Annotated in this window: 47 protein-coding genes (2 of these 47 cut by a window edge); 24 read left to right on the top strand and 23 right to left on the bottom strand. The window is 72.2% G+C overall.

Features of this window, described 5'->3' with window-relative positions; all coding sequences use genetic code 11:
- From purF to ABIA36_RS17595, 7 genes are all read left to right on the top strand, one after another.
- A protein-coding gene (gene purF, locus ABIA36_RS17625; RefSeq protein ID WP_369963872.1) for an amidophosphoribosyltransferase crosses the window boundary here: on the top strand, positions 1–1558 show its 3' portion. The gene continues 65 nt to the left of window position 1, outside the view; the window shows 1558 of its 1623 coding nt (coding positions 66–1623); its start codon lies beyond the left edge, outside the window; its stop codon occupies positions 1556–1558.
- Positions 1559–1618: 60 nt separating this feature from the next.
- Positions 1619–2740, top strand: coding sequence for a phosphoribosylformylglycinamidine cyclo-ligase (gene purM / locus ABIA36_RS17620; protein WP_369963871.1), 1122 nt, complete (start codon positions 1619–1621; stop codon positions 2738–2740).
- 175 nt (positions 2741–2915) lie between these two features.
- On the top strand, positions 2916–4196 hold the full coding sequence (locus tag ABIA36_RS17615; protein ID WP_369963870.1) for a Calx-beta domain-containing protein: 1281 nt from the start codon (positions 2916–2918) through the stop codon (positions 4194–4196).
- Positions 4197–4301: 105 nt separating this feature from the next.
- A complete protein-coding gene (locus tag ABIA36_RS17610) occupies positions 4302–5270 on the top strand; it encodes an ABC transporter ATP-binding protein (protein ID WP_369963869.1) in 969 nt (322 codons plus the stop codon).
- Positions 5267–6010, top strand: a complete 744-nt coding sequence (locus ABIA36_RS17605) for an ABC transporter permease (RefSeq protein ID WP_369963868.1) — start codon at positions 5267–5269, stop codon at positions 6008–6010. Before ABIA36_RS17610 ends, ABIA36_RS17605 begins: the two co-directional genes overlap by 4 nt.
- 54 nt (positions 6011–6064) lie before the next feature.
- Positions 6065–7210, top strand: coding sequence for a sensor histidine kinase (locus ABIA36_RS17600; RefSeq protein WP_369963867.1), 1146 nt, complete (start codon positions 6065–6067; stop codon positions 7208–7210).
- Positions 7207–7815: a response regulator gene (locus ABIA36_RS17595; RefSeq protein ID WP_369963866.1), complete on the top strand. Its 609-nt coding sequence runs from the start codon at positions 7207–7209 to the stop codon at positions 7813–7815. The genes ABIA36_RS17600 and ABIA36_RS17595 overlap by 4 nt, the downstream gene beginning before the upstream one ends.
- 91 nt (positions 7816–7906) lie before the next feature.
- Here the strand turns inward: ABIA36_RS17595 and ABIA36_RS17590 are convergent, their stop codons facing one another.
- On the bottom strand, positions 7907–8152 hold the full coding sequence (locus ABIA36_RS17590; protein WP_369963865.1) for a DUF3073 domain-containing protein: 246 nt from the start codon (positions 8150–8152) through the stop codon (positions 7907–7909).
- A gap of 150 nt (positions 8153–8302) precedes the next feature.
- Between ABIA36_RS17590 and ABIA36_RS17585 the strand changes: the two genes are divergently transcribed.
- Positions 8303–9364 (top strand): NAD(P)-binding domain-containing protein, encoded by a 1062-nt coding sequence (locus ABIA36_RS17585; RefSeq protein WP_369963864.1) that lies wholly within the window; start codon positions 8303–8305, stop codon positions 9362–9364.
- 199 nt (positions 9365–9563) lie between these two features.
- Here the strand turns inward: ABIA36_RS17585 and ABIA36_RS17580 are convergent, their stop codons facing one another.
- The 4 genes from ABIA36_RS17580 to ABIA36_RS17565 form a co-directional block, all read right to left on the bottom strand.
- Positions 9564–11573 carry a glycogen debranching N-terminal domain-containing protein gene (locus tag ABIA36_RS17580; protein ID WP_369963863.1) on the bottom strand — a complete coding sequence of 670 codons (2010 nt, stop codon included), beginning with the start codon at positions 11571–11573 and terminating at the stop codon, positions 9564–9566.
- Positions 11574–11656: 83 nt separating this feature from the next.
- Positions 11657–12577 (bottom strand): carbohydrate ABC transporter permease, encoded by a 921-nt coding sequence (locus ABIA36_RS17575; protein WP_369963862.1) that lies wholly within the window; start codon positions 12575–12577, stop codon positions 11657–11659.
- Entirely contained in the window at positions 12574–13707 is a 1134-nt protein-coding gene (locus tag ABIA36_RS17570; protein WP_369963861.1) for a carbohydrate ABC transporter permease, read from the bottom strand. Before ABIA36_RS17570 ends, ABIA36_RS17575 begins: the two co-directional genes overlap by 4 nt.
- A 14-nt stretch (positions 13708–13721) precedes the next feature.
- Positions 13722–14975, bottom strand: coding sequence for an extracellular solute-binding protein (locus tag ABIA36_RS17565; RefSeq protein ID WP_369963860.1), 1254 nt, complete (start codon positions 14973–14975; stop codon positions 13722–13724).
- A 471-nt stretch (positions 14976–15446) separates the two neighbouring features.
- Between ABIA36_RS17565 and ABIA36_RS17560 the strand changes: the two genes are divergently transcribed.
- The 6 genes from ABIA36_RS17560 to ABIA36_RS17535 all read left to right on the top strand — a co-directional run bounded on the left by ABIA36_RS17560 (position 15447) and on the right by ABIA36_RS17535 (position 22050).
- A complete protein-coding gene (locus tag ABIA36_RS17560) occupies positions 15447–16484 on the top strand; it encodes a LacI family DNA-binding transcriptional regulator (protein WP_369963859.1) in 1038 nt (345 codons plus the stop codon).
- Between the two features lie 50 nt (positions 16485–16534).
- Positions 16535–17137 carry an antibiotic biosynthesis monooxygenase gene (locus tag ABIA36_RS17555; RefSeq protein ID WP_369963858.1) on the top strand — a complete coding sequence of 201 codons (603 nt, stop codon included), beginning with the start codon at positions 16535–16537 and terminating at the stop codon, positions 17135–17137.
- Between the two features lie 213 nt (positions 17138–17350).
- On the top strand, positions 17351–18178 hold the full coding sequence (locus tag ABIA36_RS17550; protein WP_369963857.1) for a DUF4097 domain-containing protein: 828 nt from the start codon (positions 17351–17353) through the stop codon (positions 18176–18178).
- On the top strand, positions 18175–18804 hold the full coding sequence (locus ABIA36_RS17545) for a PadR family transcriptional regulator (protein WP_369963856.1): 630 nt from the start codon (positions 18175–18177) through the stop codon (positions 18802–18804). The genes ABIA36_RS17550 and ABIA36_RS17545 overlap by 4 nt, the downstream gene beginning before the upstream one ends.
- Positions 18805–18969: 165 nt before the next feature.
- Positions 18970–21213: an APC family permease gene (locus ABIA36_RS17540; RefSeq protein ID WP_369963939.1), complete on the top strand. Its 2244-nt coding sequence runs from the start codon at positions 18970–18972 to the stop codon at positions 21211–21213.
- A gap of 81 nt (positions 21214–21294) precedes the next feature.
- Entirely contained in the window at positions 21295–22050 is a 756-nt protein-coding gene (locus tag ABIA36_RS17535) for a MerR family transcriptional regulator (protein WP_369963938.1), read from the top strand.
- 91 nt (positions 22051–22141) lie between these two features.
- On the opposite strand, the gene ABIA36_RS17530 is transcribed toward ABIA36_RS17535, so the two are convergent.
- Positions 22142–23050: a YitT family protein gene (locus tag ABIA36_RS17530; protein WP_369963855.1), complete on the bottom strand. Its 909-nt coding sequence runs from the start codon at positions 23048–23050 to the stop codon at positions 22142–22144.
- 63 nt (positions 23051–23113) lie between these two features.
- Between ABIA36_RS17530 and ABIA36_RS17525 the strand changes: the two genes are divergently transcribed.
- The 3 genes from ABIA36_RS17525 to ABIA36_RS17515 all read left to right on the top strand — a co-directional run bounded on the left by ABIA36_RS17525 (position 23114) and on the right by ABIA36_RS17515 (position 29220).
- Positions 23114–24610 (top strand): PLP-dependent aminotransferase family protein, encoded by a 1497-nt coding sequence (locus ABIA36_RS17525; protein WP_369963854.1) that lies wholly within the window; start codon positions 23114–23116, stop codon positions 24608–24610.
- A 139-nt stretch (positions 24611–24749) separates the two neighbouring features.
- Positions 24750–28166: an efflux RND transporter permease subunit gene (locus ABIA36_RS17520; protein ID WP_369963853.1), complete on the top strand. Its 3417-nt coding sequence runs from the start codon at positions 24750–24752 to the stop codon at positions 28164–28166.
- Positions 28167–28320: 154 nt separating this feature from the next.
- Complete coding sequence (locus ABIA36_RS17515; protein ID WP_369963852.1) at positions 28321–29220, top strand: arginase family protein; 900 nt, start codon at positions 28321–28323, stop codon at positions 29218–29220.
- Between the two features lie 10 nt (positions 29221–29230).
- On the opposite strand, the gene ABIA36_RS17510 is transcribed toward ABIA36_RS17515, so the two are convergent.
- The 4 genes from ABIA36_RS17510 to hutH form a co-directional block, all read right to left on the bottom strand.
- A complete protein-coding gene (locus ABIA36_RS17510) occupies positions 29231–30118 on the bottom strand; it encodes a hypothetical protein (RefSeq protein ID WP_369963851.1) in 888 nt (295 codons plus the stop codon).
- Positions 30119–30167: 49 nt separating this feature from the next.
- Positions 30168–31328: an imidazolonepropionase gene (hutI, locus tag ABIA36_RS17505; protein WP_369963850.1), complete on the bottom strand. Its 1161-nt coding sequence runs from the start codon at positions 31326–31328 to the stop codon at positions 30168–30170.
- Positions 31328–33010, bottom strand: coding sequence for a urocanate hydratase (gene hutU, locus ABIA36_RS17500; RefSeq protein WP_369963849.1), 1683 nt, complete (start codon positions 33008–33010; stop codon positions 31328–31330). The genes hutI and hutU overlap by 1 nt, the downstream gene beginning before the upstream one ends.
- An 88-nt stretch (positions 33011–33098) precedes the next feature.
- Positions 33099–34688, bottom strand: coding sequence for a histidine ammonia-lyase (gene hutH / locus ABIA36_RS17495; RefSeq protein ID WP_369963848.1), 1590 nt, complete (start codon positions 34686–34688; stop codon positions 33099–33101).
- Positions 34689–34769: 81 nt separating this feature from the next.
- Between hutH and ABIA36_RS17490 the strand changes: the two genes are divergently transcribed.
- Complete coding sequence (locus ABIA36_RS17490; protein ID WP_369963847.1) at positions 34770–35528, top strand: IclR family transcriptional regulator; 759 nt, start codon at positions 34770–34772, stop codon at positions 35526–35528.
- A gap of 9 nt (positions 35529–35537) precedes the next feature.
- Here ABIA36_RS17490 and ABIA36_RS17485 read toward each other — a convergent pair whose 3' ends face one another.
- On the bottom strand, positions 35538–36647 hold the full coding sequence (locus tag ABIA36_RS17485) for a S1C family serine protease (RefSeq protein WP_369963846.1): 1110 nt from the start codon (positions 36645–36647) through the stop codon (positions 35538–35540).
- 96 nt (positions 36648–36743) lie between these two features.
- Between ABIA36_RS17485 and ABIA36_RS17480 the strand changes: the two genes are divergently transcribed.
- Entirely contained in the window at positions 36744–37127 is a 384-nt protein-coding gene (locus ABIA36_RS17480; protein ID WP_369963845.1) for a phage holin family protein, read from the top strand.
- A gap of 9 nt (positions 37128–37136) precedes the next feature.
- Here the strand turns inward: ABIA36_RS17480 and ABIA36_RS17475 are convergent, their stop codons facing one another.
- From ABIA36_RS17475 to ABIA36_RS17465, 3 genes are read right to left on the bottom strand one after another with little or no spacing between them, the layout of a single operon-like run.
- Entirely contained in the window at positions 37137–37598 is a 462-nt protein-coding gene (locus ABIA36_RS17475; protein WP_369963844.1) for a GNAT family N-acetyltransferase, read from the bottom strand.
- A gap of 43 nt (positions 37599–37641) precedes the next feature.
- Positions 37642–38094 carry an SRPBCC domain-containing protein gene (locus tag ABIA36_RS17470; RefSeq protein ID WP_369963843.1) on the bottom strand — a complete coding sequence of 151 codons (453 nt, stop codon included), beginning with the start codon at positions 38092–38094 and terminating at the stop codon, positions 37642–37644.
- Complete coding sequence (locus ABIA36_RS17465) at positions 38094–39620, bottom strand: phytoene desaturase family protein (RefSeq protein WP_369963842.1); 1527 nt, start codon at positions 39618–39620, stop codon at positions 38094–38096. Before ABIA36_RS17465 ends, ABIA36_RS17470 begins: the two co-directional genes overlap by 1 nt.
- Before the next feature lie 279 nt (positions 39621–39899).
- On the opposite strand from ABIA36_RS17465, the gene ABIA36_RS17460 reads away from it, so the two are divergent.
- Positions 39900–41993 carry a DEAD/DEAH box helicase gene (locus ABIA36_RS17460; protein WP_369963841.1) on the top strand — a complete coding sequence of 698 codons (2094 nt, stop codon included), beginning with the start codon at positions 39900–39902 and terminating at the stop codon, positions 41991–41993.
- Between the two features lie 75 nt (positions 41994–42068).
- Here the strand turns inward: ABIA36_RS17460 and ABIA36_RS17455 are convergent, their stop codons facing one another.
- Positions 42069–42953, bottom strand: a complete 885-nt coding sequence (locus ABIA36_RS17455; protein ID WP_369963840.1) for an aminoglycoside phosphotransferase family protein — start codon at positions 42951–42953, stop codon at positions 42069–42071.
- A 153-nt stretch (positions 42954–43106) separates the two neighbouring features.
- On the opposite strand from ABIA36_RS17455, the gene ABIA36_RS17450 reads away from it, so the two are divergent.
- Positions 43107–44477 carry an aspartate aminotransferase family protein gene (locus ABIA36_RS17450; RefSeq protein ID WP_369963839.1) on the top strand — a complete coding sequence of 457 codons (1371 nt, stop codon included), beginning with the start codon at positions 43107–43109 and terminating at the stop codon, positions 44475–44477.
- An 83-nt stretch (positions 44478–44560) separates the two neighbouring features.
- On the opposite strand, the gene ABIA36_RS17445 is transcribed toward ABIA36_RS17450, so the two are convergent.
- The 3 genes from ABIA36_RS17445 to ABIA36_RS17435 form a co-directional block, all read right to left on the bottom strand.
- The gene (locus tag ABIA36_RS17445; protein ID WP_345833647.1) at positions 44561–44812 is read right to left on the bottom strand and encodes a DUF6458 family protein; all 252 of its coding nucleotides are present in this window, start codon (positions 44810–44812) and stop codon (positions 44561–44563) included.
- Positions 44813–44822: 10 nt separating this feature from the next.
- Positions 44823–44987 carry a hypothetical protein gene (locus ABIA36_RS17440; RefSeq protein ID WP_369963838.1) on the bottom strand — a complete coding sequence of 55 codons (165 nt, stop codon included), beginning with the start codon at positions 44985–44987 and terminating at the stop codon, positions 44823–44825.
- Between the two features lie 71 nt (positions 44988–45058).
- Positions 45059–45550, bottom strand: coding sequence for a MarR family transcriptional regulator (locus tag ABIA36_RS17435; RefSeq protein WP_369963837.1), 492 nt, complete (start codon positions 45548–45550; stop codon positions 45059–45061).
- Positions 45551–45647: 97 nt separating this feature from the next.
- On the opposite strand from ABIA36_RS17435, the gene ABIA36_RS17430 reads away from it, so the two are divergent.
- Positions 45648–46982 (top strand): serine/threonine-protein kinase, encoded by a 1335-nt coding sequence (locus tag ABIA36_RS17430; RefSeq protein ID WP_369963836.1) that lies wholly within the window; start codon positions 45648–45650, stop codon positions 46980–46982.
- Between the two features lie 36 nt (positions 46983–47018).
- Here ABIA36_RS17430 and ABIA36_RS17425 read toward each other — a convergent pair whose 3' ends face one another.
- A complete protein-coding gene (locus ABIA36_RS17425) occupies positions 47019–48332 on the bottom strand; it encodes a UDP-glucose/GDP-mannose dehydrogenase family protein (protein WP_369963835.1) in 1314 nt (437 codons plus the stop codon).
- A gap of 594 nt (positions 48333–48926) precedes the next feature.
- Here ABIA36_RS17425 and ABIA36_RS17420 point away from each other — a divergent pair.
- A complete protein-coding gene (locus ABIA36_RS17420) occupies positions 48927–51557 on the top strand; it encodes a LuxR C-terminal-related transcriptional regulator (RefSeq protein WP_369963834.1) in 2631 nt (876 codons plus the stop codon).
- Between the two features lie 15 nt (positions 51558–51572).
- Here the strand turns inward: ABIA36_RS17420 and ABIA36_RS17415 are convergent, their stop codons facing one another.
- From ABIA36_RS17415 to ABIA36_RS17400, 4 genes are all read right to left on the bottom strand, one after another.
- Positions 51573–52028: a MarR family winged helix-turn-helix transcriptional regulator gene (locus ABIA36_RS17415; protein WP_369963833.1), complete on the bottom strand. Its 456-nt coding sequence runs from the start codon at positions 52026–52028 to the stop codon at positions 51573–51575.
- A gap of 7 nt (positions 52029–52035) precedes the next feature.
- Entirely contained in the window at positions 52036–53472 is a 1437-nt protein-coding gene (gene argG, locus ABIA36_RS17410; protein ID WP_369963832.1) for an argininosuccinate synthase, read from the bottom strand.
- Positions 53473–53501: 29 nt separating this feature from the next.
- Positions 53502–55205, bottom strand: a complete 1704-nt coding sequence (locus ABIA36_RS17405) for an amidase (RefSeq protein WP_369963831.1) — start codon at positions 55203–55205, stop codon at positions 53502–53504.
- 214 nt (positions 55206–55419) lie between these two features.
- Positions 55420–56454, bottom strand: a complete 1035-nt coding sequence (locus tag ABIA36_RS17400; protein WP_369963830.1) for an agmatine/peptidylarginine deiminase — start codon at positions 56452–56454, stop codon at positions 55420–55422.
- Between the two features lie 58 nt (positions 56455–56512).
- Here ABIA36_RS17400 and ABIA36_RS17395 point away from each other — a divergent pair, with 58 nt between their 5' ends.
- Positions 56513–57032, top strand: partial view of a TetR/AcrR family transcriptional regulator gene (locus ABIA36_RS17395; protein WP_369963829.1) — the 5' portion only. Its footprint extends 89 nt past the window's final position; only the first 520 of its 609 coding nucleotides appear in the window; the start codon lies at positions 56513–56515; its stop codon lies off the right edge, out of view.

Raw genomic sequence — 57032 nt, 5'->3', positions numbered from 1 at the left:
CTGCGGCGTCTTCGGAGTGTGGGCGCCCGGTGAGGAGGTCGCCAAGCTCAGCTACTTCGGCCTCTACGCCCTGCAGCACCGCGGGCAGGAGTCCGCTGGCATCGCGACCAGCGACGGCAGCAAGATCCTCATCTACAAGGACATGGGCCTGGTCTCCCAGGTCTTCAACGAGAACGCGCTGAACTCGCTGCCCGGCCACATCGCCGTCGGCCACACGCGCTATTCCACCACCGGCGCCTCGAGCTGGCAGAACGCGCAGCCGACGCTCGGCCGCACCTCCAGCGGCACGGTCGCCCTCGGCCACAACGGCAACCTGACCAACACCGCCGAGCTGATGCAGCTCGTGCACGAGCGCTACCCGCAGCTCGACGGCGAGCTGTCCCGCGGCAACACGACCGACACCGCCGTCGTCACGGCGCTGCTCACCGGCGACCTCGACCACACGCTGGAGGCCACCGCAGTGGAGGTCCTCCCCAAGCTGCGCGGCGCCTTCTGCCTGGTCTTCATGGACGAGCACACCCTGTACGCGGCGCGCGACCCGCAGGGCGTCCGCCCGCTGGTGCTCGGCCGCCTGGAGCGCGGCTGGGTCGTCGCCTCCGAGACCGCCGCCCTCGACATCGTGGGCGCCAGCTTCGTTCGCGAGGTGGAGCCCGGCGAGCTGATCGCGATCGACGAGAACGGCCTGCGCACCCAGCGGTTCGCGACCGAGAAGCGCGCCGGCTGCGTCTTCGAGTACGTCTACCTCGCCCGCCCCGACACCACCATCGCCGGTCGCGGCGTCTACGAGGCGCGCGTCGAGATGGGCCGTCAGCTCGCCCGCGAGCACGCGGTGGAGGCCGACCTGGTCATCCCGACGCCCGAGTCCGGCACCCCGGCGGCGATCGGCTACGCGCAGGCGTCCGGCATCCCGTTCGGCCAGGGCCTCGTCAAGAACTCCTACGTCGGCCGCACCTTCATCCAGCCGTCGCAGACTATCCGCCAGCGCGGCATCAAGCTCAAGCTGAACCCGCTCAAGGAGGTCATCAAGGGCAAGCGCCTCGTGGTGGTCGACGACTCGATCGTGCGCGGCAACACCCAGCGTGCGCTCGTCTCGATGCTGCGGGAGGCCGGCGCGGCCGAGGTGCACGTGCGCATCTCCAGCCCGCCGATCACCTGGCCCTGCTTCTACGGCATCGATTTCGCCTCCCGCGCGGAGCTGATCGCGACGGGCCTTGGTGTGGACGAGGTCCGCCAGTCGATCGGCGCCGACTCGCTGGGCTACCTCTCGGAGGACGGCATGATCGCTGCGACCGACCAGCCGCGCGAGCGCCTCTGCACCGCGTGCTTCACGGGCGTGTACCCGATCGAGCTGCCCGACGCCCACCACCTGGGCAAGAACCTCCTCGAGCGCCCGGGTGACAAGGCAGATGAACGCCCCGTGGACGACCCCGCAGCGCGCGCGGCCGAGGTGGCGCCGACCGACACCGGAGCCGACGCGACGAGCGATGGCTGCGAGCCGGGCCCGGACTCCGAGTACGAGCGGCTGCTCTCGTTCGGCGACCCGGGGCGGCAGGAGTAGCGGCTGCGGAGCCCGGGGCCGCGGTCGGCGACGGCTGAGGCGCCCGGATACCATGGAGCAGTGACCGAGCCCACCGCATCCTCGTCCTCCTCCTACGCCGCCGCCGGTGTCGACACCGCCGCCGGCGACCGCGCCGTCGAGCTGATGAAGGCCGCCGTCGCCCGCACGCAGGGCCCGCAGGTGCTGGGCGGGGTCGGCGGCTTCGCCGGCATGTTCGACGTGTCGGCGCTGAAGGTCTACCGCCGGCCGCTGCTGGCCACCTCCACCGACGGCGTCGGCACCAAGGTCGCGATCGCGCAGGCGCTCGACAAGCACGACACCATCGGCCAGGACCTGGTCGGGATGGTCGTGGACGACATCGTCGTGGTGGGCGCGCGTCCCCTGTTCATGACCGACTACATCGCGTGCGGCAAGGTCGTCCCCGAGCGCATCGCGGCGATCGTCGCCGGGATCGCCCGGGCCTGCGAGGCGACCGGCACGGCGCTGGTCGGCGGCGAGACCGCCGAGCACCCGGGCCTGCTCGGCCCCGACGACTACGACGTCGCCGGTGCGGCGGTCGGCGCGGTGGAGGCCGAGGAGCTGCTGGGCGCCGAGCGCGTCCGCGACGGCGACGTGGTGCTCGCGCTGGCGTCCTCCGGCATCCACTCCAACGGTTTCTCGCTCGTGCGGCACATCCTCGCGCAGCGCGGCATCGCCTTCACCGACCGCCTGGACGAGTTCGGCGGCGTCGTTGGTGAAGCGCTGCTGGAGCCGACCCGCCTCTACACGTCGCCGCTACTGCGGGTGATCGAGTCCCCGTCGTTCGCGGGCGCCATCCACTCGCTGAGCCACGTGACCGGCGGAGGCATCGCCGCGAACCTGGCACGCGTGCTCCCGGTGGGCTCGTGGGTGGAGGTCGACCGCTCGACCTGGTCGCCGAACCCGGTGTTCCGCGTGCTGAGCGACCTGGCCGGCAGCACCCTGGAGTCGTCGGAGGGCACCTGGAACCTCGGCATCGGGATGTTCGCCGTTGTCGCGCCGGAGGCCGCCGACGCGATCGCGGCAGCGATCACGGCGGACGGGATCCCGACGTGGCGGGCCGGTGTGGTGTCGACGGCGGCCCGCGAGCTGGGCGGGTTCGAGCAGGGCGCCAAGGGCGTCGACGGCGGCGCGGTGCGGCTCGTGGGAACGTACGCGGGCTGAGTCGCGCCCGCTGCGCGTCGCCAACGGAGGACTCACCTCCCGCCGGCGCCCCGATCCCCTCCGCTGACTGCGATCCGGCGCCTCCGGGCACCTGATCTCCTCCGCTCGCGACGCGCGTGACGTGACCCGTTCGTGGAGGCGCGGACGGGCACGGCGGCCCGCTAGGGTGACCAGTGTGACCCCCCGTGCCCGCCTCCGTTTGACGTGCGCGCTCGGGGCGGCGCTCGTCGCCGTGGCACTCGCGGGGGCGCCGGCGTTCGCGAGCACGCCGGCACCGTCACCGAGCCCCACGCCGACGCCGACCCCGACCGCCGCGCCCGACGTCCTCACTCCACTCGTCGACTGCGTGCAGGATGCCCCGCTCGGCGCCGTGACCTCCCGCACCGTCGTCCTCGGCTACCGCTCGTCGGCCACGTCTCCGGTCACCGTGACCCCCGGTTCCGGCGCGGACGACCTGTCGCCGGGCACCCCCGACCGCGGGCAGCCGTCGACCTTCCTTCCGGGCGAGCACCACGGCGTGTGGCTGCTGACGGTGGATGCCGCCGCAGAGCCGTCGTTGACCTGGACCCTCGGCGGTCGGTCGGCCACCATCGACGCCACGGCCCCCGCCTGCACCGACGCCACCGCGATCGTGCTCAGCACGCCGGCGACCGCGACCTCCAGCGGCACCGTCGCCGTGTCCGCGACCGTCACCCGGTTCCTCCTCGCGGCGCCCGACACCGGGACCGTTGCCTTCGCCGTCGACGGGGGCTCCTCCACGACGGTGCCCGTCGGCCCAGGCGGCATCGCACGCACCGACCTGCCCGCCCCGGCGGCCGGCGCTCACACGGTCACCGCGACCTTCGCCCCCGCCGCCGGCTCCACCCTCCGCCCGGCCACGACCGCCGCTCCGCTGACCGTCGCCGCCGCCTCGGGTGCGCTCGCCGTCGCGGCCGACAGTGTCGTCTCGGGCAGCACCTCCGTCACTGTGCACGTGACCCGCACGGGCGCTTCGGCGCCGGTCACCGTGGACTTTGCGACGGTCGACGGCACCGCTCACGCCGGAACCGACTACGTCGCCGCCTCCGGAGCCCTCGCGCTCGCCGCCGGCCAGGCGGCCGCGACAGCGACCGTGAGCCTCCCCGCCCGCGCCCCCGGTTCGCCGGCCTCCGTGTTCTTCGTGGTCCTGCAGCGTGCGACGGCCGACGTCAGCGGCGCCGTCGCGATGGTGTCGCTGCCGGCGGTCCCGGTCGCGGCCCCGGCGTCGGCCGCGGTGGGAGGCGCCGGAGGCGGAGGTGCGGCAGACGCGGCCTCCGCGCTCCCGCAGGGCGACCCCACCGCGCACACGCCGCTCGGCGCCGCACCGGTCGGCCAAGACCTCCTGCTCCTGCTCGGCGCAGCCCTGGTCGCGGTCGGAGGCGTCGCCGGCATCATCGGCCTCTTCCGCTCGGTGCGCCCGCGCGACGGGCTGCTCTGACGCACTGCTCTGGCGCACTGCTCTGGCGCACCCGTGACAAACGTCACCCCGAATCCCTGACGCTGCCCCTGCGCGCTCCGGCCGCCCGCCCGGCACGCTGAGACGGTGAACACCTCACCAGCCATCCGCCTCAGCGGCCTCCGCAAGACCTTCGGCTCGCTCACCGCCGTCGACGGCGTCGACCTCACCGTGCGGGCCGGGGAGGTCATCGCCCTCCTCGGCCCCAACGGCGCCGGCAAGTCCACCACTATCGACCTCGCACTCGGCCTGGCGCGCCCGACCTCCGGCACCGCCGAACTCTTCGGCGGCGACCCGCGGCACGCGATCCGGGAGGGGAGGGTCGGCGCGATGCTGCAGGGCGGCGCGCTGCTCCCCACCCTCACCGTCGCGGAGTCCGTGGCGCTCGTCGCGTCGGCGCACAAGCATCCGCTCAGCGTCGCCGAAGCCCTGGAGCGCGCCCGCTGCACCGAGATCGCCAAGCAGCGCGTCGCCAAGCTGTCCGGCGGTCAGATGCAGCGCGCGCGGTTCGCCGTCGCCGTCGTGTCCAACCCCGACCTGCTGTTCCTCGACGAGCCGACCGCCGCGATGGACGTGGAGGCCCGGCGTACCTTCTGGCTCTCGATGCGGGAGTTCACCGACCAGGGCCGCACCGTCGTCTTCGCCACGCACTACCTGGACGAGTCCGACGCCTACGCCGACCGGATCGTCATGCTCGCCCGCGGCCGCGTGGTCGCGGACGGCACTCCCGCCGAGGTGAAGGCCGTGGTGTCCGGACGCCGGATCGCCGCCACCGCCGGCTTCGCCTGGACCCCCGAGGTGGCCGCCGAGCTCGGCACCCTGCCCGGCGTCCGCACGGTCGAGCAGCGCAACGGCCGCCTCACGATCGTCAGCGACGACTCCGACGCCACCCTCCGCGCCCTCCTCGCCGCGCACGACGACCTCCACGACATCGAGGTCACCGCGCACACGATGGACGACGCGTTCCTCGCCCTGACCGAGTCGCGGGACGAGGAGCCGCGCGACGCCGCACCGTCCCAGCCCACGCAGTCCCACACCGAAGGAGCCCTCCGATGAGCATCGCCTACCTGGGCCGGGAGTCCCTCCGCCAGCTCAAGAACATGCGCGCCATGATCTTCACGCTCGCCGTCCCGCTCGTCATGCTGCTGGCCTTCGGCGGCACGTTCGGCGGCCGTGGTCAGGTCGACGTCGTGACCCACCTGCCCTGGATCGTGGTCACGACCATCCAGGTCTCCGCGTACGGCGGCATGATGGCCGCCCTGTCGCAGGCGTTCAACATCGTCACCGAGCGCTCGCTGGGCTGGAACCGCCAGCTCCGCATCACGCCGCTCACCGGCACCGGCTACCTGGTCTCCAAGCTCGTCGCGGCCCTGGCGCTCGCACTGCTCAGCATCGTGGTCATCGTCGCCGTGTCGATCGCGCTCTACCACCCCGACCTCCCCGCCATGAGCTGGATGCTCGCCTGCCTGGCGATCTGGGCGGGCGTCGTGCCGTTCGCGCTCCTCGGAATCCTGATCGGGCAGTTCGCCAAGCCGGAGTTCGCGCAGCCGCTGTTCATGGCCGTGTTCATGGGGATGGCGGTGCTCGGCGGCCTGTGGGTCCCGCTGCAGATCTTCCCCGCCTGGGTCGCGAACGTCGCGCAGGCCGTCCCGTCGTACTGGCTCAACCGGGTCGGGCAGCTCGGGGCGCTGCAGAGCGGCGACGCGCTCACGCCGGCGCTCGTGCTGACCGCCTGGACGCTCGCGCTCGGCGCGCTGATCGTGTGGCGCTACCGGCGCGACGCGGCGCGCGGCTGAGCCGCGGGCGACGGGCCACGGCTGGCTGGGCCACGACTGGCTAAGGTGAGGGACGTGTTCAGCAGCGACGTCGAGGAGTACCGGCCCACGGGAGTGTGGGCGCGGCTGACGCATCGCTCCGCCTACCGCTGGTACCCCGGCGCGTTCATCGGGCTGCTCTACCAGGTCTCCGTGCTCGTCGGCCTGTGGACCTCGCCCGGCCTCGCGAGCACCAAGGTCGTCGCGACCGCGCTGCTCACGCTCGTCTATGCGGGGTTCCTCGCCCTCCCGCCGATCCTCTGGTGGGAGAGCGAGCGCACGCGGCTGGTCGGCGTGCTGGCGTACTTCGCGCTGACGCTGACCCTCATCCCGTTCATCGGCCTCGACACCCTCTGGACCTGGGTCTACGTGGCGTGCGTCGCCGGGATGACGATCGCGCGCACCTGGCTCGCGAACACGATCATCGCCTCCCTCGGCGCGGTGCAGGTCATCGTGTTCCTGCTCACCGGCACCTTCGCGGTGGCGTGGTACATCGCGCTCATCACGGTCTCCATCGGCACCATGATGAGCGCGTTCGCCCGCCAGATCGACACCCTCCGCCGGCTGCGGAACGCCCAGGGCGAGATCGCCCGCCTGGCCGTGGTGGACGAGCGGGCGCGGTTCTCGCGCGACATGCACGACGTCCTCGGCCACTCCCTGACCGTGGTGACGGTGAAGTCGGAGCTGGCGCGCCGCCTCATCCCGGTCGACCCGCGCCGCGCGGAGGACGAGCTCGCCGACATCGAACGCCTCACCCGCTCGGCGCTGGCGGACCTCCGCGCCGCCGTCGCCGGCTACCGCGAGATGAGCCTGTCCACGGAGCTCGCCGCGGCCCAGGCGGGACTCGCCGCCGCCGACATCCAGGCGCACCTGCCGCGCAACGGCGAGGACGTCGCACCCGAGCTGCGCGAACTGTTCGGCTGGGTGCTGCGGGAGGGCGTCACGAACGTGATCCGCCACTCCGGCTCCCGCAACTGCTGGGTGACGGTGGAGCCGGACGCGCTGCGCATCGAGGACGACGGCCGCGGGCCGGCGCCGTTCGGGGCGGAGCGGCGCGAGCTCGTGCGCGGTTCCGGGATCGCGGGGCTGACCGACCGGGCGCGGGAGTTCGGGGCCGCGGTGACGGTGGAGGCCGGCCCGCGCGGCGGCACGCTGCTGACGGTGCGGAGGCCGGTCGCGTGACCATCCGCCTGCTGCTCGCCGACGATCAAGCCCTCGTCCGGGGCGCCCTCGCCGCCCTCCTCGACCTCGAGACCGACCTGGAGGTCGCCGCCCAGGTCGGCCGCGGCGACGAGGTGCTCGACGCAGCGCGCGCCTCCGCCGCCGACGTCGCCCTGCTCGACGTGGAGATGCCCGGGCTCGACGGCATCCAGGTCGCGGCGCAGCTCGCGCGGGACCTGCCGTCGTGCCGTTCGCTGATCGTCACGACGTTCGGCCGTCCCGGTTACCTGCGGCGGGCGATGGAGGCCGGCGCCGCCGGGTTCATCGTGAAGGACACCCCCTCCGGCCAGCTTGCCGACGCGGTCCGCCGCGTCGCCTCCGGGCTGCGCGTCGTCGACCCCGCCCTGGCGGCCGAGTCGCTGGCGTCGGGAGCGTCGCCGCTGACCGTCCGCGAGGCCGAGGTGCTCGCCGTGGCCGGCCAGGGCGGGACGATCACCGACATCGCGCGCCGCCTCCACCTCAGCGACGGCACCGTGCGCAACCACCTGTCGAGCGCGATCGGCAAGACGGGCGCGCGGAACCGTTCCGAGGCAGTCGCCATCGCGACACGGCAGGGCTGGCTGTGAGCGCGCGGGCGCAGGGCTGCGACGGCCGACGAATCGTCAGCGTGGCTTCACGGTGCCCGCTCGGGTGATCGCGCGGATGACGCTGGCGCGCTCAGGCGCGCTTCGGCGTCTCGGTCTCGCTGTCCTCGTACTCGTCCTCGTCGGCGTCGTCGTACCCGGGTGTATCGTCGTCGCCGTCCGGGTTGTAGTCGGCCCACGCGTCGTACTGGTGCTCGTCGTCGTGGTGGGAATGTCCGGTGAGCTCACGCTCGAGCGCGTCGTAGTTGACGTTCGGACTGAACGACTTCAACTGACGAGCGATCTTGGTGTGCTTTGCCTTTTGACGGCCGCGCCCCATGCGTGACCCCCTTTTGGTCCTGCCCGGAGAAATGGCGCCGGGGATCCAACAGAAACAGTGAAAACTAGCGTTGAGTTTAGCATGGTGACCCCCGAGGACCCCGAGTTCCCGCACAGCGTCGGATGATGGAATGAGCGCGTGATCAGTGGCATGACCGACACCCAGGTGGTGATCGTCGGCGCCGGGCAGGCCGGACTGGCGGTCGCCTACTACCTGCGCCGGTTCGAGCTGGTTCCCGGGGAGGATTTCGTGGTCCTGGACCGCGGCCCGGGCACCGGCGGCGCCTGGCAGCACCGGTGGGACGCACTGCGTCTCGGCAGCGCCCACCACGTCAACGACCTCCCGGGGATGGCGGAGCTGGGTCTCAGCTTCGAGACGGCGGACCGCGCCCTCCCGGCCAAGGACATCGTCGCCGGCTACTACCGCCGCTACGAGGAGCACTACGGCCTCCAGGTGCAGCGCCCGGTGACCGTCTCGCGGGTGTTCGACCGCGGCGCCGACCTCGTCGTCGCGCACGACCGCGGCGAGACGCGCACCCGGGTGGTCGTGAACGCGTCCGGCACCTGGGGCGCCCCGTTCATCCCGTGGTATCCCGGGATGAACGACTTCGCAGGACGCCACCTGCACACGTCGTCGTATGTGTCGGCGGCGGAGCTCGCCGGGCAGTCGGTCGTGGTGGTCGGCGGCGGCACGAGCGCGATCGGCTTCCTGCTGGAGCTGGAGGGCGTTGCCGAGAGCCTCACCTGGGCGACCCGCCGCCCGGTCGACTTCCGCAACGAGTCCGAGCTGACGATCGAGGGCGGCGTCGCCGCGGTCTCCGCCCAGGACGCGGCTGCCCGCGCCGGGCAGGCGCTGCCCAGCATCGTCAGCGGAACCGGCGTCCCCCGCACGCGCCGCGTGGCGGCCGGGATCGACCGCGGGCTGCTCGTGGAGCGGGAGATGTTCTCCCGCATCGAGCCCCACGGCGTCGTCTGGGCGGACGGCTCCACGACGAAGGCGGACACGATCATCTGGGCGACCGGCTTCCGCCCGGAGCTGCGGCACCTCGCGCCCCTCAAGCTCCGCGAGAAGTCCGGCGGCCTCACCGTGGCGTCCGGAGCGTCATGGCACGACCCGCGGATCTTCCTCGCCGGCTACGGCCCCCAGGCGAGCACGATCGGCGCGAACCGCGCCGGCCGCGTGATCGCCCGCCAGATCATGGCCCAGCTCTAGCCGCGTACCGGCGGCCGACATTCGCGCCGAATGTCGACTCTGCGCACGCGTGAGCCGCGATTCGTGCCGAATCTCGTCGTATCCGCGTGAGCCGCGATTCGTGCGGAATGTCGGGTCTGTGCGCGCAAGCCGGGATTCGTGCCGAATGTGGACTCCCGCGGGGTGGGAGGCGACATTCGGCACGAATCGGGGGCGCGGGCTAGACCTCGAGGTCGCGGGGTGCGCCCGCGAAGCGCAGGCCGCTCACGCGGATGCTGCCGGCGCCGGGGGTGGGGCGCACGTCGAGCGATCCCGTCTGGGCGTCGGCGCGGAGGCCGAGGCGGGCGGAGAGGACGGCCACCGCGGCGGCGGCGGACCATGCTTGCGGGCGGCAGGCGGCCGGATAGGGGATCGGCGCGCTGGTCTGCTCGACCGGGTCGCCGGAGTGCAGCTCGGGCATCCGGTAGCCGAAGCCCTCCGCCGCGGCCAGCAGCCCGTCGGCGAGGAGGTCGGCCTCCGCGGCGTGGCCGTCGCGCGAGAGCCCCAGAATCGCGATCGCGGTGTCGTGCGCCCACACCGAGCCGCCGTGGTAGCTGAGCGGCCAGTAGCCGCCCGATTCCGTCGACATGGTGCGCAGGCCGTAGCCGGACGACAGCTCCCGCGACGCCAGCCGGCGCGCGATCAGGGTCGACTGCTCGGGGGTGAGGATGCCGGTGCCGAGCAGATGGCCGATGTTGCTGGTGACGGTGTCGACCTTGCGCTTCGCGGCGTCCAGTGCGACGGCGGGGTAGGCACCGGCCGGGTCGTCGATCCAGAACGCCTCGTCGAAGCGGCTCTTGAGCTGGGCGGCCCACTCGCGCCACTCGTCCCCGCCCTCGAGGCCGAACGCGTCGAGCAGTTCGGCGCCGCCGACCGCGGCCTCGTAGGCGTAGCCCTGCACCTCGCAGAGCGCGATCGGGCCGTCCGCGAGCGTGCCATCCTTCCACTGGATGGAGTCGCCGGAGTCCTTCCAGCCCTGGTTGGCCAGGCCGTGGCCGGTGGTGTCCACGTACTCCAGGAAGCCGTCGCCGTCGCTGTCGCCGTGGTCGCGCATCCACGTGAGCGCCGCCTGCATCGCGGGGAGCAGCTCGCGCACCTCGTCGTCGGGCAGGCCCCACTTCCACGCGTCGTGCAGGAGGCCGATCCAGAGAGCTGTCGCGTCGACGGTGCCGTAGTAGAGCGGTGGCAGCACCACGCCCTCACCCGGGATGGTGAGCGCGCCCGGGCGCAGCTCATGCATGATCTTGCCGGGCTGCTCAGCGGTCTCGGCGACGGTCTGCGTGCCCTGGAAGTGCGCCAGCACGCGCAGCGTGGACGCCGCGAGGTCGGTGCCGAGCGGCAGCAGCAGGCGAGCGGCCCAGAGCGAGTCGCGCCCGAACAGGGTGAAGAACCAGGGGGCTCCGGCCGCGAGGAAGGTGTCCTCCGGTCGCGCGGTGGTGGACATCCGCAGCGACTGGAGGTCGGCGAGCGCCCGGTCGAGCCAGGACGCGAGCCGCGAGTCGCCGGTGGCGGCACGGAACGCAGCCCAGTCGGCCGACGGCGCAGCGCCCGCGACGACCGCGGTCGGGTCGTCGACGTCGATGGTCCAGTCCAGGACGACGTGGCCGTGGGCCGGAACCTCGACCTCCCACGCGAGGGTGGCGTCCTGGCCGTCGACCGAGAGGAGTGCGCCGGGGGCGGTCAGCCGCGCCGTCACCGGACCCGAGCGGAACACGACGGCGTCGTGCCCGGTCTCGCCGCTGACGGTTTCGGCGGACACGGGGTGCTCCGCGCCCGACAGACCGGCCTTGACCGTCTGCATGGGGGTGAAGTCCGCGCGCACGGAGACCTCGACGGTCGTCGCGATCGGAGTCCGGAGGGCGTTGCGCAGCACGATCCGCTCCCGCAGGCTCCCCGCCACCACCGTGCGCGTGCGGTCCAGCCGGACGCGCGGGTCTGCCGTCGCATCGTCGATCCGCCGGGCGAGCGCGGTGAAGACGGCGCTCGCCGCGTCGGGGCCGGCGGTGGCGATGTGCTCGGGCAGCTCGCCGCCGACGGTCAGGAGGATGCGGTCGAGCACCCGGAGGTCCGAGTTGTAGAACCCGTGGATCCCGCCGCCGTCGACGGTGCCGTCCGCGGCGGACCAGGCTTGGCTGGGCGCGGTGAGCACCACGACGCTGTCGTGCAGCAGGGGTTGGAGCGGTTGGGTCATCGTGGCGTTCGCGCCTCCTCGATCGGGGATGTGGTGGCTGGGGAGTGGGTGGTCTACAGGGAGGCCCGCGAGGACCGCGGCGGTCACTCCTTCACCGCACCGTCGCTGGAGTTCATGATCCGGCGCTGGAAGATGAAGAACAGCACGGCGACCGGGATGGTCATGATCGCCGCGGCCGCGAGCTTGATCGGGTACTGGCTGCCCTGGCTGAGCTGGCCGCTCGCCAGGCCGGCGACGCCCTTGGTCAGCGTGGTGAGCGCCGGGTCCTGCGTCGACACGATGAAGTGCGCGAGCTCGTTCCACGACCCCTGGAACGACAGGATGATGATCGTGATGAGCGCCGGCCGGGCCATCGGCAGCACGATCGACCAGAACACCCGGAAGGTGCCGGCGCCGTCGATGCGCGCCTGCTCCTCGACACTGGCGGGGATGGACTCGAAGAAGCCCTTCATGATGAAGACCCCGGCCGCGTCGGTCAGCAGCGGCAGGATCATTCCGCTGTACGAGTCGTACATGCCGAGCTGGTTGATCACGAGGAACTTGGGGATGAGCAGGACCACCATCGGCACGGACATCACGGCGACCAGCGCCGCGAACACGAAGCCGCGCCCGCGGAAGTGCAGTCGCGCGAGCGCGTAGCCGGCGAGCGAGTTGAAGAACACCCGGCCGAGCGTCACGCACACGGTGACGATGGCGGAGTTCATGAACCAGATCGGGAAGTCCGAGTTGAGGAACAGCTTCGTGTACGCGGCCGTCGTCCACACCTGGGGGATGAGCGAGACCGGGTTGGCCGTCGCGTCCGCATCGGTCTTGAACGACGTCGCCACCTGGATGAGGAACGGCATGATGTACACGACCGCGAGCACGACGAGGATCGCGTAGCTGACCGACGTGGCGGCGAGGCTGCGCGTGGTGCGGCGGCGGACGGGACGCGGCGCGGGGCCGCCCGGCGAGGTCGCGGTGGTTGCGGTGGCGGGAGAGACGGTCGAGGCGGTGGCGGTCATCCCAGGCCTCCCTTCGTGGCGGAGCCGGAGGAGTTGCTCGGCGCAGTGGACGCGATGAGCAGAGCGTCGTAGGGACGCATGCGCCGCTTGGACACCGCACGCTCGCGCAGCACCCAGCGCTGGAAGATCGTGAACACCACGATGATGATGAACAGGATGAACGCGATCGCGGCGCCCTGGCCCCACTCCTGGTTGGTGAACGAGGTCTGGTAGGAGAGGTACGCCGGGGTCAGCGTGGTCTTGCTCGGCGCGCCCTTGCTGCCGGTGTAGATCTGGTCGAAGACCTGCCAGCAGCCGATCAGGCCGAGGGTGAGCACGGTGAACAGCGTCGGGCGGAGCTGTGGCAGCGTGATGCGCCAGAAGCGCTGCCAGGCGTTGGCGCCGTCCATCATGGCCGCTTCGGTGATGTCGCCGCCGAGGTTCTGCAGGGCCGCGATGAAGAGCAGCATGAACGTGCCGCTCGTGGTGAACACGGCCATGATGATGTACGCCGTCATGGCGACCGACGGGCCGCCCAGCCAATCCCACCAGGAGACGCCGAGCAGCGTGTTCTGGGTGAGGGCGGCGGGGCCGGTCGTGACGCCGAAGACGCCGAGGAGGTTGTGGATGATGCCGCTCGGGTCGTTGAACCAGTTCGGGCCGTTGACGCCGAACCAGGAGAGCACCTTGTTGACCGCGCCCGTCGTGCTGAACAGGAACAGCCACAGCACCGTGATGGCGACCGAGCTGGTCACCGACGGGAAGTAGAAGGCGGTGCGGAAGAATCCGCGCCCGCGGAGGACGGCCCGGTTGACGAGCACCGCGAGGAGGAGCGAGACGGCCGTCTGGATCGGGACGACCAGCACGACGTACCAGGCGTTGTTCTTCAGGGCCGTGCCGAAGTCCTGCTCGGCGAGCCCGCCGCCGGCCAGCAGGCTCGAGTAGTTCTTGAGGCCGACGAAGTTCACGTCGGACGCGAAGGGGCTGCCGCGCCCTCCCCAGTCGGAGAAGCTGACCCACAGCGCCATGAGCACCGGGATGACGAGGAACACGCCGAGCAGCAGGATGACCGGGGCGGTGAACAACCACCCCGAGGCGCCCTCGCCGCGCCGGATTCCGGAACGGCGAGACCGACTCGTGGTTTGCGACATGGTGGCTGCGATCCTTACTTCAGCGCTTCGAGGTTCTTCTGCGTGGCGTCGAGGATCGTCTTCGGGTCGCTCGTGGCCAGCGACTCCAGCTTGCTGTTGAGGTCGGTCACGACGTCGGCCGCGCCCTTGGCGGTCGGCACGCCCTTGGCGTAGTCGGCGGCGTTGAGGAACGGCACCAGCTCGGGGTTGGCCGACTTCCACTCGCCGGCGGCGGACTTGATGGACGGCATCGGGCCGAACGCCTGGGAGAAGGCGAGCTGGTCGCCCTTGCTGGTCAGCTTCTCGACCAGCTTGAGCGCGGCGGCCTGGTTGGGGCTGTCGGCGGCGATGCCCCAGCAGTTGGTGAACTGGAGGGTGCCCTTGCCGGCGGGACCGGCCGGGAGCTCGGCGACCTGGTACTTGATGTTCGGGTAGTCGGTCTTCATGGCGCCGGTGATCCAGTTGCCCTCGATGGTCATCGCGGCCAGGCCCTTGCCGAACGCCTCGCCGCCCCAGCCCGCGCCGAGGGTCTTGGCGTACTTGAGGTCGCCCGCGTTGAGCATCTGCTTGACGAAGTCGAGCGCCTTGACGTTGGCGTCGCTGTTCGCGGTCGCCTTGGTGCTGTCGTCGTTCATCAGGTTGCCGCCCGCCTGCACCATGAAGGAGCCGATGCGAGCGTACTCACCCGAGATGCCGAGGCCGACGTGGCCGTTGCCAGTGAGCTTCTTGGCCACGGCCTGGAGCTGGTCCCAGGTCTTGGGGATGTCGCTGCTGGCGAGGCCGGCTGCGCTCCACATGTCCTTGTTGATGATGAGCTGGAGGGTGGAGAAGTCCTTCGGCGCGCAGTAGAACTTGCCGTTGTAGGTGAAGGACTTGACCAGGCTCGGGTAGAAGTCGCTCTTGTTGGCGAGCTGGTCGCCGTACGCGAGCAGCGAGCCGTTGGAGGCGTAGCCGGCGAGCGCGTCGGTCGAGAGGTAGAACACATCCGCCGGCTTCTTCGCGGCGAAACCCTGCGAGAGCTGCTGGTTGAGGTCGCTCGCGGCGACGACGCTGGCCTTCGTGCCCGAGCTCTTCGACCAGTCGCCGACGGCGGACTTGACCGCGGTCGTCTCGGCGTCGCCGGACGAGCCGATCATGACCGTCAGCGCCTTGCTCGACGAGGTCAGCTTGCCGGTGTCGCTGCTGCCGCTGCCGCTGCCGCCGAAGCCGGAGCCGCAGGCGGTGAGGGCGAGCGCGGCCGCGGCGGCGACGGCGCCGCCCGCGAGCCAGCGGGATGTGATTCTTCGCATGTGTTTCTCTCCTTGGTGTGAGTGTGCCCGAACGGACGGGCTCACGCGGTGGGGGTGGCCGAAGTCGTGGATCGTTCGGGGTGGAGGCGGACCTGTGGAGGACAAGAGCGGCTGCTGCGCTGAGACAACCGGCTGCGCTGGGACAACCGGCTGCGCTGGGACAACCGGCTGCGCTGGGACAACCGGCTGCGCTGGGACAACCGGCTGCGCTGGGACAACCGGCTGCGCTGGATGGCCCGCTGCTCTGCGCGCATCCGACCTCCTATGGTCTCGTTCCGGGTGACACGCCCCTTTGATCGATCAAATTCAGTGATGCTACAGTGCATTTTGAACGATCAAACGGGGACGCTGTCACCATAGTCACGGCCTTCGGGACGTGTCAAGCGGGGTGACGGGCCAGCGCGAACGCGCACCGGTAAGGTCTGAGGCAGCGTCTCCGGCCGGCCCGGAGCGCGCCGGGGAAGGAACAGCATGGGCGCACAGCCGACCGTCAGCGACGTCGCCGACGCCGCTGGTGTCTCGCGGCAGACCGTCTCCAATGTGCTGAACACGCCCGCGATCGTCCGCCCGGAGACCCGCGAGCGCGTCGAGGAGGCCATCCGCTCGCTCGGTTACCGCCCGCACGCCTCCGCGCGCCGGCTGCGCACGCAGAAGAGCTCCACCATCGGCATCCGCCTCGACCCGATGACCCGCGACGGCATCTCCGGCAGCGTACTCGACCGCTTCCTGCACGCCCTCACCGAGCAGGCCGACCGCAAGGGCCTGCGCGTTCTGCTGTTCACCGCCGACGGCCCGGAGGACGAGATCGAGCAGTTCCGCCGGCTCTCCGACGCCGCGGACGTGGACGCGTTCGTGCTGACCTCCACTTTCCACGGCGACCCGCGCACGGAGTGGCTGATCGAGCACGGCCAGTCGTTCGTCACGTTCGGCCGGCCCTGGGGCATCGACGACATGACCGACCCGCTGCACCTGTGGGTGGATGTGGACGGCCGCGCGGGACTGCGGGAGGCCACCGAGCACTTCCTCGCGCGCGGCCTGCGCCGGATCGGCTACGTGGGCTGGCCCTCCGGCTCCGGCACCGGCGACGACCGCCGGGCGGGCTGGCTCGAGGCGATGCGGGAGGCGGACGCGGTGGACGAGGCGACGCTCGCGGCGCTCGAGGAGGCCGCGGAGGACGGCGTGACCTTCGGCGCCGAGGCCATGCGCCGGCTGACCGCGCGCGCCGAGGTGGAGGCCGTGGTCTGCGCCTCCGACTCGCTCGCCCTCGGCGTGCTGACGGCGACGGGAGGCCGCATCCCGGTGATCGGCTACGACGACACCCCGGTCGCGGCGTCGCTCGGGTTCTCGAGCGTGCGCCAGCCGGTGGACGAGGTGGCCGCGGGCGTGCTCGAACTGCTGACCGGGGCCCACGGCGGCCGGGTGGAGTCGTCGGTGGACGATCCCCGGCACCGGCTGGTGACGCCGCAGCTCGTGGTGCGCGAGGGCGGGAGCCTGATCGGGGCGCGCTGAGCGGCCTCCGGCGAAACGCGCTCGAAACCCGCGGCGGCGACAATGGAGGCATGACTCCACAAGAGCCGAACGTCTCCGCGCCACAAGCGCAGAACCCGGACACACCCCCGCGCATCCCCGTCACCGTCTCGATCACCCGCCGCGTCGACCCCAGCCGCCTCCCCGAGGTGACGCACTGGGTCCAGGCGGGGGTCAATCTCGCCAACACCTTCGAGGGCTTCCTCGGTTCCGGTTGGGTGCGCGCGAACGCCCACTCGCACGAGTGGCACATGCTGTACCGCTTCGCCGACGCCGCGTCGCTGGAGGCGTGGGAGGCTTCCGACGAGCGCGCCGATTGGCTGTACGAGGGCCGCGAACTGGTCGAGGTGTCGCGCGTGGAGCGCCGCACCGGCATCGAGGGCTGGTTCGACGAGCCGCAGCCCGGTGTGCCGGCCGCGCCGCCGCGCTGGAAGCAGGCGGTCACCATCTGGCTCGGCTTCTTCCCGCTCTCGCTGGCGTTCACCTACTTCACCTTCTATCTGGTGCCCGGCTGGCACCAACTCTGGCCGCTGGCCACCGTCCTCATCACGACGCTGCTGCTCACGCCGACGATGACCTACTTCCTCCTCCCCTTCGTCACCCGCCTCCTGCACCCCTGGCTCGCCCGCCGCTAGCCATCTGTTCCTCACTTTCTCCCGCCTGCTCCCGGCGTTTTGCGGGAGAAAGTGAGGAAGCGATGGCGGCGCGGGTGGGGGATGTCCCTGAGGTGACCCTGGGATTCGGGGTGCGCTCTTGCGCGGCGGCAACTCGCGATATATCGTGAATACGTCAACATCGCGATATATCGCGAGTCACCGAGTAAGGCACGACGCAAGGAGCGCGAGAGCATGGCACAGGAGAAGTGGCTCATCCAGCCCGGCGAAAGCCGCACGATCGACGTGGAGCTGGTCCGCTCCCTCAAGGTCGGGCTGCTGGGGGGCCAGATCGACATCATCGGCCACGACGAGCCGGGAGCCCGGGTGGAGGTCCACTCGGTCTCCGGCCGCGACCTCAAGGTCAGCATCGACGAGGACCGCCTCGAGATCGACCACCCCCAGCTCCGCTGGGACAACTTCATCGACGTGTTCAAGTCGATGAGGTCGAGCGCCCGCGCCGACGTCAGCGTGCTGGTCCCGAGGGACGTCGCCCTCAAGTTCGGCGTGGTCTCCGCCGGCGCGCTCATCTCGGGCCTGAAGACCGACGCCCGGCTCAGCACGGTCTCCGGGGACGTCGTGATCGACGGTCTCGAAGGCGCGCTCGAGCTCAACTCCGTCAGCGGCGAACTCTCGGCCCGCGGCCACACCGGGCGCATCACCGCGCACACGGTTTCGGGGGACGTCACCGCGACCGGCGCCATCCCGCGCTTCACCGCCGACGGCGTCTCGGGCGACATCATGGTGGACATCTCCGGCACCCCCGACGAGGTGCAGATCAACACCGTCTCGGGCGACACGACCATCCGCATCCCGGAGGCCCTCGGCGCCCGCTACCGTGCCAACACCGTCTCCGGCCGGGTCCAGCTCGACAACGTGATGGTCGTCGGATCGGCAGGAAAGGGGTACACCGCGACCACCGGAAGCCTCGACGGCTACTGGGTCGACATCACGGTCAACTCCGTCTCCGGCGCCGTCTCGGTGCTCCGCAGCTCCGCGGCTCAGCGGGAGGCGTCGGCGTGACCCCCGTCTTCGCCCACGGCAGCCTCCGTCTCTACCTGCTGAGCCTCCTGGCGGAGGAGCCCCGGCACGGCTACGAGCTCATCCAGGCGCTGAGCGACCGCTTCGGCGGCACCTACGTGCCAAGCGCCGGCACCATCTACCCCCGGCTCGCGAAGCTGGAGGAGGAGGGGCTGGTCACCAAGACGACCGACGGCCGCAAGACCGTCTACGCGATCACCGACGCGGGCCGCGCCGAGCTCGCCGCCCGCGAGCCCGAGCTGGACGCGATCGAGGACGAGGTGACCGACTCCGTCCGCCGGCTCGCCGACGAGGTCCGCGCCGGCGTGAACGACGCCATGCGCACCCTGCGCGCCGAGCTGGCTTCGGCGGCGCGGGAGGCCAAGCGCGACGCGACCAGGGTCGACCCGCGACAGGAGGCCAGAGAGGCCGGCCGCGACGCCCGGGCGGCCGCCAACGCCGCCGCGCGGGAGGCGGAGGTCGCCATCAACGAGTTCCGCCAGCAGCTCCGCACCGACCTGCGCTCCCAGGCGGCGCGCGGCGGGCTCCCGGAGAGCGTCGTGCCCCTGCTCAAGGAGGAGCTGACCCGCGTGCGGCGGGCGGTCGTCGAGGCGATCGGTCGCGGCTGAACCGCCCGGTGAGAGCGGGATTCCGAGCGATCTCCAGAAAGTCTCAGACCATGCTCATCTCGCTCCCAGTGAGGCCGATGATGAGCTCCGTCCGCCTAGAATCCGCGGCAACGGAGGCTCCGGGCGACGCCGTCGACGTGTCCGCGGGAGCGCCCGCCGGCGATGATGCAACCCGCCGATTTGACAGGGTTTTGGCAGCGAGTATTGTCGTCCCTCGTGACAAATGAGGGGAGATCCCCGAAGCGGTGGTTGATCGGAGACCCGCTTCCGAGCGAAAAACTCGAAGGACAGCTGCTCCCGAAGCACCTCGCGCTACCCATCTTCGCCAGCGACGCGCTCTCGAGTGTCGCGTACGCCCCGCAGGAACTCCTGATGATCCTGCTGCTCGGCGGGCTGTCGTTCCTGACGTTCGCCCCGTGGGTCGCCGCGGCGGTCGTGGTCCTGATGGTGACGGTGGTACTGAGCTACCGTCAGCTCGTCAAGGCGTACCCCTCGGGAGGCGGCGACTACGAGGTCGCGCACAAGAACCTCGGTGAGAAGGCGGGCCTGATCGTGGCCTCCGCCCTGCTCGTCGACTATGTGCTGACCGTCGCAGTGTCGGTCGCGTCCGGCGTGGACAACGTCATCTCGGCGCTGCCGTTCCTCGCGTCGTGGCGCGTGGGGCTCGCGGTGCTCTGCGTCATCATCCTCGCCGCAGTCAACCTCCGCGGCGTGCGGGAGTCGAGCAAGGCGTTCGCACTCCCCACCTACATCTTCATCGGCAGCATCTTCGTCATGGTCGTCACGGCGCTGGTCCGCACCGCGCTCGGGCACGCGCCGATCGCCGAGTCCGCCGGCTACACCGTGCACACCAGCAGCATCGCGCAGGCCGGGATGGTGCTGCTGCTGCTGCGGGCGTTCTCCAGCGGCTGCTCCGCGCTGACCGGTGTGGAGGCCGTCGCCAACGGTGTGCCCGCCTTCCGCACGCCCAAGATCCGCAACGCCCGCACCACCCTGGCGATGATGGGCGGCATCGCCATCGTCCTGTTCGCCGGCCTCACCGTCACCGCGCTGATCAGCGGCGTGCACTACGCGGAGAACCCCTGCGACCTCCAGGGCTGGGCGCAGTGCGCGACCTCCCCGCAGCGCTCGCTCATCGCGCAGATCGCCGCGGCGACGTTCGGCAACAACACCTTCTTCTTCTTCATCGTGCAGGCCGCCACCGCGGTCGTGCTGCTGCTCGCCGCGAACACGGCGTTCAACGGCTTCCCGCTGCTCGGCTCGGTGCTCGCCCGCGACTCCTACGCCCCGAAGGCGCTGAACACCCGCGGCGACCGCCTCGTCTACTCGAACGGCATGATCCTGCTGGCGCTCGCCGCGACGGTCCTGCTGCTCGTCTACCAGGCGAACCTGACCCAGCTCATCCAGCTCTACATCATCGGCGTGTTCGTCTCGTTCACCCTCGGCCAGTCCGGGATGGTGAAGCACTGGGTCACGATGCTGCGCGGCAGCGGCACGGACGGCGCGGCGGTGCTGAGCCAGCGCGAGCGCAGCAGCATCGTCCGCTCGCTGTGCATCAACGCGTTCGGAGCGACGCTGACCTTCGTCGTGCTCATCGTGGTCACGATCACGAAGTTCACGCACGGCGCCTATCTCGTCTTCATCTTCATGCCGATCCTCTGGTTCCTGATGCTCGGCGTGAACCGGTACTACCGGGACGTCGAGAAGGAGATCGAGGTCGACCCGGTCACCACCTTCGGCAGTGTCGGCGACCACGCGGTCGTCCTCATCGGCAAGATGCAGAAGCCGGCCCTCAAGGCGCTCGACTACGCGATCGCCGCCCGGCACGACTCGATCGAGGCGATCCACGTCTCCATCGACGAGGAGGCCACCCAGAAGCTGCAGCGGCAGTGGATCGAGCAGAACATCCACGTGCCCCTGACGGTCATCGAGTCTCCGTACCGCGAGTTCGGCCTGCCGGTGATCAAGTACCTCAAGCACCGCCGCGAGGAGCACGGCTCCGAGGTCGTGACGGTCTACCTGCCGCAGTACATCGTCGGCCACTGGTGGGAGGCGCTGCTGCACAACCACCGCGCCCGCCGCCTGAGCAAGCAGCTCATGCTGTGCCACGGCGTCACGGTGGCGCTCGTGCCGTGGCTGCTGGACTCGTCGTCGCTGATCTACGGCCGCCGCTCGCGGCCGCTGCCCGGCCAGGACCGGCGCGGCGAGCCGGTGCGCCCGGTCGCGCGGCGTCCGCTGACGCCGGCGTCGGCGGCGCGTGCGCACATCCACATCCACCCGACGCCGATCACGCTCGGTGAGCAGGCGGCCCCAACGCCGGAGCCGCTCGCCCAGCCGGGGGAGCTGTCCGTCCCGGAGCCGTCGGGCGCGCAGGAGCCGCAGCACGAACCCGCACGCTCCCAGCAGTGATCGCTTGACCTTGACGTAACGTCAACCTCTACCGTGGTGTCTGCACCCCACGAGAGGAGAGGGATCATGGTGGACGCGACCGTGGACTGGAGCATCCAGGACATCGCGCGCATCGCCGGCACGACGAGCAGGACGCTGCGTCACTACGACGAGCTCGGCCTGCTCCCGCCGAGCCGGATCGCCGCGAACGGCTACCGCCACTACGACCGCGACTCCCTCGTGCGGCTGCAGCGCATCCTCCTGCTGCGGGACCTCGGGCTCGGCCTCCCGACCATCGCCCGGGTGCTCGACGACAGGCAGGATGCGGTCCCCGCCCTGCGCGACCACCTGACGTGGCTGCGCAGCGAGCGGGAACGGCTGGCGCGGCAGATCGCGTCGGTCGAGTCGACGATCCACGCCGTGGAGGAAGGAGGGGAGATCGTGGCTGAGGAGATGTTCGACGGCTTCGACCACACCCGGTACAAGGAGGAGGTCGAGGAGCGCTGGGGGAAGGACGCGTACGCGGCGTCCGACCGCTGGTGGCGCGGGATGAGCGCCGAGGAGCGCGCCGGCTGGCAGCAGCGGCAGAAGGCGCTCGCCGCCGACTGGACGGCCGCGGCCGCCCGCGGGGTCGATCCCGCGTCGGAGGAGGCGCAGGTGCTCGCCCGCCGGCACGCAGACTGGCTGGCCGACATCCCGGGAACGCCCGGCTACGGCACCGGCGCCCCTCCGGCGGCCTACCTGAGCGGCCTCGGCGACATGTACGTCGCCGACCCGCGCTTCGCCGCCAACTACGGCGGCACCGAGGGCGCCACCTTCGTCCGCGACGCCCTCCGCATCTACGCCGAGTCCCTGTAGCGCCTCCCCCGCTCCCGCTCCATCTATTCCGGACTTGTGTACGCAACACGCCGTGCGCGGGCGTGCATAAGTCCGGAATCGATTGCTTGGGTCAGGCGCGGCGGGGGTGGGCGCGGCGGGTGCGGCCGGTGAGGCGGTCGTCGAGCCAGTGGGCGGCGATGAGGCGGGAGGGGCGCGCGGCCGGCGGCTCGGCCGGGGCGCGGTCGGGCTGCGGGCCGCGCACGAACGGGGAGTCGGCCCGCTGCACCGCCCGGGAGCGGGTGGCCGCGTCGGATTCGAGCAGGATGCCGTCTCGCACGTCGAAACGGACGGCACCCCGCTCGTCCGCACCCTCCGCGCGGAGGCCGGGGCCCTGCTCCGCCGTGCCTTCGAGCTCGCCCTCCAGCTCGGCGTCCGCTGGCGCGGGCTCCGGCAGCCGGATGGCGAAGAACGGGAGGGTGAGACTGCACAGCGGCCCGACCAGCAGCGCGAACGCGAGCGTCCCCACACCGACGTTGCCGCCGAGGAACCAGCCGATGATGAGCACCGTGACCTCGATCGCCGTCCGCACGGCCCAGATCGGGCGGCCGGTGCGGGCGTGGAGGCCGGTCATCAGCCCATCGCGCGGGCCCGGACCGAGCTTCGGCCCGATGTAGAGGCCGGTCGCGACCGCGAGCAGCAGCAAGCCAGCGGCGAACACGAGCACCTGCGCCCACAGCACGGTCTGCTGCGGGATGATCCACAGCCCGAGCTGCGCGCTCGGCCCGACCAGAAGGACATTGAGCACCGTCCCGAGCCCCGGCCGCTGCCGCAGCGGGATCCAGAACGCCAGCACGACGAGCCCGATCAGGTTGGTCACCAGCCCGAACGGGATGCCCGTCTTGTAGGACACGCCCTGCGCCAGCACGTCCCACGGCGAGACGCCGATCCCCGCCTGCACCATCAGCGCGATGGCGATGCCGTACAGGAACAGTCCGACGAGGAGCTGAGCCAGGCGGCGGGTGAGGAGAAACCGGGACATGCTGACAATCCAATCGCTCGATTGGCCTTACATCAAGATGCCAATCCGGATAAAGTGGCCCGCATGCCCGACGCCCAACTGACCGCCCGCTCGCTTGAGTCGCTGCTCGGCGACTGGCGCGGGGCCGCCCCCGGCTACCAGTCGCTCGCCGACCGCGTCCGCCTGCTGGTGCTGGACGGGCGCATCCCGATCGGCACGCGCCTCCCCGCCGAGCGCGACCTGGCGGCGCGGCTCGACCTGAGCCGCACCACGGTCAGCGCGGCCTACCGGCAGCTCCGGGAGGGCGGCTTCCTGGACAGCGTGCGCGGCTCCGGCAGCGTCGCACGCCTGCCCGGCCCGGCGCTGGCCCTGCCGATGACCGGCGGCGAGGGGATGCTGGACTTCACCAAGGCCGCTCTCCCTGCCGCGGCGTCCCTCCCGGCCGCAGCGCGCGCCGCCGCCGAGGAGCTGCCGCACTTCCTGCCGGACTCCGGCTACGACCCGGTCGGCCTCCCGCACCTGCGCCAGGCGATCGCCGACCGCTACGCCGAGCGCGGCCTCCCGACCAGCCCCGACCAGATCCTCGTCACGGTCGGCGCCCAGCAGGCCATCGCGCTCATCGCCCGCACGTTCCTGGCCCGCGGCGACCGCGCCCTCGTGGAGATGCCCACCTACCCGCACGCGACGGAGGCGCTCCGGCTGGCCGGCGCCCGGCTCCTGCCGATCACGGTCACGCCGCCGGAGGACGCCCCGCACGCCCTCGGCCCGGACGGACGTGAGCCCGTGGAGGAGGACGGCTGGGACGCGGACGCCGCCGAGCAGGCGATCCGGCGCGCGAGCCCGGCGCTGGCGTACCTGATCCCGGACTTCCACAACCCGACCGGCGCGTCCATGTCGCCCGCGACCCGGGAGCGCATCCTCGCCGCGGCTGCGGCGCACGGCACCGTCGTGGTCGCCGACGAGACGACGGCCGACCTCGACATCGACCGCGTCGGCGAGTACCTGCCGCTGCCAGCCTACGCCCACCGCAAGGCCGGCGACGCGCCCGTGCTGCTCATCGGGTCGACCGGCAAGAGCCTCTGGGGCGGCCTCCGGATCGGCTGGATCCGCGCCGACCGCCCGCTGATCCAGCGGCTGACCGCGGCCAAGCCGTCGACCGACCTGGGCACGCCCATGCTCGAGCAGCTCGTCGTCGCGCGGATGCTGCCGCAGACGCGCGAGATCCTCGAAGAGCGCCGCGTGCAGCTCGCCGCCGGGCGCGAGAGCGTGCGCCGGCTGGCGGCGGAGGTCTTCCCCGAGTGGCGCATCCCGCGCTTGAACGGCGGCCTCGCGGCCTGGATCGGGATCGGCGCGCCGGTCAGCTCGGCGCTCGCGCTCGCCGCGCGCAACCACGGCCTCCTCATCGCGGCCGGCCCGCGGTTCGGGCTGGACGGCGCGTTCGAGCGCTTCCTGCGCGTGCCGATCACGTACAGCGAGGAGGAGACGCGGCGCGCGTTCACAGCGCTCGAACGCGCCTGGGCGGTCGCCTCGGTCGAGCCCGCGCCCTACTACGACGCGGCGGCGCTCCCGAACGTCGTCTGAGGCTCCTCCACCGGTACGCTCACCGCGCGGGTGGAGGTGGTACCTGGGGATGAGGAACTTGCACAGCCTGCAATGAGATACTTTGGCAGCGCCGCCGTCGTCGCGAGCCACAGCACTCACATTCGCCAAGGGGACCCCCGTGCACTATCTCGCCGTTCTCAGCATGAAGAACCGCGCCCTGATCGCGCTCATCACGATCGTGGCCGCCGTCTTCGGCGGGATCGCGCTGACCAGCCTCAAGCAGGAGCTCACGCCGTCGATCTCCTTCCCGCAGCTCGTCGTGCTGTCCAACTACCCCGGCGCGTCTCCGGAGGTCGTCAACCACGACGTGAGCACGCCCGTGGAGGCCGCCATCCAGGGTGTGCCCAACCTCGACTCCACCTCCGCGGTCAGCAGCACGAACAAGTCGATCATCACGGCGAAGTTCACGTACGGCACCGACCTCGCGACGGCCGAGCAGAAGATCGACCAGGCGATCAACCGGATCAAGTCGACCCTGCCGTCCGGCGTCGACCCGCAGGTGCTCTCCGGCTCGATCGACGACCTCCCCGTCATCCAGCTCGCGGTCAGCAGCGACACCGACCAGCGCACGCTCGGCGACGACATCACCAAGCTCGCCCTGCCCGACATCAAGGCGCTCAACGGCGTCAACGACGCCCAGCTCGTCGGCGAGGTCGGCCAGCGCATCACCATCACGCCGGACACGGCGAAGCTCGCCGCGACCGGCTTCAGCAGCGCGGCGATCAAGGACGCCCTCCAGCAGAACGGCGTGCTGCTGCCGGGCGGCTCGATCACCGAGAACGGCAAGACCCTCACCATCCAGTCGGGAGCGCAGCTCGCGTCGGTGGCGGACATCTCGGGGCTGCCGCTGATCAAGTCGAGCACGGGTGCGGCCGGTGGCTCGGGTGCGTCGGGTGCGTCGGGCGCCGCGGGTACGAGCGGGGCGCCAGGAGCGACGGGCGCCCCAGGAGCAACGGGTGCGACCGGAGCGACGGGCGCGACCTCGGGAGGCGCCGCGGCAGGTGGCGCTGCCTCCAGCCAGTCGGCCGCCGCAGCCGCAGCCGCCGCGGCGAACGCCACGCCGAAGACCATCGGCGACGTGGCCACCGTCGCCCAGACCGACAACCCGGTGTCCTCGCTCTCCCGCGTCAACGGCAAGCCCGCCCTCACCATCGCAGTGACCAAGCTGCCCTCGGCCAACACCGTCGCGACGTCGCACGCGGTGTCCGCGCTCATCCCTCGCCTGCAGACCAAGCTCGGCCACAACGCCACGATCACCGTCGTGTTCGACCAGGCGCCGTTCATCACCCAGTCGATCAACTCGCTCGCCGAGGAGGGCCTGCTCGGCCTGGCGATGGCGGTCATCGTCATCCTGGTGTTCCTGCTGTCGGTGCGCTCCACGCTGGTGACCGTGGTCTCCATCCCCACCAGCGTGCTCATCACCTTCATCGTGATGTGGGCGAGCGGCTACACCCTCAACATCATCACGCTCGGCGCGCTCACGATCGCGATCGGCCGCGTCGTGGACGACTCGATCGTCGTCATCGAGAACATCAAACGGCAACTGGTGCACGACGTGGACCGGGCCGTCACGATCATCCGCGCGGTGCGGGAGGTCGGCGGCGCGATCACGGCGTCCACCATCACGACCGTCGCGGTGTTCCTGCCGCTGGCGTTCGTCGGAGATGTCACCGGCGAGCTGTTCCGGCCGTTCGCCCTCACCGTCACCATCGCCCTGCTGTCGTCGCTGCTGGTCGCGCTGACGATCGTGCCGGTGCTCGCGTACTGGTTCCTGCGCGCGCCGAAACCGCGTGCGAGCAAGGGCGGCGAGTTCGACGACGAGGCCGCGCACCTCTCGGTCGCGGAGGCCACGGCCTCCGGCCACGACGAGCTGGAGCACGCGTCGCGCCTGCAGCGCGGCTACCTCCCGATCATCCGCTGGACGCTGAAGCACTCCGTGCTGACCGTCGTCGCCGCGGTGATCGTGCTCATCCTGACCTTCTTCTCCGTCCCGCTCCTCAAGACCAGCTTCCTCGGGTCGAGCGGCCAGAATTCGCTGACCGTCTCGCAGACCCTCGAGCCGGGTGCGAGCCTCCAGGCGAAGGACGACGCCGCGCGCACGGTGGAGGACAAGCTCCTGCACACCACGGGCGTGAAGACCGTGCAGGTGTCGATCGGCTCCAGCGGCTCGTCGCTGCGCGACGCGTTCACCGGCGGCGGCGGCGCGACCACGTTCTCGGTCACGACCGACCCGAACGCCGACCAGGACAAGCTGAAGACCACCATCCAGAACGAGATGGCGGCGATCACCGGCGCGGGCGACATCACCGTGTCCGCGTCGAGCGGGTTCGGGGGCTCCACCGACATCGAGGTGGACATCACCGCGAGCACGGACGCCGACCTGCAGAAGGCGACCGACTCGGTCGTCGCCCAGCTCAAGAAGCAGTCGTCGCTCAAGCAGGTCACCGACAACCTGAGCGCGTCGCTGCCGTACGTGTCGGTGAGCGTCGACCGGACCAAGGCGGCCGAGGCGGGACTCAGCGAGGTCGCGGTCGGCACCCTCGTCTCGCAGGCGATGCAGCCGACCCAGATCGGCTCGGTCGCGATCGAGAACTCGACGCTCAACATCTACCTGCAGAGCGACAACCCGCCGACCACGGTCGCCGGGCTGTCCGAGCTGCCGATCCCGACCACCAAGGGCGTCGTGCCGCTGAGCTCCGTGGCGACCGTCGCCGAGGCCAAGGGCCCGTCGACCGTGACGACCGAGCGCGGCCTGCGGACCTCCGCGGTCACGGCGACACCGGCCACCGACAACCTCACGACCGCCAACGCGGACGTGACGAAGGCGCTCGCGGACGCCCACCTCCCGGCCGGCGCGACGGCGAAGATCGGCGGCGTCTCGTCCAGCCAGTCGAGCGCGTTCGGTCAGCTCGGGCTCGCGCTGCTGGCGGCGATCCTGATCGTCTACATCGTCATGGTGGCGACGTTCCGCTCGCTGCGGCAGCCGCTGTTGCTCCTGGTCTCGGTGCCGTTCGCGGCGACGGGCGCCATCCTGCTGCAGCTCGCCTCGGGCATCCCGCTCGGCGTCGCCTCGCTCATCGGCGTGCTGATGCTGATCGGCATCGTGGTGACCAACGCGATCGTGCTCATCGACCTCGTCAACCAGTACCGCGCCCGCGGGCTGACGGTCAGCGATGCGGTCGTGCACGGCGCGTCCCGCCGTCTGCGGCCCATCCTGATGACCGCGCTCGCGACCATCGCGGCTCTCACGCCGATGGCGCTGGGCGTGACCGGCCATGGCGGTTTCATCTCGCAGCCGCTCGCCATCGTCGTGATCGGCGGCCTGATCTCGTCCACCGTGCTCACCCTCGTGGTGCTGCCGACGCTCTACAACCTGGTGGAGGGCGCGCGCGAGCGGCGCATCGCCCGCCGCGCGGCGAAGGGCGGCGGCGCGGCCGGTGCGGGTGGTTCGGGCGGCCCTGGGGACTCCACGCCGGACGGCGAGGCGCCGGAGCCTCCGGTGTTCACCACCCCCGCGGGCGGCCGCCAGCTCTGACCGCTGTCCCCGAAGGACACGCAACGCCCCCGAAACGCGGTTCCGGGGGCGTTTTGCGTGCCCCTAGGCCCGTGGACGAGGCGTGTCCGGGATCCCAGACGGCGGAGGTCGAGGCTTGAACGCCGGCGCGGGCGGACGTTGCTAGCGTCGCCGTATGAGCCTCTCCGTCGATCCCCGCTGGCCTCGTGCCGGTTCCTGGCCGTCGCTCGCCGAACTCCCGGACGGGCAGCAGGTCGACCTGGCCCTGATCGGCCTCCCGACCTGGCGCACGTCGCTGTCCCCGACCGGAGCGCACGCGACGCCGGGCGCCGTGCGGGAGGCGCTGCAGCGGTACTCCCTGCACGTCCCGGAGCTGGCCGTCGAGGCGCTGCGGTTCGCCGACGCCGGCGACGTCGCGGAGCCCGACGGCCCCGAGGGCGAACGCCGGGCGATCGACGCCGTGCGGGAGGCGGTGTCGCGCTCGCGCCTGACCGTCGCGGTCGGCGGCGACAACTCCCTCACTGTCCCGACGGCGCTCGGCGCCTGGGGCGACGACGTGGCGACGGCCGGACTGGTGACGCTCGACGCCCACCACGACCTCCGCGACGGCGTCTCCAACGGCTCGCCGGTGCGACGCCTCGTGGAGGCCGGCCTCGGCGGCCGACGGATCGTCCAGATCGGCATCGCGGACTTCGCCAACTCGGCCGCCTACGCGCTGCGGGCGCAGGAGTACGGCATCACCGTCATCCCGCGCGACGACCTCCACCGCCGCCCGATCGACGACGTGATGGCGGAGGCCCTGGAGGTCGCGGGCGCCGCCGGAGGCCCCATCCATGTCGACCTCGACGTGGACGTGTGCGACCGTTCGGTCGCCCCCGGCTGCCCCGCCTCCGTGCCGGGCGGCCTGCCGGCGTGGGAGTTGCGGAGGTTCGCGCGGCTCGCGGGAGCGGACTCCCGCGTCCGCTCGATCGACATCGCGGAGGTCGACGCCACCGCGGACACCCCCGATCAGCGCACAGTGCGCCTCGCGGCGCTGCTGGTGCTGGAGGCGGCCGCGGGGCTCGCGTCGCGCTGAGTCCGCGCCGCTACTGCGGCGGCAGGAACCCGGGGTCCGCCGCGGGAGGTGCGTTCGTCGCGGGTGGAGCGCCGGCCGGCTGAGGCTGCGGCGGGACCGCGCTCGGCTGCGGTGCTGCGCCCGGCTGCCGCAAGACCGTGCCCGGCTGCCCCGCTGCGGCCGGCTGTAGCGGGACCGCGCCCGGCTGCGGCACACCGACACCCGCACGGGGGAACGGGTACGGCGGATTGGGCCGCAGCTCCGGACCCGTCGACCGGTCGCCGTGCACCGCCGGCTTCGCCTCGAACGCCCGCACGATGAGCGGGATGACTGCCGCCACGGCTCCGACCAGGGCGGTCGCCCCTGCGACCCGCCACCACCAGTCCGGCCAGTCCCGGACGGGGAAGATCGCAGGGAGGGACAGCACCAGTGTCGTCGCCCAGGCGAGGGCGAGCGTGGTGTTCCCGCCCAGCCGCGAGACGCGCGACGTGGCCCTCGTCACGAACCTCAGCCCGTACGCCTGCGTCACCAGGAGTGCAGCCCGCGCGAGCACGACGATCTCCACGAAGCGCCAGATCTGCAGCGCCCAGACCACCGGGTCCTCGCTGTCGGCGGGCTGGAGGGGGCCGTTCCACAGCTTCAGCAGCCCGATCGCGACCAGGACGGCGTTCGTGACCGTCGACGCCGGCAGGTACCAGCGGTTGGGGCCGTTCGCCACGGTGGCGTCGAATGCGACGGCTCCGGCGAACGTCCCGACGAGCAGGAGCGTCAGCCACGCGCGGCCGGAGATGTTCGCCTGGTCCCCGACGACGATCAGGACGGCGCCGAGCACTGCGGAGGCCGCCAGTACAGCGATCGTCAGGTAGAGCGCAAGCGTGCGTGCGCGTGGTCTGCGGCTCTCGGCTTCGGCATCGGTCACGGCATGATCCCCCTGGAATGTCACACTCCAGGGTAACCTATCAGCGAGCTCACGCCACGTGCGTGCGCGCCACCAGCGGAACCCCGGGCCGGTACGCCAAGTGCACGTACGACGGCGCGTCGAGCACCGCGTAGTCGGCGCGCGCGCCCCGCCGCAGGTGCCCGACGTCCTCCCGGCGCAGCGCCTCCGCGCCGCCGAGCGTCGCGGCCCGCAGCGCCTCCGCGACCGTCATCCCCATGTCCCGCACCGCGACCGCGATGCAGAACGCCATGGACGACGTGAAGGACGAGCCCGGGTTGCAGTCGCTCGCCAGGGCGACGCGCGCTCCCGCGTCGATGAGGCGGCGGGCGTCCGGGTACGGATGCCGCGTCGAGAACTCCACGCCGGGGAGGAGGGTCGCGACCGTCCGCGACCCGGCCAGCAGCTCCACATCGCGGTCGGTGAGGTAGGTGCCGTGGTCGACGCTCGCGGCGTCCAGCTCCACCGCCAGCGCGACGCCGTCGCCCGGGCCGAGCTGGCTCGCGTGGACGCGGACGCCGAGCCCGCGCACGGCGCCGGCCTCCAGGATGCGCCGCGACTGCGCGACCGTGAAGGCGCCGGTCTCGCAGAACACGTCGACCCACCGGGAGTACGGCGCGCACGCGTCCAGCATGGGCCCGGTGACCAGCTCCACGTACGCGTCCGGGTCGGCCGCGTACTCAGCCGGGACCACATGCGCGCCGAGGAATGTCGTCTCGTCGGTGACCTCGCGGGCGAGCCGGAGGATGCGTGCCTCGTCCTCCACCGTCAGGCCGTAGCCGCTCTTGATCTCGAAGGTCGTCGTGCCCTGGGCGCGGAGTTCGCGCACGAAACCGGCCAAGCGCCGGCGCAGTTCGTCGTCGGAGGCGGCCCGCGTCGCGGCCACGGTGCTGCGTATTCCGCCGGCGGAATACGGCCGGCCGGCCATCCTCGCCTCGAACTCCGCGGAGCGGTCCCCGCCGAAGACGAGGTGCGTGTGGCTGTCGACGAAGCCCGGGATGACGGCCGCTCCGCCCGCATCCACCACCTCGTCGGCGTCCTCGCGCGGCGCCGCCGACGCGGGGCCGGTCCACTCGACCCGGCCGTCCACCTCCAGGAGGGCCGCGCCGGGGAGGATGCCGAGCGGTCCGGGGTGGGCGGGATCCAGGGTGACGAGCTCGCCGATCCCGGTCAGCAGCGTCGCGCGGGACATCAGGCGACCGGCTCCGAAGCCGCGGCCGCGGCCTCCTGCATCGGAACCCTCAGCCCACGCTCGCGCGCGATGTCGGCGGCGTGCTCGTAGCCGGCGTCGACGTGGCGCATGACCCCGGTGCCGGGATCGTTGGTGAGCACGCGCTCGATCTTCTCGGCCGCGAGCGGGGTGCCGTCGGCGACCACGACCTGGCCAGCGTGGATGCTGCGGCCGATCCCGACGCCGCCGCCGTGGTGCAGCGACACCCAGGTCGCGCCGGAGGCGGTGTTCAGCAGCGCGTTGAGCAGCGGCCAGTCGGCGATCGCGTCCGAGCCGTCCTTCATCCCCTCGGTCTCGCGATAGGGCGAGGCCACCGAGCCGGAGTCGAGGTGGTCGCGGCCGATCACGATCGGGGCCGACAGCTCGCCGGAGGCGACCATCTCGTTGAACTTCAGGCCGGCCAGGTGGCGCTCCTTGTAGCCGAGCCAGCAGATACGCGCCGGGAGGCCCTCGAAGTGCACCTTCTCGCCGGCCTGCGTGATCCAGCGGCGCAGCTTGTGGTCGTCGGGGAACAGCTCCAGGATGGCGCGGTCGGTGGCCGCGATGTCCGCCGGGTCGCCGGAGAGCGCCGCCCAGCGGAAGGGCCCGCGGCCCTCCTCGAACTGCGGGCGGATGTAGGCGGGCACGAAGCCGGGGAACGCGAACGCCCGGTCGTAGCCGCCGAGCTGCGCCTCGGCGCGGATCGAGTTGCCGTAGTCGAAGACCTCGGCGCCGGTGTCGAGGAAGCCGACCATCGCCTCCACCTGCTTCGCCATAGAGAGGCGCGCGGCGATGGTGAAGGCCTCGGGGTCGGCAGCGGCGCGGTCGTGCCACTCCTCGACGGTGACGCCCTCGGGGAGGTAGCTCAGCGGGTCGTGCGCGCTGGTCTGGTCGGTCACGATGTCGATCGCCACGCCGCGGCGCAGCAGCTCGGGGAAGACGGCGGCGGCGTTGCCGACCAGGCCCACCGAGAGAGCGCGACGCTCGTCCTTGGCGGCGAGCACGCGGGCGACGGCGTCGTCCAGGTCGTCGGTCAGCTCGTCCAGGTAGCCGTGGTCGACGCGGCGCTGCAGGCGGGCGCGGTCGACGTCGACGATCAGGACCGCGCCGCCGTTGAGGGTGACGGCCAGTGGCTGCGCGCCGCCCATGCCGCCGCAGCCGCCGGTCAGGGTGAGGGTGCCCGCCAGACTGCCCCCGTAACGCTTGTCGGCGATGGCCGCGAAGGTCTCATAGGTGCCCTGCAGGATGCCCTGCGAGCCGATGTAGATCCAGGAGCCGGCTGTCATCTGGCCGTACATGGTCAGCCCGAGGGCCTCCAGGCGGCGGAACTCGGGCCAGGTCGCCCAGTCGCCGACCAGGTTGGAGTTGGCGATCAGCACGCGCGGCGCCCACTCGTGCGTGCGGAACACGCCGACCGGCTTGCCGGACTGGACGAGCAGCGTCTCGTCGGCTTCCAGGTCGCGGAGGGTGGCGACGATCGCGTCGAACGCCTCCCAGCTCCGCGCGGCGCGGCCGGTGCCGCCGTAGACGACCAGGTCGTCAGGGCGCTCGGCGACCTCCGGGTCGAGGTTGTTCATCAGCATGCGCAGCGGCGCCTCGGTCTGCCAGCTCTTCGCGCTGAGCTCCGTGCCGCGCGCAGCCCTCACGGGTCGCGATCCCTGCATCGTCTGGTCCTTTCTCACACCGCCGAGTACGCGAATTCTCTGCGTACTCGGCGGAAAATGGCTGATTTTCCGCGTACTCGGCGGTTTGTTAGTGGAGGTCGGTGGTGGTGAGGGCCGCGGTGACGGCGGCGCCGGAGGCGACGAAGGCGACGGCGGCCTCGATCTCGGGGGACAGGTGGCGGTCCGGGCCGGGGCCGGGGACGGTCGCGCGCAGCGCCGAGGTGACGGCGCCGGTCGCGGGACCCTGGCGCAGCGGGGCGCGCAGGTCGGCGCCGCGCGCGGCGGTCAGGAGTTCGATCGCCAGCACGCGGGTCAGCCCGTCGATCGCGCGGCGCAGCTTGCGGGCGGCGGCCCAGCCCATCGAGACGTGGTCCTCCTGCATCGCGGACGACGGGATGCTGTCCACCGACGCGGGCGCCGCGAGCCGCTTGAGCTCGGAAACGATCCCGGCCGCGGTGTACTGCGCGATCATCAGGCCCGAGTCCACGCCCACCTCGTGCGCGAGGAACGGCGGCAGCCCCTGGTTGCGCGCCGGGTCGAGGAACCGGTCGGTGCGCCGCTCCGACATGCTCGCGACGTCGGCGACGACGATCGCGAGGAAGTCGAGCACGTAGGCGACGGGCGCGCCGTGGAAGTTGCCGTTCGACTCCACGCGTCCGTCCGGCGTGAGCACCGGGTTGTCGATGGCGGAGGCTAGCTCGCGCTCCGCGACCATCGTCGCGTGGGCGACGGTGTCGCGGGCGCCGCCGTTCACCTGCGGCGAGCAGCGCAGCGAGTAGGCGTCCTGCACGCGCGTGCACTCCGGTCCCTTGTGGCTGGCCACGAGCGGGGAGTCCGCCAGCAGCGCGCGCAGATTGGCGGCGGAGACGGCCTGCCCGGCCTGCGGGCGCAGCTGCTGGAGGTCGGCCGCGAACACCGCGTCGGTGCCGAGCAGCGCCTCCACGCTCATCGCCGCCGTGATGTCGGCCGTGGTGAGGAGGCCGCCGAGGTCGTGCAGCGCGAGGGCGAGCATCCCGAGCATGCCGTCGGTGCCGTTGATGAGCGCGAGGCCCTCCTTCTCGGCCAGGACGACCGGCTCGATGCCGGCGGCGGCGAGCGCGTCGGCGGCCTCCACGAGCTCGCCGTCGACACGCACCTGGCCTTCGCCCATCGCCGCGAGAGCGCAGTGCGCGAGCGGCGCCAGGTCGCCGGAGCAGCCGAGCGAGCCGTACTCGCGCACGAGCGGCGTGATGCCCGCGTTGAGCAGCGCGGCGTAGGTCTCGACGGTGCGGCGCTGCGCCCCGGTGCGGCCGGTCATCAGCGTGGCCAGGCGTAGCAGCATGAGCGCGCGGACGACCTCCCGCTCGACCTCCGGTCCCGACCCGGCGGCGTGAGAGCGGACGAGGGAGGCCTGCAACTGGGCGCGGCGCTCGGTGGGGATGAAGGTGGTCGCCAGCGCGCCGAAGCCGGTGGAGATCCCGTAGTGCGGCTCCACGTCGTCCGCCAGCGCCTCGACGATCGCGCGGGAGGCCTCGACGGCTCCGAGCGCGGCGACGTCGAGCCGCACGGGCGCATCGTGGCGCGCCACGGCGACGACCTCGGCGATAGTGAGCGGACGGCCGCCGACGGTGACGGGCGCGGCGTGGGCTTCGTCGCGGGAGGTGGTTGCGGAGGTGGAACCGGTGGTGAAGGCGGACATGCTCCGATCATCCGCCGGAGGCCGCTCGGCGCGCCCGGGGGTTAGGCTCTTCGGTGTCCGGGATACCAGACAGGAGCAGTCATGAGCAAGGTCCCCGCAGCGGAGAACACGCTGCGCGTGCTCGCCTACCTCGCCACCCAGCGCGGCCCGGTGCCCGCCGCCGGGATCGCCGCCTCCCTGGGCCTGCCGCGCTCGACCGTCTACCACCTGCTGACCGTGCTGACCGAGCACGGCTTCGTGCTGCACTTCCCCGAGGCCCGGCGCTACGGGCTCGGCGTCGCCGCGTACGAGCTCTCCAGCGGGTTCTCCCGGCAGCAGCCGCTCAGCCGGCTCGGCCGCCCGATCGTCGCAGCGCTCGTGGACGCGATCGGCGAGTCCGGCCACGTCGCGGTGCTGCACGGCCGGGACGTCGTCTACATCGTGGAGGAGCGGGCGCCCCGGAGGCCGCGGCTCGTCACCGACGTGGGCGTCCGCCTCCCCGCGCACCTGACGGCGAGCGGCCGCGCCCTGCTGGCCTCCCTCCCCGCCGGGCAGCTCCGTGCGCTGTACCCGGACGCCGACGCGTTCGAGGACCGCACCGGCGCCGGACCGCACTCGTACTCCGAGCTGCGGCGGCTCGTCGCCGAAGCGCGGGAGCGCGGCTATGCCACCGAGGACGGCGACGTGACGCCCGGCTTCGCCTCCGTGGCCGTGTCGGTGCGCGACCACGCCGGCTGGCCGGCCGCCGGGATCGCCGTCACCTTCCCGCGCGAGAACGTGCCGCCGGCGGGGTGGGATGCGCTCGCCGCCCGAGTCCGCGACGCCGCCGCCGAGCTCTCACGCCGCATCCGCGGGAGCTGACCTCGTCGGTCAGCGGAGGGTGACTTTCGTGGTGTGGGCGGTGCCGTCGCGGGTGTAGTCGACCTTCACTTCGTCGCCCGGCTTGCTGGTGACCTGGATCGCCGTGAGCACGTCGATGTCGGTCGCCGGGTTGCCGTTCACCGCGGTTATCACGTCGCCGACCCGGAGGCCGGCCTGCTGCGCCGGGCCGCCCGAGACGATGGACTGCACGAACAGGCCGCCGTCCACGCCGAACGCCGCCGCGGCGCCCGGCGGGATCGGCACCACGGTGAGCCCGGCGTCCGGATGGGTGACCTCGCCGTGCGCGATCAGCTCCTGCGCGATCGGCAGCGCCAGCGACTCCGGGACCGCGAAGCCGATCCCGACGCTGCCGGCGCTCGCGTGGCCGTTGGAGCCGGGGACCGTCGCGATCGCCGTGTTGACGCCGACGAGGCGCCCCGCGCAGTCGACGAGCGCGCCGCCCGAGTTGCCGGGGTTGATGGACGCGTCGGTCTGGATGGCGCCGGCGAGGATCGCATTCCTGTCGTCGTCGCTCGGCACCGGGACGGTCCGGCCGAGCGCGCTGACGATGCCGGCCGTCACGGTGGAGGACAGGCCGAGCGGGGCGCCGAGAGCCACCACCGGCTGGCCCACCACGAGCGCTCCGGAGTCGCCGGTCGCGATGACCGGCAGCGGCTCATCGCTCTTCACCTTGATGACGGCCAGGTCGGTCTTCGGGTCGCGGCCGGTGAGCTCGGCGGGGAGTTCGTGGCCGTCGCTGAACCGCACCGCAAGCTTCGCGCCGGATGCCGCGTCGGAGATCACGTGGTTGTTCGTGAGGATGTAGCCGTCCTCGGTGATGACCTCGCCGCTGCCGTTGCTCGACCCGCGCGCCCCCGTCACCGCGATGGTGACCACGCTCGGCAGCACCTCGTCGGCCACCCGGGCGGCGTCGCACGCGCCGCCGCGGCCGGCGGTGAGCGCGGCGAACGCGAAACCGCCGGCGACCATGCCGCCGCCGATGAGGACGAGCGCCGAGCCGAGCACGATCAAGGCGATCGTCCACCCGCGCGTGGTGGTCGTGCGCGGGCTGGTCGTGCTCGGGCTGGTCGGGCGCAGGGTGGTGTTCTGCTCGGTCACGGTGCCCCCTCCTGGACGGTGGCGCCAGGCTAGCGGGACGCCCGCCCCGGCAGAAGGGGTGTTCTCGGCCGCCCGGGAGGCCGCTACCCTTCGGGCATGGTGAGATTCCTGATCCGAGCGGCGATCTTCGTGGTCACCGCGGCGCTCGGCCTGCTGGTCGCCTCGTGGATACTGCCCGGGTTCCATCTCGACTGGGAGGGCCTGCTGGTCGCCGTGCTGGTCTTCGCGGTGGCGCAGAGCATCCTGGCCCCTTTCATCTTCAACATCGCCCGGAAGTACGCGTCCGCCCTGCTCGGCGGGATCGGGCTGGTGTCGACGCTCATCGCGCTGCTCGTCGCCTCCCTGCTGCCGGGAGGGATCCGGGTGGATGACTTCGTGACCTGGATCCTCGCCGCCCTGGTCGTCTGGGTGGTGACGGCGCTCGGCGGCTGGCTGCTGCCGCTGATCTTCCTCAAGAAGAAGGTCGCGGCACGGAGCTGAGACCGCGAATTAAAGGTCTTTCGCGTAGCAGACCGAGTGCGGGTCGCCCACGTAGTCGCCGAAGTTCGGGATGCGGGTGTAGCCGCGGCCCTCGTACAGCGCGATGGCCGCGTGCTGGAGCGGTCCGGTCTCGAGCTGCAGGGTGGTGACGCCGGCGCGGACGGCCGCTGCTTCCACCGCCGTGAGGAGGCCGCCGGCCAGGCCGCGTCCCCGCGCGTCGGGGTGGACGAACATGCGCTTGAGCTCGGCGCCGCCGTCGTGCTTCTGGACGAGCGCCGCCATCCCGAGCGCGGCGCCCTCCTCGTCGCGGCCGACGAACACCGTCACACCCGGACGCTCCAACTCCGAGACATCGAGCAGGTAGCAGCTCTCGGCTGGGTAGAGCGAGAAGGTGAACTCGTCGCTCAGGCGGAGCAGCTCGGCGACGCCGGGGGAGCGGGCGGGCTCGGCGGACACGCGGGTGGACGTCATGCGACGAGGGTAGTTCGCTCGCATGTCGGGCAGGTTTCGCGCGCTACTTCCGCGCCTTCTGCCGCGAGATGCCGCGCGCGACCCACTCGAGCCGGCGCAGTGCCTCCCGGTTGCGGATCCAGAGGATGGGATCGATGATCGGCGTCGGGATGCGGGCGGCGATCCCGGTGATCGCGTGCTCCTCCATCCGCACCAGGCAGCCGGAGCCGCGGGGCTCGACCTCGATGACGACCCGCTCGGTCCCGACCGGCCGAGTCTTGGCCTCCAGCACGAACCGCTTCGGCGCGTCCCACACCTCGACGGTGGTCTCGTCGTTGAGGACGAACGGCCAGACGCCGATGGAGTGGTGCAGGCGGGAGCCCGGCTCCGGGAAGTTGCCGTCGGCCCCGCGCAGCCGCGAGGCTCCCACCACCCAGGTCGGGAACACCCACGGGTCGGCGAGGGCGGTGAAGACCTCTTCGGGCGTGCAGGCGAAACGGCGGACGTTGACCGACATCAGGCGATCTCCTCTTCGACGGAACCGGTGGTCTGGTTGAAGCCGCTCACGGGCGCGCTCGGGGCTTCGGGCCGCGCGTCGGGAGCCAGCGAGGGCATCCGGGTCACCCCGAACTCGTGGCGGAGGGCGCTCCGCGCGGCGTAGTAGCCGGCCAGCCCGTGCACGCCCGGCCCGGGAACGGCGGAGGACGAGGCGAGGTACAGCCCGCGGCCCGGCATGCGCCACGGGTCGGTGGACAGCACCGGGCGCAGGACGAGCTGCGACAGGTCGGGCATCCCCGAGGAGATGTCGCCGCCGATGTAGCTGGGGTTGTAGCCCTCCAGCTCGTGGGCGGTCCGGGTGGTCTTCGCGAGGATCAGGTCGCGGAAGCCGGGCGCGAACCGCTCGATCTGCGCGATGACCGCCTCGGTGCGATCGGACGTCGAGCCGCGCGGGACGTGCGTGTACGCCCACAGCACGTGCTTGCCGGCCGGGGCGCGCGAGGGGTCGAAGAGGGTCGGCTGCGAGACGAGCACGTACGGGTCGTCGCTCTCCCGCCCGGAGGCCACCACACGCTCGGAGCGCGCGATGGCCGCGCGCTCGCCGCCGAGGTGGACGGTCGCGGTCTCCAGCAGCTCGGGGTTCGTCCACGGCACCGGGCCGGACAGCGCGAAGTCGATCTTGAAGACGCCGTTGCCGTCGCGGAAGCCGGCGACCCGGCGGAGGTAGTCGGCCGGCAGGAGGTCCTCGCCGAGCCGCGCGGCGATGGCGACATGGGTGTCGAAGAGTGTGACGCGCGCGTCGGGCAGCTCGCCGAGCGACTCGACCTCGGCGCCGGTGACGATCTCGCCGCCGTGCGCGCGGAGGTCGTCCACCATCGCGTCCGCGATCGCCTGCGAGCCGCCGACGGGGATGGGCCAGCCGCGCGCGTGCGCGTAGGTCGCCAGGGCGAGCCCGGCCGCGGAAGCCGCGAGGCTCGGCAGCGGCAGGGTCGCGTGCGCGATCACGCCGGTCAGCAGCGCGGCGGCCTTCTGCGTCCGGAACGGCAGGTTCCACCACGGACCGCCCTGCGACAGCGCGACGAGGCTGAACCGCGCGGCGACGAGCGGATTGCGCGGCACCTGCAAGAGAGAGGACCCGGTGAACTGCGCGACCGCGTCCGCGTTGCGGGCGAGCGGGCCGAGGAGGGCGCGCCACGCGGCGCCGTCGGGGCCGAGCGCGTCGGCGGTGCGCTCCAGGTCGCGGTAGGCGACCGCGACCTCCCCGCCCGGCAGTGGGTGCCCGTAGGAGGCCGACGGAGTGATGAAGGGGACGCGCTCCGCCAGCCCGAACCGGCGGAAGAAGCCGGACGCGAGCGCGAGCGGGTGCACCGCGGAGCAGATGTCGTGGCGGAATCCCGGGAGGGTGATCTCCTCCGTGCGCACGCCGCCGCCCGGCGTCGCGTTGCGCTCGTAGACGCGCACGCCCAGCCCGGCGCGGGCGAGGGTGACGGCGGCCGCGAGCCCGTTGGGGCCGGACCCGATGACGATCGCGTCGAGGGAGGACATGCCCCCATGTATACCCCGCCCGCCGCGGCCCGGGAGGGGGTTGCGGATCGGCAGCGTCCTCTCAGGCGCGATCCTGTATCGTTGGGAGGTCGGCTCTTGACACCGCGCCTTTTTGTCGCGCGGATGGGTTTGTAAGTCAGGTGGGCCGGTTCCGCAGCCGTTCGGCGAGCGGATACATCACGACGTGAACGGCCCCGGGCGATGTCTGCAGGGGATAACTCCGGTGCGCTTCTGCGCGCCGCCGCGCATTTCGCAACGACAACCCAGGAAGAATCACGCATGCCCCCGTACAAGAAGAACGACCGACACCCGAGCACCGGCCGACCCGCGCACGCCCCCAAGGGCGCCGGCAGCCGCAGCCCGAAGCACCGCGGTTACCGCGACGAGGCTCCCGAGACCGGCAAGAAGAACCGCTGGAGCGCCGAGGACCGCGCCGCCCGCGGCCGCGACACCTACGGCACCCGCGGCGACGCCGAGCGCGCCGGCCGCAGCGAGCGCCCGAACTGGGAGCCGCGCGGCAAGGACGCCCGCCGCACCGAGCGCGAGTGGGACAGCCGCGCGAACGCCGGCCGCCGCGAGGACGACCGCCCGCGCCGGTTCGACCGCGACGACCGTGCGCCGCGCCGTGACAACGACGACCGTCCGCGCCGCTTCGACCGTGACGACCGTGCGCCGCGCCGTGACAACGACGACCGTCCGCGCCGTTTCGACCGTGACGACCGCGCTCCGCGCCGCGACTTCGACCGCGCCGACCGTGCGCCGCGTCGCGACAACGACGACCGCCCGCGCCGCTTCGACCGGGACGACCGCGCTCCCCGTCGCGACTTCGACCGTGACGACCGCGCTCCCCGCCGTGACAACACGGACCGGCCGCGCCGCAGCTTCGATCGAGACGACCGCGCCCCGCGCCGTGACAACACGGACCGTCCGCGCCGCAGCTTCGACCGGGACGAGCGTCCCCGTCGCGACTTCGACCGTGACGACCGCGCCCCGCGCCGTGACAACGTGGACCGTCCGCGCCGCAGCTTCGACCGGGACGAGCGTCCCCGTCGCGACTTCGACCGCGACGACCGCGCCCCCCGCCGCGACTCCTCCTTCTACCCGTCCCGCGACGAGAAGCAGTCGTCCGCTCCGCAGGATGACGTGGTCCTGGAGCGCCTGGAGGCCGACGCCATCCAGGCCGCGGACGTCGAGGGCGTGACCTTCGCCGACCTGGGCCTCGGCGGCAACATCGTCCGCGCCCTGGCCGAGCTCGGCGCCGACAAGCCGTTCCCGATCCAGGCCGCCACCACCCCCGACGTGCTCGCGGGCAAGGACGTCCTCGGCCGCGGCCGCACCGGCTCGGGCAAGACGATCGCCTTCGCCGCCCCGATGGTCGAGCGTCTCATGCAGCTCTGGGCCGACTCCGGCAAGTCCGGCGGCAAGCGCCAGCTCGGCCGCGCCCCGCGCGCGCTCATCCTCGCGCCGACCCGTGAGCTCGCCCTCCAGATCGACCGCACGGTGCAGCCCATCGCGCGCAGCGTCGGCCTGTTCACCACGCAGATCTACGGCGGCGTGCCGCAGGGCCGCCAGGTCGGTGCCCTCCAGCGCGGCGTCGACATCGTGATCGGCACCCCCGGCCGCATCGAGGACCTCGTGGAGCAGGGCCGCCTCGACCTCAGCGAGGTCGTCGTCAGCGTCCTGGACGAGGCCGACCACATGTGCGACCTCGGCTTCCTGGAGCCCGTGCAGCGCATCCTGCGCCGCACCTCCGAGGGCGGCCAGAAGCTGCTGTTCTCGGCGACCCTGGACAGCGGCGTGGCGCAGCTCGTCAAGGAGTTCCTGGTGGACCCGACCGTGCACGAGGTCGCGGGCGAGGACCAGGCGTCCTCGACCATCGACCACCGCGTGCTGGTCATCGAGCACCGCGACAAGCCGGCGATCATCGAGCAGCTCGCGGACCGCGACGGCAAGACGCTGATCTTCGCCCGCACCCGCGCGTTCGCCGAGATGTTGGCCGACCAGCTCGACGACGCCGGTATCCCCGCGGTCAGCCTCCACGGCGACCTGAACCAGTCGCGCCGCACGCGCAACCTGGCCCAGCTCACCAGCGGCCGGGTGAGCGTGCTGGTCGCGACCGATGTCGCCGCCCGCGGCATCCACGTCGACGACATCGACCTGGTCATCCAGGCCGACGCGCCGGACGAGTACAAGACCTACCTGCACCGCTCGGGCCGCACCGGCCGCGCCGGCAAGCAGGGCACGGTCGTGACGCTCATCCCGCGTCAGCGTCAGCGCCGCATGAGCGAACTGCTCGACCGCGCCGAGATCGAGGCCGACTTCGTGCCCGCCGCCCCCGGCGACGACGTCGTACTGACCCTCTCGCAGGCGTAACCACCCGCCGAGTACGCCCGAATTCAGGCGAAAACCGCCGAGTACGCAGATTGTCTGCGTACTCGGCGGTTTGCCTTAAGGGGCCTCGGCGGCGAGTTGGTCGAGGGCGTGCCGGGCGAGGGAGGCCATGCGCGGATTGTCGTCGGACGACGTCGCCAGCGCGCTCGCCAACGTCACCGCCCAGCCCCGCGCTCGCAGCCAGGTCGCGCGGTCGGGCGCGGCCGGCAGCGCCGCCCGGAACCGCTCGCGCGCGTCCCCGTCGAACGTCAGCCACGCCGTCGCCAAGTCGGTCGCCGGATCTCCCGAGGTGACGTCCCCGAAGTCGATGACCGCCGCGAGACCGCCGGCCGGAGTGAGCAGCAGGTTCCCGGGGTGGAGGTCGCCGTGCAGCAGCAGCGGCGGCCCGCCCCATTCCGGCGCGGCCAGCGCCTCCCGCCAGGCCTGTTCCAGCGCAGCGACCTCCACGCGCCCGGACAGCGCGCGCAGCCGGGTCGCGACGACCTCGCGCCGCGAGGCGAGCGGGACCCCGCGCACTGGGTTGTGCGGGGCGTCCGGCGCGGGCACGGCGAGCTCGCCGACGAACTCCGCGAGCGCCTCCGCGATCCCGGCCCGCTCGTCCGCTCCGACCGACGCGCCGTCGACGCCGTCGATCCACTCGACGATGCTCCAGGGCCACGGGAACAGGTCGGACGGCACCCCGACGCGGACCGGCGCGGGGACGGTCGTGCGCACCCGGGCGGCGATGCCGGGCAGCAGCTGCTGCTCGTGCTCGATCAGGTGGGCGGCGACCTCCCGCCGCGGGATGCGCACGGCGAGCGCGTCGCCCAGCCGGTAGAGCTGGTTGTCCCACCCGTCGGACACAAGCCGCAGCGGCCCGGCCAGGTCGGGATGCTGGGCGGCCACGAGCGCGGCGACGAGCTCGGCGTCGGTGGGGATGTCGGCGGGAGGGGTCAGCGGCACCGGAGCAGCCTAGCCTCCCGGCCGGGCTCCACGCGTGCCGTCGGCCTTCGCCCGCGCGATTTCACTGCGCTCCGATATCCAAATGCGCAGCAAACCAGCGTACCGCCGCGAAATCGTGCTGAACTCGTGTGTCAGCATTGGTGCGGAGGCCCCATGAACACCGACCCCGCCCGCATGCACAGCGTCACCGACGCCACGACGGAACTCGTCGACCTCGTGCTCGACTACTCGCGTCGCCGCATCCTCGCGACCGACACCCCGCTCGACAAGCCGCTGCCCGAGTCTGAGCTGCGCCGGCTGGCCGGGCGCACCGTCTCGGAGAACGGGATGGGCGCCGAGCGCGCGCTCGCCGTCTTCGAGCACGTCCTCGCGCCCGCGTGCATCACGACCGACCACCCGCGTTACCTCTCGTTCATCCCGACTGCCCCCACGAAGGCGGCGACCGCGTTCGACCTGGTGGTCTCCGCGAGCGCCGTGTACGGCGGGTCGTGGCTGGAGGGGTCCGGCGCCGTCTACGCCGAGAATCAGGTGCTGGCCTGGCTGGCGGCCGAGTTCGGCCTCCCGGCGACCGCGGGCGGTGTCTTCGTGCAGGGCGGCACGCTCGGCAACCTGTCGGCGCTGGTGGCCGCGCGCGACCACGCGCGGAACGAGCGCGGCAACCCGCCCGGGCGCTGGATCATCGTCTGCAGCGCCGAGGCGCACTCCTCCGTCGCTTCCGCGGCGCGCGTCATGGACGTGGAGGTCGTGACGGTCTCGCCCGGCGAGACCGGCGTCCTCACCGGCGACGCGGTCCGTCCGGCGCTCGCCGAGCACGGCGACGCCGTCTTCGCGGTGATCGCGACCGCCGGCTCCACCAACTTCGGGATCGTCGACGACATCGCCTCCATCGCGGCGCTGAAGGACGAGTTCGACTTCTGGCTGCACGTCGACGGCGCCTACGGCCTCGCCGGGATGCTGTCGCCGCTCGGCCGGCCCCGGTTCGCCGGCGTCGAGCGCGCCGACTCGCTCATCGTGGACCCGCACAAGTGGCTGTTCGCGCCGTTCGACGCCTGCGCGCTGCTCTACCGCGACCCGGAGCAGGGCCGCCGCGCGCACACGCAGCACGCCGAGTACCTCGACACCCTCACCGAGGCCACCGAGTGGAGCCCGTCGGACTACGCCGCCCACCTCACCCGGCGCGCCCGCGGCCTGCCGCTGTGGTTCTCACTGGCCGCGCACGGCGCCGCCGCCTACCGGGACGCCGTCACGGCCTCCCTCCAGCTCGCCGCCCGGATCGCGGATGAGATCGACCGTCGCGAGGGCTTCCACCTGGTGCGCCGGCCGCAGCTCTCTGTCGTGGTCTTCGAGCGCGAGGGCTGGAGCAAGGAGGACTACGCGCTCTGGTCGGCCCGCCTCCTGGACGAGCAGCGCGCCTTCGTCACCCCGAGCTCGCACGCCGGCCGGACGAACACGCGGTTCGCGATCGTCAACCCGCTCACGACGTTCGAGGACCTGGTGGAGATCCTGGACTCCATGGAGGGCTGAGCCTCGATGGAGGGCTGAGCGCCCGCCCACGCACGACGAAGCCCCCGCCGTTCGGCGGGGGCTTCGTGTTTCCGGGGGCCTGGTCAGACGATGTCGTCGTCCACGCCGCGTCGGGTGACGCGGTCGCCAGTCACGGGGTCCACGGCGGTGCGAGTCGTCGCGATGGTGCGGCGGCGACGGGTCAGCAGGATGATCCCGATGATGATGCCGACGACGCCGGCGATCATCAGGATGTACCCCACCAGGTGGAGATTGATCCAGTCGACCTGGATGTTGAGGGCGAACGCGAGGATCGCTCCGATCACGAACAGGACGATTCCGGTGCCCAGGCTCACGGAGACCTCCTTAGACGCGTCGGCTGCCGGTCAGCAGCCGCACGAGCCAGACGATGACCGCGAGGACCAGCAGAACGATGCCGACCCAGAGCAGGAAGTTCAAGGACGACACGAATCCGCCGGTGAGCAGGAGGACGATCGCGATGATGGCAATGATGATGAGCAGGATGTTCATGGGAGGGGTTGTCCTTTCCTTGACGGGGTCCAGACAACAACTGTTTCGGTTGTCGAACAATCCCCTTGACGTCAGGACCTTTCCGGCCTATTCGCGTGTCGCTCCGCGCTGATCCCGTCCACCGTGCGCCGCATCTTCGTCAGGAACCGCGTCACGGTGCGCGCTTCCTCCTCGCTCAACTCGGCGGCCTCTGCGGCGATCTGCTCCTGCGCGAGCTTGAGCGGACCGGTGTCGCCGTAGGCCGCGCGCGTCGGCACGAGGTCCACCGACCGGCGGTCGGCGTCGTTCGTCCTGCGCTCGATGTAGCCGCCGCGCACGAGACGGTCGATCAGCGCGGTGGTCGAGGCGCTGGAGACGCCGACGTACGTGCTGACGTCTTTGGCGGACGTCCGCCGGCCCTCCGCCGCGTTGTCGAGGATGAGCCGCAGCGCCAGGAAGTCGTTCTCGCCGATGCCCATGGCCGCGCCGGTGCGCCGCCGCATCGCGGTCTCGGCCGCCCGATAGACCTGCAACGCCTCGAGCACGCCGGTGTCGGGCGGCAGCTCTTCGGAACGTTCGGTCACTCTTGTCAGTCACCTCTCTCCGCCGCGCGAATTCAACGGGAGCGCGAATGATTTTCGGCGGATTCACGGCATGCCGGAGTGCGCGTATGCTCGGGCAGTGCTACCCGACCCGCTCCTTCTCGATCGCTATGAGCTCCGCGATCGGCTCGGTCGCGGCGGCATGGGCACCGTCTACCGCGCGTTCGACCACCAGTTGGAGCGCTTCGTCGCGGTCAAGGTGTTCGCGGCCGGGGAGGCGAGCGACGACGCCCGCAGGCGCGCCGAGGCGACCGCGCTCGCCCGGGTCTCGCACCCGAACCTGGTCACCCTCCTCGACGCGCACCTCTCGCCCGAAGGGGACCCGACCCCGAGCTTCCTGGTCCTGGAGCTCGTCGACGGCGAAGACCTCCGCTCGCGACTCGACCGCGGACCGTTGGCCGCCGAGGAGGCCGCGGCGATCGCCGGAGGGATCGCGGAGGCCCTGGCCGTCGTCCACGGCGCGGGGATGGTGCATCGCGACCTCAAGCCCGCGAACATCCTGCTCACCGACTCCGGTGTGCCGGGCGGCCTGCCGCATGCCAAGCTCGCGGATTTCGGCATCGCGCACCTCATCGGCACCGAACGGCTGACCACGGCGGGCACGATCATCGGCACGGCCGGCTACCTCAGCCCGGAGCAGGTGAACGTCTCCGAGCCGGGGCCGGCGGCCGACATCTACGCGCTCGGCCTGGTGACTCTGGAGGCCCTCACCGGCGTGACCGAGTATCCCGGGACCCCGTTGGAGGCCGTGACCGCTCGCCTCGCCCGCGACCCGCGCATCCCCGCGTCGCTGCCGGAGGACTGGCGTGGCCTGCTCGGCGCGATGACCGCGCGCGACCCGCTCATCCGCCCCACGGCGCTCGAGGTGGCGGTCATGGCCCGGGAGCTCGCCCCGCAGCTCGCCGGGTGGACGCTGCCGGCGCAGGACGCGCCGGGCGAGCTTCCGCCGACGGTTGCGATGCCCGCGGCCGAGTTGGGCGGAGGTGCGTTGGCGGGCGCCGAGAAGGCCTCGCCCCGGTGGCCGCTCCTGGGCGTCGTGCACGGTCCGCGGCGGCGCCGGATCGTCGCAGGTGCGATAGCCGGGGGAAGTGTTCTGGCCGTCGCCCTGGCGCTCACGCTCGGCAGCACGCTCGCTCCCGCCTTCACGGAGCCGACTCCGGCCGGGACCGGCGGGAGCACACCGCGGCCGAGCCCGACGGTCACGAGCCCGGCGCAGTCCGTCGCCCCCGTGGTGTCAGAGACCACGGCCCCCGCGCAGACCGCCGCGCCCGCGCCCGCGCAGCCCGCGGCGCCGGCGCCCGCGCAGCACGGTCCCCCCTCACATGCGAAGCCGAACCCGGCGCCGAAACCCGGTCCCGGGAAAGGCGGCCCCGGTCCCGGTCCCGGCCACGGTCCGGGAAAGGGCGGCGGCTGAGCGCAGCCGCCCTGAGGGCCGGCGCGTCCCGGGCGCTCAGCGCCTCCCGAGCCCCCGGTACTCCCACCCTGCGCCGATCCACGCCTCCGGATCGAGCACGTTGCGCGCGTCGATGATGCGGCGGCCGGACACCAGCGCCGCCGTCCGGGCGGGGTCGAGCGTCGCGTACTCCCGCCACTCGGTGAGCAGGATCACCAGCTCAGCGCCCGCGAGCGCGTCGTCCGCGGACTCGACCGTCACCAGTTCGGGATCGCGGACGCGGGCGTTCGCCGTCGCGTGCGGGTCCGCGGCCACCACCTCGGCTCCCGCCGCGCGCAGCGCGCTGGCGATCTCGAGCGCGGGGGAGTCGCGGACGTCGTCCGAGTCCGGTTTGAACGCCAGCCCCAGCACCGCGACCCGTCGGCCGGCGGGAGCGGAGCCGAGCAGCTCCTCGGCCAGCGCGGTGACGCGGGCACGGCGGCGCAGGTTGATCTTGTCCACCTCGCCGAGGAACGCCACCGTGTCGGCCAGCCCGAGCTCGACGGCGCGCGCCTGGAACGCGCGGATGTCCTTCGGCAGGCAGCCGCCGCCGAAGCCGACGCCGGCGTTCAGGAAGCGGCGTCCGATCCGGGCGTCGTGTCCGATCGCATCGGCGAGCTGGGTCACGTCGGCGCCGGTGGCCTCCGCGATCTCGGCCATCGCGTTGATGAAGGAGATCTTGGTGGCCAGGAACGCGTTCGCCGCGACCTTCACCAGCTCCGCCGTCGCCCAGTCGGTCACGATGAGCGGGGTGCCCGCGCCCAGCGGCCGCTCGTACACCCGCGCGAGCGCCGTGGCTGCGGCGTCGTCGCGCGAACCGCCCACCACGCCGAACACCAGCCGGTCCGGTGTCAGCGAGTCGGCGACGGCGTGCCCCTCGCGGAGGAACTCCGGGTTCCAGGCGAGCGTCACCCGCGGATCGTCGTCGCCGACGGCCGCCGCGAGCCGCTCGACGGTGCCGACGGGAACCGTCGACTTGCCGACGACGACGTCGCCGTCCTTGCCGTGCGCGAGCACCTGCGCGAATGCGGCGTCGACGTAGGAGAGATCGGCGCCCGCGCCGCCGGCGAGCTGCGGAGTGCCGACGGCGATGAAGTGGAGGTCCGCGGAGCTCAGCGTCGCGGGATCGGTGCTGAACCGGAGCCGTCCGCTGCGCAGGCCGGACAGCAGGAGCTCCTGGAGCCCCGGCTCGAAGAAGGGCGCCTCGCCGCGGGAGAGCTGCGCGACCTTCCGCGCGTCGATATCGACGCCGACGACGTCGTGGCCGAGGTCGGCCATCGCGGCCGCATGGACGGCACCGAGGTAGCCGCAGCCGACAACAGAAAGTCTCACCAGGTCGTACTCCTTGCTGGGCCGGTGCGGCTGTGTGCGAGTGGCCGGTGCGGGCGCCGCTCGATGTCAGGGGACGGCGCCCGCACCTCATTCGCCGCCGGAGGGGAAAGGCGGCGGGCCGACACGGCGATTCCCGAATGGGTGCCGCGTTGGCTGAAATTCTGTGCTTTACAATCGCATTCTGGCAAGCCCTTTCGGTGGATTTCACCTGTTCGAGTCTGAAATCTCACCCCGGCTCTAGGGGCCGCGCGCGGCTCATCATCCCACCCCGCCCGCCGGGTGAAAATGACAGACGCGGGGTGTGACCTCTATCATGTTACCCGAAGATGTCAGGTGAACAACGGGATGAAGAGGCTGATGACTCCCGTGCGATAGTCCGCGACCTGGCCTTCCGCTGAGCGGTATCGGGCGGGAACGTGCTGCCAGCATCGCCTATGGCGCTCCACGGGGGCGCCCGCCGGGGGGCGAAGGGGATTCATGACGATGTTGGGGGCAGCAATGGGCAATCACGAAGGTGAATTCGAGCAGTCCGCGCGTCACGATCCGACAGGAAACCGGCTCGCTCTCAATCACACCGAGCCGAAGGAGTCAGGTATGACGATCACGAACACATCCGACGCGCCGTCCAGGGGCGACCGCCTCGAGGGTGAGCCGTCCCGGCTGCCGAGGCTGTCGCGTTACACGATCGACCGGCCGGCGCTGGCCAGCCGCCTCGATCGCGCGCTGCGGGAGCAGGCGACGGTGGTGCGCGCCCCGGCCGGATACGGGAAGACATCACTCGTCCGCAAGTGGCTCGAGAGCCCGGGTGGCGAGACGCGGGCGGCGGCCGGCTGGATCGACCTCGAGTTGACCACCGGGGAGGTCAGGGGGTTCTGGGACGCCGTGCGCACCGAACTCGACCCGCACGGGGCCGACGTGCGGTGGGACACCGACCCGGTGGCCGCGGCGCAGGACACCATCGCGGGATACACCGGCACCGTGGTGCTCGTCCTCGACGGGTACACCCGCCGCTGGGACGGCCTCCTGTCCGCCGACCTGGTCCAGGTCCTGCGGCGCACCCCGAACCTGCATCTGATGGTGCTGACCCGCGCGCTGACCTCCTTCGAGTCGCCCGGTCTGGCGGCCGTCCTCGACCTCGTGGTCGTGCAGAACAACGACCTCGCCTTCGACCGGACGGAACTCGACGACGTGGCGCGCGTGCTCGGCCTCGACGTCGAGCGGCGCGTCCTGGACCACGTGCTGCGGCAGAGCCGGGGCTGGCCCCTGGCCGCCCGCGCCATGCTCCGCATCTTCGACGACCCGCGCTCCGCGCTCGCCGAGCCCGTCGCGGTGCGCGCGCTCGAGGACATCATGGCGACGGTGGTCGGCGAGCTGCTGGCCGCGGCGCCGGTCGCCGACGACGGCCGCCTCGGCCTCCAGCGCGCGGCCGTCGCCCCCTACCTGTCGCCGCACATCGTCGAACGCATCGGCGCCGACGAGGCCGCGGGCGATGCCCTCGGCGCGGCGGAGGCGGCGGGCCTCGGCGTCTGGACGTACGCGCGCGGCCAGGGCCGCCTGGTCTACGAGTTGCTCGACCCGGTGCGCGTGACGCTGCGCTCCCAGCTCGACGCGGCGTCGCCCGGTGAGGGCGAGCGGCTCGCCGCCGAGCTCCTCGACGTGCTGGAGGCCAACGGCGACTGCCTCGCCGCCCTGCGCCAGGCGCTGCGGGCGAACGACCTCGCCGCGGCCGAGACGATCGTCGCGCGCAACTGGACCTCCGCGTTCACGGAGGACGCCACGGACTACCTCGAAGTGCTCGGCGGCGTGGAGCTCGGCGCGATCCGGCCCTCGGCCGTCCTGCTGACGGTGACCGGGCTGCTCCGCGAGATCGCCGGAGGCGACGCCGCGGGCGCCCTCGACTACTATCTCGCAGCCGCGGAGCCGCAGGCCCTGCGCGGCAGGCGGCTGGAGCCGGTGCGGCAGTACTGGACGGATCTGGCCAGCATGATCGCCCTCCGCAAGGTGGGGCGGCTCGCGAACGCCGAGGACTTCCTCGGCCCGCTGTCTACGCCGGATCCCGCGGTCTCCGTCCCGCCGATCGCGTGGCTCGAGATGGGCCTCACGCAGCTCCGCCTCGGCCGCGAGCTGGAGGCCGTGACCTCGTTCGAGCGCGCCGCGATCAGCGTCACGGAGGACACCGACCTGTACGTGTTCGCGTCGGGAGCCGCCGCGCTCGCGCACGCTCTGCACGGTGAGCTGGACCGGGCGGCGGCCGTGTCCGAACGCCTCGACGCCGGCCGGCATGGCGATCGGCCGCTCGCGCCGCGCGTGTTCGCTCCGCTGGCGATCGCGCAGCAGCTCATCGCGACCGAGCTGCACGCCCTCGCCGACACCCGCGCCGATGCGGCCCCCTGGCCGCCCACCGCCCCGGTCGACGTCGGAGAGCTGCACAGCTACGCCGCCTTCGCGGCCGCCCTGCATGCGCTCGCGGCCGGCGAGCTGGAGGAGGCCCAACGGGTCATCGACGGCGAGCTGCTCAGCAAGGGGACGCACACGCCCAGCAACACCGAGAGCGCCCGCTTCGTGGCCTTGAGCGCCGATCTGCTCATGTCGCAGGGCAACCTGGTCGCGGCGCAGAAACTCATCAAGGCCTTCCCGGACGGCACGAACGCCCTGCGACCGGTCGCGGCCCGGCTGCTGCTGATGTTCCGCGAGTACCGGAGTGCGCAGCTCCTGGCGGAGACCGTCCTGGCGGAGAGCCCAGGGCCGCGGACCCGGGTGGAGATGCTGCTGGTCCAGGCGGAGGCGCTGCACCGGCTGAAGAGCGCGCGAGCGGCGACGATCCGGCTGAACGCGCGGCAGCTCGCGGAGGCCAACGGCCTCCTCACGCCGTTCGTGCTGACGATCGAAGGCCAGGTCACGGCGCTTCCCGCGGCGTCGGGGGACATCGAGGCGGCGCTGTCGCGGATCAAGCCGCTCTTCCCGGAGGCGGCGATGGCCGCTCAGCTCACCCAGCGCGAGCGGATCGTGCTCGACCGGCTCCAGTCGACGGCGAGCCTCGAGTACATCGCCCGCTCGCTGGTGGTCTCGATCAACACGGTGAAGACGCAGACCCGCAGCATCTACCGCAAGCTCGGCGCCAACTCGCGGGAGGAGGCGGTGCGGGTCGCGTACGACCTGGGACTGCTGCGCCCGCGGCTGCCGATCGGGCGCAACCGCTACGAAGGGGACGACCGGATCGCCTGACGGGCGGCCGAGGCGTCAGCGGGTCTGGCGTGCGGGGGCCGCGCTGACGATCTGGATCAGCGCGGCCCTCAGCGCCTCCGGGTCGTCGACGGCCGGGAAGACCTCGTCCTCCAGGCCGCGCACGGCCTCGAAGGCGGCGTGACCGCGCTCGGTGATGGACACGATGTGTCTGCGCCGGTCGGCGGGGTCGGGGAGCCGGGTGACGAGACCCTCGCGCTCCAGCCGGTCGACCGTGCGCGACATGGTCTGCGCCTCCACCTGCGCGATGCGGGCGAGGTCGGTCTGCGAGTCAAAGCCGAGCTCCAGGAAGTGCAGCGCGATGAGGCCGGCGTGCGTCAGGCCGCGGGCCTCCAGCGCCTCGTACCAGGCGCGCTCGACGGCGCGGGAGGCGGCGCCGAGCAGGCGGCCGAGCGGCCAGTTGTCCGGCTCGTGCTCGCCCTGCTGGTTGCCTGGCGCCACCTCCCCCGGCATGGTGGCCTCAGTCGGTCCCGGCGTCGAACGCGGCGCCCTCGGAGGACGCGTCGATCTCCCGCGACAGCGCGTCGTCGGAGCCGCTCACGTCGAGCTCCAGGATCGAGCGGGCGCTGCCCTCCTCCAGCTCGCCGACGAGCTCGCCGGTCGGGCCGCCGATGAGGCCGGCGGCCGCGTACTGCTCGAGGCGGGAGCGCGAGTCGGCGATGTCGAGGTTGCGCATGGTGAGCTGGCCGATGCGGTCGGACGGCCCGAAGGCGGCGTTGCCGACGCGCTCCATCGACAGCTTGTCGGGGTGGTAGCTGAGCGACGGGCCCGTCGTGTCGAGGATCGTGTAGTCGTCGCCGCGGCGCAGGCGCAGGGTCACCTCGCCGGTGATCGCCGAGCCCACCCAGCGCTGCAGGGACTCCCGCAGCATGAGCGACTGCGGGTCGAGCCAGCGGCCCTCGTACATGAGGCGGCCGAGGCGGCGGCCCTCGTTGTGGTAGTTGGCGACCGTGTCTTCGTTGTGGATCGCGTTGAGCAGGCGCTCGTAGGCGATGTAGAGGAGTGCCATGCCCGGGGCCTCGTAGATGCCCCGGCTCTTGGCCTCGATGATGCGGTTCTCGATCTGGTCGGACGCGCCGAGGCCGTGGCGGCCGCCGATCGCGTTGGCCTCCAGCACGAGCGCCACCGGGTCGGTGAACTCCACGCCGTTGAGGGCGACCGGGCGGCCGGCCTCGAAGCGGACGGTGACCGTCTCCGGAACGACCTCCACGTCCTCCCGCCAGGCGGCCACACCCATGATCGGGTCGACGATGTCCAGTCCGGCGTCCAGCTCCTCGAGGCGCTTGGCCTCGTGGGTGGCGCCCCAGATGTTCGCGTCGGTCGAGTACGCCTTCTCGGTGGCGTCGCGGTACGGGAAGCCGCGCGCGACGAGCCACTCGCTCATCTCCTTGCGGCCGCCGAGCTCCTCCACGAACGCGGCGTCCAGCCACGGCTTGTAGATGCGCAGGCGCGGGTTGGCGATGAGGCCGTAGCGGTAGAACCGCTCGATGTCGTTGCCCTTGTAGGTGGAGCCGTCGCCCCAGATCTCCACGTTGTCGTCCATCATCGCGCGCACCAGCATGACGCCGGTGACCGCGCGGCCGAGCGGCGTGGTGTTGAAGTACGTCTTGCCGCCGGAGCGGATGTGGAAGGCGCCGCACTGCAGCGCGATCAGGCCCTCCTCGACCAGTGCGCGCTTGGCGTCGACCAGCCGGGCGACCTCCGCGCCGTACTCCTTCGCGCGGCCGGGCACCTCGTCGATGTTCGGCTCGTCGTACTGGCCGATGTCCGCGGTGTAGGTGCAGGGGATGGCACCCTTCTCGCGCATCCACGCCACCGCGCAGGAGGTGTCGAGACCCCCCGAGAACGCGATGCCGACTCGCTCACCGACGGGAAGACTGCTCAAGACCTTGGACACGCATTCCAGCTTAGTGCGGCGTCCGCCGCTCAGCCGAGGCGGGGTGTGCGCGGCGGCTCGGTGCGGCGCCGGCCGGTCGCCTCGAACGCCGCCGCCAGGGTCAGCAGCGCCGCGTCGTCGTAGGCGCGGCCCGCGAAGGTCAGGCCGACCGGCATCCCGGTGTCGGTCATCGTCCCCATCGGGACCGTGACGGTCGGGATGCCGAGGTGCCGCGGCACGAGGTTGCCGTTCGCAACCCAGACGCCGTTGCGCCAGCCGAGGTCGGCGGAGGCCGGGTTCACATCCATGTCGGCCGGCCCGACGTCGGCGACGGCCGGGAAGACCACCGCATCGACGCCGAGGTCCGTCATCCACTGCTCGAGGTCGACGCGGCGGGTCTCCTCCAGGCCGCGGAGGCCGTCGGCCAGCTCCGGGATGCTCTCCAGCGTCGTGCCGGGGTGCTCGCGCACCCAGGCCGGGTACTCGGCGATGTCGTCGTCGAAGCCGGTGTACCGGTCCGGCAGCGCGCCCTCCGGCTGCGGGAAGATCCGGCCGCCGTCGACGTCGGCGAGCGTGTTCAGCGCGGGGTCGCCGTTGGCGGCGAGGAAGTCGTCCCAGCCCCAGGCCGAGAGGTCGATGATCTCGCGGCGCAGGTACGCGGGCGAGACGAGGCCGCGGGTGGCGATGGTCGGCGCGCCGGGGCGGTCGCCCTCGTAGTTGGAGGCCACGGGGAAGTCGGTCTCGACCACTTCGGCGCCGGCGGCCTCCAGGTCGCGGCGGGCGGCCTCCCACAGTGCGATCACCGAGTCGCGGGTGCGGATGCGCTGCCCGGTCGGGCCGCCGATGCCGACGTGCTCGCCGGTGCCGGCCTCCTCGTCCTTGTTGATGTACATGCGTGGGACGGCGACGCGGCGACCGGCGAGGCGCGCGCCCTCGGCCAGCGCGGGATACGATGCCGGCCGCAGCTCGGATGCCCGCGGGATGGGGACCCACGGCTGTGCGCGCCAGAAGTCGCCGCGGGACTCGGCGTCGTCCGCCACGATGACGTCCAGCACCTCCAGCAGGTCGGCCATCGTGCGCGTGTGCGGCACGACGACGTCCATCGTCGGCACCAGCGGCCAGTTGCCGCGCACCGAGATGACACCGCGCGACGGCGTGTAGGCGCAGAGGGCGTTGTTGGAGGCTGGGGCCCGGCCGGACGACCAAGTCTCCTCCCCGAGCCCGAACGCGGCGAAGCTGGCGGCGGTCGCGGTGCCGGACCCGTTGGACGACCCGGAGCCGAACGCGGCCGTGAGGTAGTCGCCGTTGTAGGGGCTCTCGGCGCGGCCGTAGACGCCGCGCTGCATCCCGCCGTTCGCCATCGGGGGCATGTTGGTGAGGCCGAGCAGGATCGCCCCGCCGGCGCGCAGGCGCTCGATCGTGAAGGCGTCGCGCTGGGCGACCAGGTGCTCGAACGCGGGGGAGCCGGCGGCGGCGGTGAGGCCGCGGGCGAGGTAACTGTCCTTGGCGGTGTACGGGATGCCGTCCAGCGGGCCGAGGGTCTCGCCGCGGGCGCGGCGCTCGTCGGCCTCCACGGCCTCGGCCCGGGCGTCGGGGTTGCGGACGATCACGGCGTTGAGCCGGGGACCTGCGGTGTCGTAGGCGTCGATGCGGGCGAGGTAGGCGTCGACCAGTTCGGCGCTGGTGGTCTCGCCGGACTCCAGGGCGCGGCGGAGGTCGGCGATGCCGGCCTCCACGACGTCGAAGGCGGTCATGCTCGGGCTCCTTCGGTGGTGCGGGCGCCGCCGGAATTCCGGAGAGTCCGGGCGACCCGCCGGGCTGGTGTCCGTTCGTACGGAGAAGTGGAGGTGGTGAGGGTAGGGGCTCCGGAGTTACGGAGGTCGGCGGTGGCGCGCCGGGGGGATGTCCGTTCGTACGGAGATGTCGCGGTGATGGTGGTGAGGACTCCGGAGTTACGGAGGGCGCGGGTCATCGCTGCACCGCCGGCTGCTGCTGGGTGATGCAGTGGATGCCGCCGCCGCGGGCGAAGATCGGCCGCGAGTCCACCATGCTGACCCGACGGCCGGGGTACGCGGCCTCCAGGATCTCGGTCGCCTCCGCGTCCGCCGCCTCCTCGCCGAAGCCGCAGGCGACCACGCCGTCGTTGACGACGAGGTGGTTCACGTAGCTCCAGTCCACGAAGCCCTCCTCGTCGCGGAGGGTCGCGGGTGCCGGGAGGTCCACGATGTCCCAGGCGCGGCCGGCGGCATCCGTCGTGCCCGAGAGGAAGGCGCGCAGCTCGCGCGACACCTCGAAGTCGGGGTGCTCGGGGTTGCGCTGCGTGTGCAGGAGCAGGCGGCCGGGTGAGGGGATGGTCGCGACGATGTCGACGTGGCCGTTGGTGCCGAAGTCGTCGTAGTCGCGGGTGAGGCCGCGGGGGAGCCAGACGGCGTGCGTCGCTCCGATCGTGCGGGCGAGCTCGGCCTCCACGCGGGCCTTGTCGGCGTACTTGTTGCGGCGCGGGTCGAGCTGGACGGTCTCGGTGAGCAGCACGGTCCCGTCGCCGTCGACGTGGATGCCGCCGCCCTCGTTCACCAGCACGGAGCTGACCAGCTCGGCGCCGGTGCGCTCGGCGACGAAGCGGGCGATCTCGGCGGACTTGCGCCACTCCGACCACTCCGGGTCGCCCCAGCCGTTGAAGGTCCAGTCGACCGCGCCGAGCACGCCGGGGCGCTCGTCGTCGACCACGAAGGTCGGGCCGAAGTCGCGCATCCAGAACTCGTCCAGGGGCGCCTCCACCTGCTCGATGTGCGAGCCGAGCATGCGGGCGGCGCGCTCGCGCTCGGTCGGGTCGACCACCATCGTGACCGGCTCGAACTCGGCGACCGCGTGGGCGACGGCGGTCCAGGCGGCGTAGGCCTCCTCGGCGGACGCGGCGTCGTCGCCGAGGGTGATGCCGGCGCGCGGGAAGGCCATCCAGGTGCGCTCGTGCGGTGCGGTCTCGGCGGGCATGCGCCAGGTCATCGGGAACCTCCGGGCTCTATTGATCGGACGATCAATAAATACCTATACTGGGCCCACGATGTCAAGAGCAGCCCGCAAACCGCCCACCGAGCGCCGCGCCGAACTGGCCGCCGCCGCCCGCGCCCTCGCCCTGGACGAGGGCCTCGCCGCGGTGACGCTGCGCGCCGTCGCCGCCCGCGCCGGAGTGACGCCGGCCCTGGTCGCGCACTACCACGAGTCGATGGACGGCCTGGTGGCGGAGACCTTCACGAGCATCGTCGACGCGGAGGTCGCGGAGCTGCGCGCGCTGCTCGCCGCGGCCCCGTCGCCCGCCGCGGGGCTCGCGACACTGCTGCGCACACTCCTCGACGGCACCCGCGACGACGTCACGGTCGTGTGGGTGGAGGCCTGGGCGCTCGGCCGCCGCAACCCGGTGCTGGGCGCGGCGGTCCGCGACCAGATGGACGCGTGGAGCGACGTCATCGAGGGCGTGATCGTGGACGGCGTGGCGGCGGGGTCGTTCCGGGTCGAGGACCCGCGCGCGGTCGCCTGGCAGCTCCTCGGGATGCTCGACGGGCTCAACGCGCAGGCGCTGGTCC

It is taken from the genome of Leifsonia sp. EB34, from assembly GCF_041260585.1.
GTDB lineage: Bacteria > Actinomycetota > Actinomycetes > Actinomycetales > Microbacteriaceae > Leifsonia.
This window is presented reverse-complemented; position numbering and strand designations above follow the sequence as displayed.

What these genes read in the sequence shown, in the direction of transcription:
- ABIA36_RS17580 (WP_369963863.1), bottom strand. Translation starts at nt 11,573, where the DNA reads ATGACCCAACCGCTCCAACCCCTGCTGCACGACAGCGTCGTGGTGCTC.
- ABIA36_RS17565 (WP_369963860.1), bottom strand. Translation starts at nt 14,975, where the DNA reads ATGCGAAGAATCACATCCCGCTGGCTCGCGGGCGGCGCCGTCGCCGCC.
- ABIA36_RS17440 (WP_369963838.1), bottom strand. Translation starts at nt 44,987, where the DNA reads ATGAACATCCTGCTCATCATCATTGCCATCATCGCGATCGTCCTCCTG.
- ABIA36_RS17570 (WP_369963861.1), bottom strand. Translation starts at nt 13,707, where the DNA reads ATGTCGCAAACCACGAGTCGGTCTCGCCGTTCCGGAATCCGGCGCGGC.
- ABIA36_RS17490 (WP_369963847.1), top strand. Translation starts at nt 34,770, where the DNA reads ATGAGCAAGGTCCCCGCAGCGGAGAACACGCTGCGCGTGCTCGCCTAC.
- ABIA36_RS17560 (WP_369963859.1), top strand. Translation starts at nt 15,447, where the DNA reads ATGGGCGCACAGCCGACCGTCAGCGACGTCGCCGACGCCGCTGGTGTC.
- ABIA36_RS17405 (WP_369963831.1), bottom strand. Translation starts at nt 55,205, where the DNA reads ATGACCGCCTTCGACGTCGTGGAGGCCGGCATCGCCGACCTCCGCCGC.
- ABIA36_RS17575 (WP_369963862.1), bottom strand. Translation starts at nt 12,577, where the DNA reads ATGACCGCCACCGCCTCGACCGTCTCTCCCGCCACCGCAACCACCGCG.
- hutU (WP_369963849.1), bottom strand. Translation starts at nt 33,010, where the DNA reads ATGCAGGGATCGCGACCCGTGAGGGCTGCGCGCGGCACGGAGCTCAGC.
- ABIA36_RS17420 (WP_369963834.1), top strand. Translation starts at nt 48,927, where the DNA reads ATGACGATCACGAACACATCCGACGCGCCGTCCAGGGGCGACCGCCTC.
- ABIA36_RS17515 (WP_369963852.1), top strand. Translation starts at nt 28,321, where the DNA reads ATGAGCCTCTCCGTCGATCCCCGCTGGCCTCGTGCCGGTTCCTGGCCG.
- ABIA36_RS17400 (WP_369963830.1), bottom strand. Translation starts at nt 56,454, where the DNA reads ATGACCTGGCGCATGCCCGCCGAGACCGCACCGCACGAGCGCACCTGG.
- ABIA36_RS17475 (WP_369963844.1), bottom strand. Translation starts at nt 37,598, where the DNA reads ATGACGTCCACCCGCGTGTCCGCCGAGCCCGCCCGCTCCCCCGGCGTC.
- hutI (WP_369963850.1), bottom strand. Translation starts at nt 31,328, where the DNA reads ATGTCCCGCGCGACGCTGCTGACCGGGATCGGCGAGCTCGTCACCCTG.
- ABIA36_RS17540 (WP_369963939.1), top strand. Translation starts at nt 18,970, where the DNA reads ATGCAACCCGCCGATTTGACAGGGTTTTGGCAGCGAGTATTGTCGTCC.
- ABIA36_RS17450 (WP_369963839.1), top strand. Translation starts at nt 43,107, where the DNA reads ATGAACACCGACCCCGCCCGCATGCACAGCGTCACCGACGCCACGACG.
- hutH (WP_369963848.1), bottom strand. Translation starts at nt 34,688, where the DNA reads ATGTCCGCCTTCACCACCGGTTCCACCTCCGCAACCACCTCCCGCGAC.
- ABIA36_RS17465 (WP_369963842.1), bottom strand. Translation starts at nt 39,620, where the DNA reads ATGTCCTCCCTCGACGCGATCGTCATCGGGTCCGGCCCCAACGGGCTC.
- ABIA36_RS17585 (WP_369963864.1), top strand. Translation starts at nt 8,303, where the DNA reads ATGACCGACACCCAGGTGGTGATCGTCGGCGCCGGGCAGGCCGGACTG.
- ABIA36_RS17530 (WP_369963855.1), bottom strand. Translation starts at nt 23,050, where the DNA reads ATGTCCCGGTTTCTCCTCACCCGCCGCCTGGCTCAGCTCCTCGTCGGA.
- ABIA36_RS17555 (WP_369963858.1), top strand. Translation starts at nt 16,535, where the DNA reads ATGACTCCACAAGAGCCGAACGTCTCCGCGCCACAAGCGCAGAACCCG.
- ABIA36_RS17590 (WP_369963865.1), bottom strand. Translation starts at nt 8,152, where the DNA reads ATGGGGCGCGGCCGTCAAAAGGCAAAGCACACCAAGATCGCTCGTCAG.
- ABIA36_RS17415 (WP_369963833.1), bottom strand. Translation starts at nt 52,028, where the DNA reads ATGCCGGGGGAGGTGGCGCCAGGCAACCAGCAGGGCGAGCACGAGCCG.
- ABIA36_RS17605 (WP_369963868.1), top strand. Translation starts at nt 5,267, where the DNA reads ATGAGCATCGCCTACCTGGGCCGGGAGTCCCTCCGCCAGCTCAAGAAC.
- ABIA36_RS17480 (WP_369963845.1), top strand. Translation starts at nt 36,744, where the DNA reads ATGGTGAGATTCCTGATCCGAGCGGCGATCTTCGTGGTCACCGCGGCG.
- ABIA36_RS17525 (WP_369963854.1), top strand. Translation starts at nt 23,114, where the DNA reads ATGCCCGACGCCCAACTGACCGCCCGCTCGCTTGAGTCGCTGCTCGGC.
- ABIA36_RS17460 (WP_369963841.1), top strand. Translation starts at nt 39,900, where the DNA reads ATGCCCCCGTACAAGAAGAACGACCGACACCCGAGCACCGGCCGACCC.
- ABIA36_RS17550 (WP_369963857.1), top strand. Translation starts at nt 17,351, where the DNA reads ATGGCACAGGAGAAGTGGCTCATCCAGCCCGGCGAAAGCCGCACGATC.
- ABIA36_RS17470 (WP_369963843.1), bottom strand. Translation starts at nt 38,094, where the DNA reads ATGTCGGTCAACGTCCGCCGTTTCGCCTGCACGCCCGAAGAGGTCTTC.